This is a genomic window from Ruegeria sp. CDSB086, from assembly GCF_059611065.1.
On sequence record NZ_JBXWOV010000001.1, the window covers coordinates 453,252 to 509,563 of the forward strand.

Below are 56,312 nucleotides of genomic sequence, written 5' to 3' on the forward strand. Positions count from 1 at the left end.
CGGTAATGCCGTTCAGCCTGTTGAAATGAAGCAAGAACAGCGTGAAACCGACCAAAATAAGCAGACCGATCAGGTTGCGGTGTAGGTATTTCGCCCAGTGATCATCAATGTTTACCAGCCGGTAGTGTGGTTTGCTTGGTGCAAGTACGAACCGCGAGGCCGCTGCGCCCAAGCGCGGAATCCAGATCAGGTAAAAAACGAAGGGTGCCGCGTAGGTGATTTGTTCCGGAGTCAGAAGCCCACGCCCGACCGCGCGGATGACGACATAGAACACGACCAATCCTGCGATCTCGCGGCAAAAACGGCGAAACAGGTACCTGACGGCGCCCCAAAGGTCATTTTCATCCCCAACTTCAGCATGTTCGTGCCACCGGCGAGTAAGGAATTCGAACAGCTTTTCCGCGAGGAAGCCGACGACAAGTACACTGAGGATCAGGCCCAGCAGGGTAAACGCGCCGGTCGTACCAAAGGTTGCCGAAAAGTTTTTGAAAGCGTCGGCTTGCGCACTGAAGATGTTCGGGACCGTGACGATAACCTGAGTCCACGACGCCACCATTTCGGCCCAGATCTCATTGATTTCCGTGATTGGGTCTTCGCGCTCTTCCGCTTCGGCGGCGTTTTTTTCCGCAACTGCGTCCAGACGCTCCAACAAGATCGCGCGGACCTGGTCGTCGGACATTCGTGCCACCATGTCATCGACTTGTTCGGGCGTCAGATCCTCGGGGATTGTGACGGTAGCCGGTGCACTAGAGGTACTAGTGACCTGGGCAAGTGCTGGCCCAGATAATAGCGCAATGGAGAAGAACGCCATTAACAGGCGAGTGAGGTGAAACATCGAATCTGTCCTCGACCATAAGTCTTGATGATTTTTTCGTGATCATAGGCTTAAGTGCAGGATTTTCCCAGATGTTTCACCCATTTCAGATATGAATTTAGTGTTGCGGGCAAAAAAAAGGCCGAGCACTAAGCTCGGCCGTAGTCCAACAGGGAGGTGAAGATGATGAGCGTTACAGCATCACCGCCTTCGATTGCTCATTTAGGGGGCGGTTTGTGCACTATCAAGGTTTTATAGACTGATCGCAGATCATTGCCGCTATGCCACTGGTGCATAGCTACAGTTTTCCCATCTGCTTCAACTGCTTGCGCTGCGCAATGATCTCATCCTGAACAAAATCGCGGAATGCCGCGACGCGTTTGGAATGGCGCAGTTCCTCGGGGTAGGCGAGATAAACCGGGACATCGGCGGTTTCGATGTCCGACAGGATCGACTGCAGATGCGGAAAGTCATGGGTCACGTAATCCGGCAACACGCCGATGCCGAGGTTGTGTAAAACACCCTGCAAAACGCCGAAATAGTTGTTCACCGTCAACAGAGAGGTCGGATTGTAGGTCATCAGGTGCCGGACCATCATTGCGCTTGCGCCGACCTGCGGGGCCGAGGGTGTCTGGCAGATCAACCTGTGTTTCGAGATGTCTTCGGGACTTTCCGGGCTGCCGCGTTCTTCCAGGTATTCCGGCGTAGCGTAAAGCTGCATTTGCACGGTCATCAGGCGTTTTCGCACCAGATCGGCCTGGCTGGGCTCTTTCATGCGGATGGCAACATCAGCCTCGCGCATCGGCAGGTCGAGAACACGCTCCTCCAGCATCAAGTCGATGTTCAGATCGGGGTATTGCTCGTACAGTTTTGGTAGGCGCGGCGCCAGCCACAGTGTACCGAAGCCAAACGTGGTGGTGACGCGCAAAACTCCGAACACTTCTTCTTCGCTGTCGCGAATGCGGGCAGCGGCGGCGTCCAGACGTTTCGACATGGCTGATGTCGCGTCAAACAGCAACTCACCCTGTTCGGTTAGAATCAGGCCGCGGGCGTGGCGGTGAAAGAGCGTCGAATCAAGCGACTCTTCAAGCGCACGGATCTGCCGGCTGACCGCGGATTGAGACAGATTCAGCTTGTCCCCCGCATGTGTCAGGCTGCCGGCATCCGCAACCGCGTGAAATATCCTTAACTTGTCCCAATCCATCGCCGCAACTTTCGTTATCCTTCCGAAGCCCTATATGAAATAGGTAACAAGTTCTACATTCAAACTGTTGAAACGTTACAATAACAGACTGGTAGGTCCTATACAGGTCAGCTTTTTTGACCTAAAATGCGTATGAATGAAGCACACTGATCTGACGAGGGGAGGCGTCCGATGAGTCAGCCACAAATATCGCTAAACGACCGGTTCGATCTTGATAAAAACCCCGTTCTTTTGAACGGCACACAGGCGCTGGTGCGTCTTATGCTGATGCAGAAGGCACGGGACAATGAGGCGGGTCTGAATACCGCGGGTCTTGTGACCGGATACCGCGGCTCGCCCCTTGGGGCTGTAGATCAACAGATGATGCGAGCCCAGAAACATCTGGCTGAAAGCGATGTGACCTTTCAGTTCGGGCTGAACGAAGATCTGGCGGCCACGGCATTGTGGGGCAGTCAGCAGGCCGGCCTACGCGGCGACGGCAAGTTCGACGGCGTTTTTGGTCTTTGGTACGGCAAGGGGCCGGGCGTGGACCGATCTGGCGACGTGATGCGTCACGCGAACATGGCCGGAACCGCCAAACATGGCGGCGTGCTGATGGCGATGGGCGACGACCATACCGGCGAAAGCTCGACCGTTTTGCATCAATCCGAATGGTCTTTGGTCGATATGTACATGCCTGTGGTTAGCCCCGCTGGTGTGCAGGAAATCTTGGACTATGGCATCTATGGGTTCGCACTCAGCCGGTTTGCAGGCGTCTGGGTAGGCCTGAAGACGATGAAAGACACGATCGAGGTTACTTCGGTTGTGGATGGCAGCCCGGATCGCATGAATGTGGTGGTTCCCGAATTCGACATGCCTGAAGGTGGTTTGAACATTCGGTTGGGTGATACACCGCACCTACAGGAAGCGCGGGTCATCGACTATAAGCGGTTCGCGGCCGAGACGTTCTCGCGTGCGAACAAGATGGACAAGCGTGTCTGGGGCAAGCCGGGTGCGAAAATCGGGTTTGTAGCGGCCGGCAAGAACTGGCTGGACCTGACGCACGCCATGTCACTGCTGAATATCAATGAGGCCGAGGCCGAGCGCCTGGGCATTACGACTTACAAGATTGGTCAGACATTCCCGCTGGATATGGCAGGCTTCCATGACTGGGCCGAGGGTTTGGACCTGATTGTAATCGTTGAAGAAAAACGAAAACTGATTGAGGTTCAGGTCAAAGAGGCCATCTTTGACGACCGCCGCGGGCGTCGCGTCTACGGCTGGTACAAGGGCGGGGCCGGTACCTTGCATCGTGAAGAACTGTTCCCGACACGCGGCGCACTGGACCCTATCATGATCGCCGAAAAACTGGGCGATATCCTGATCGAGGAAGGGCGCGATACAGACGGGGTGCGCGCTGGGATGGCCAAGCTTTCCGAGGCGCGCCGGGCGGATAATGCAGAAGAGATTGCAACGCGTTTGCCGTATTTCTGTTCAGGCTGCCCACATAACAGTTCGACCAAACTGCCCGACGGCAGCCGGGCCTATGCGGGGATCGGCTGTCACTACATGGTGCAGTGGATGGATCGGGAAACCACCGGGTTCACCCAGATGGGCGGAGAGGGTGCGAACTGGATCGGCGAAGCGCCGTTCTCGACGACCGATCACGTGTTTCAGAACCTGGGCGACGGGACATACAACCACTCGGGCGTTCAATCGATCCGAGCGGCGCTGTCGGCAGGCACCAACATCACCTTCAAAATCCTGTTCAATGATGCCGTCGCCATGACCGGCGGGCAGGATAACGAAGGAGACCTAAGCGCAGAGCGGATCGTGGCCGAGGTCAAGGCCATGGGCGTTCAGCATGTGGCGGTGGTGTACGATGAAAAAGAAGACGTGAACTTCAAGGCGATGCCGTCCGGCGTGGAAACCTTTGAGCGCGCCGAACTGATGAACGTGCAGAAGAAATTCCGCGAGATCGAAGGCGTTTCGGTCATCGTCTACGTTCAGACCTGTGCGGCAGAAAAGCGTCGCCGACGCAAGCGAGGTACGTTCCCCGACCCGGACAAGCGCGCGTTCATCAACTCGGACATCTGCGAAGGATGCGGTGATTGCGGGGTTCAGTCGAACTGCGTCTCGATCGTTCCGAAGGAGACTGAACTTGGGCGTAAGCGCGCTATTGATCAATCCAGCTGCAACAAGGATTTCTCTTGTCTAAAAGGGTTTTGCCCGTCTTTCGTGACGTTGGAAGGGGCAAAGATCCGCAAAGAAGCCACGACCGAGATCGATTTGCCGGACTTGCCGATGCCCGTTCTGCCGACGATCAACGGTACACATAACGTGGTCATTACCGGTATTGGCGGGACCGGAGTGGTCACTCTGGGCGCTGTGATGGCGCAAGCGGCTCAGATCGACGGCAAGGGCGCCGGGATGATGGAGATGGCGGGTCTGGCCCAAAAAGGTGGCGCAGTGCACATCCACTGCCGTCTGGCCAACCGACCCGAAGATATCAGCGCCATTCGTGTGGCTACCGGCGAGGCGCATGCGCTGATCGGGGGCGACCTTGTTGTGTCCGCTGGGGCCAAAACCCTGGGTCTGACCCGCACGGGTCAAACCGGTGCCGTGGTTAACAGCCATGAAACCGTCACGGGCGACTTTACCCGCGACACAAACTTTCAGATCCCCGGTGATCGACTAGAGCTTGCGCTGCAAGCACGGCTGAAAGAGGGCCTGTCGCTATTTGACGCCACTGATCTGGCGCGCGCGGTTATGGGCGACTCGATCTATTCGAACATGATGGTCCTGGGTGCCGCCTGGCAACGTGGTCTGCTACCGATCAGCCATGAAGCGATGTTACAGGCGATCGAGTTGAACGGGACCGCGGTTGAGCGCAACAAACGCGCCTTTGATATCGGCCGTTGGGCCGTTCTGCATCCGCAGGACGTCACCGCGATTTTGAGCCCTCAGGTGACTGAGCTGCCAAAAACTTTAGAACAGCTGATTGATTTCCGTGCGCAGCACCTGACCGACTACCAAGGCGCCCGTCTGGCAAAACGTTATCGTAAGCTTGTCGATAGCTTCGAGGATGAATCCGTCAAAGAGGCCGTCGCAAGAGGGTATCATAAGCTGTTGTCCTACAAGGACGAATACGAAGTTGCGCGTCTGTTGCTGCGTAGTCGCGAACAGGCTGCGGCCGAGTTTGACGGCGACTTCAAAATGACCCTGCACCTTGCGCCACCGATTTTGGGTGGCAAGGACGCAGAGGGTCGGCCACGCAAGCGGACATTCGGAGAGTGGATGTTGGGTCCGTTGAAGCTGCTTTCCAGGTTGAAAGGCCTGCGTGGTACTCCATTGGACATCTTTGGCTACAGCACCGAGCGAAGGATGGAGCGCGCCTTGATCCGGCAATATGAACACGATATCAAAGAGATAACGCCCTTAGTTATACCACAAACTCACGATGCGGTTGTCGCTTTGGCCAAGCTGCCGCTTGAGATTAAGGGCTTTGGCCCGGTTCTACTTGAAAACGAGGCTAAGGCCGCAAAAAGGCGCGAAGAACTGTTGGCGACCATTCGAAATGGCGGTCCTGAAATGCAAGCCGCCGCTGAATAATCCGTCACAAGCCTGTCACGATAGCTAGGCAAAATTGTTACTTGGCACTATCTAGCAGGTGCCAAGTATCGGAGTCCGAAATGCCCTCGCGCCGCCACGTTGCTCGTGACATCTCTTATGCCTATTCCGCCGAAACCAAAGGTGGGCGTATGGTTATTAAGTTGATGGAAAACACAACGGGTCGCTTGCGCCTGATTAAGCGTGCAGACGGGTATGAAAAACAAGTGGCCGACGGGCGTGATTTCTGGTCGGTCATGGTCGAGAGGTACGGGCTTTCGCTGGATGTGGTTGGCGGTTCTTTGTCCAACATTCCCAAAACCGGGCCACTGATCCTTATTGCCAACCATCCATATGGCATTCTGGACGGGATGATGATGGGGCATATCTTGTCCGAAGCGCGCGGCGATTTTCGCATTCTGGCGAACCACGTGTTTCGGAAAGCCGAAGACTTAGACAACATTATCCTGCCGATATCGTTTGATGAAACGAAAGAGGCGATGAAGCAGAATATTGAAACCCGGAAAACCGCGCTGAACTATCTTGGTAATGGCGGTGCCATAGGGATTTTCCCGGGTGGCACGGTCAGCACGGGCTTAAAGCCGTTCTCACATCCAATGGATCCGGGGTGGCGCGGGTTTACCGCAAGAATGGTGGCCAAATCTAACGCGACTGTCGTGCCCGTTTTCTTTGACGGTCACACCTCGCGCTTGTTCCAGGTTGCCAGCCATCTGCACAACACTTTGCGCATGGGATTGCTGATCAAAGAGTTCAAGAAACGCGTCGATACGCCGGTTAAAGTGGTCATCGGAGAGCCGATTTCCCGCGACGTTTTGGACCCGTTATCCACTGACAAACGCAAGATGATGGATTTCTTGCGCAAAGCCACGTATGAGCTGTCCCCGAAGCCGCTGAAGTCTTATGACTATGGCTATGAATTTGAGGAACGGCATCGCGCCTGAAGGGGCAAATGGCAGTAGGCATCTTTGATTCCGGGTTGGGCGGCTTGACCGTCCTGAACGCCGCGCAGAAACGTCTGCCCGACGTGGATTTTCTGTATTTCGCGGACAGCGAACACGCGCCCTACGGCGTGCGGGACGCTGAAAACATTTACGACCTGACACGCAGGGCGGTAAACGATCTGTGGAACCGGGGCTGTGACCTGGTGATTCTGGCCTGCAATACTGCTAGTGCTGCGGCGTTACGCCGGATGCAGGAAGAGGGGGTGCCCGAAGGCAAGCGCGTGCTTGGCGTGTTTGTTCCGCTGATCGAAGCGCTGACGGAACGGCAATGGGGCGATAACAGCCCGCCGCGGGAAGTCGCCGTCAAACACGTGGCCCTGTTCGCAACGCCCGCCACAGTGTCCAGTCGGGCCTTTCAGCGGGAATTGGCATTTCGAGCCATCGGTGTAGATGTCGAGGCGCAGGCCTGTGGAGGCGTCGTAGACGCGATTGAAGACGGCGACATGATCCTGGCAGAAGCGCTGGTTCGGTCCCATGTGGACGCGCTAAGGCGCAAGATGCCGGAACCGCAGGCGGCGATTCTAGGCTGTACTCACTACCCGTTGATGGCTGAGACTTTCCAAAAGGCGCTGGGGTCGGGTGTACAGGTTTACAGTCAGGGTGATCTGGTGGCCGAAAGCCTTGCGGACTACCTGCAACGGCACCCGAAAATGCAAGGAAACGGCGAGGGTGGATTTTTGACCACCGGCAAGCCCGCGTTTGTCAGCGACAGGGCGACACAATTCCTCCGACGACAAATCACCTTCGAGGCTGCCTGACTTAGGTCAAGGACGCAGCCTGTTTGATCCCGTAGTTCAACGACCGTCACACCGGCGATCGTATCCTGTGACACACTGAAACAAGAGGTCTCACATGACCCATAGAATCGCAATTTTGGGCGCATCTGGTTATACCGGCGCTGAACTGGTGCGGCTGATCGCTGAGCACCCGAATATGGACATCGTCGCGCTGGCAGCCGAGCGTAAGGCTGGTCAGTCGATGGCGCAGGTCTTTCCGCATCTGCGGCACATGGACTTGCCGGATCTGTGCAAAATCTCCGAGATCGACTTTTCGCAAGTCGACCTGTGTTTTTGCGCGCTGCCGCATAAAACCAGCCAAGAAGTCATTCGGGACTTGCCCAAGACCCTGAAGATCGTCGATCTGTCTGCGGATTTCAGGCTGCGCGACCCAGAAGAGTACGAGAAGTGGTACGGAAACCCGCATGTGGCAATGGAGCAGCAGGAAGAGGCGGTCTATGGCCTGACCGAGTTCTATCGGGATGAGATCCGCAATGCGCGCCTTGTGGCCGGAACCGGCTGCAATGCGGCGACTGGTCAGTACGTGCTGCGCCCGCTGATTTCGGCCGGCGTCATTGATCTGGACGATATTGTGTTGGATCTGAAATGCGCTGTGTCCGGGGCAGGGCGGTCGCTGAAGGAAAACCTGCTGCATGCAGAGCTTAGCGAAGGTTACAACGCCTATGCGGTTGGTGGCACGCATCGACATCTGGGTGAGTTTGATCAGGAATTCTCGGCTCTGGCCGGGCGGACCGTTCATGTGCAATTCACACCACACCTGATCCCGGCCAACCGGGGTATTCTGGCAACGACTTATGTCAAGGGTGATCCGAGCAGCGTATATGAGGCACTGGCAAAGGCTTACGTAGACGAACCCTTTATCCAGATGCTGCCCTTTGGCGAGGCACCCTCGACCCACCATGTGCGGGGATCGAACTTCTGCCATATCGGTGTGGTGGCAGATCGGATAGAACGCCGGGCCATTGTGATTGGCGCGTTGGATAACCTGACAAAAGGTAGCAGTGGGCAAGCCTTGCAGAACGCTAACCTGATGTTAGGTGAGGATGAAACCCGGGGCCTGATGATGGCCCCCTTGTTCCCGTGAGGACGGTATGAAAACGCTCAAGAAACGTCGTCGAATTCAGGTTATTGTGCTGGCAGCTGTCGCTTTGGCGCTGTCGACGGCGTTGATTGGGTATGCCATGCGGGACGGCATCAATTTCTTCCGTTCACCCAGTCAGGTGATCGCCGAGCCCCCCAAGCCGACCGAAGTATTTCGGATTGGCGGACTGGTCGAAGAAGGCTCGATCGTGCGGGGGCAGGGCAAGACGGTACGCTTCGTCGTGACCGATGGCGGCGATAGTGTTCCCGTAGCCTTTACCGGCGTTCTGCCGGACCTGTTCACAGAAAATCAGGGAATGATCGGCACCGGATCTTACGTAAATGGCGTTTTCGAAGCCACTGAAATTCTTGCCAAACACGATGAAACCTACATGCCGAAAGAGGTCGTAGATGCCTTGAAGGAACAGGGTGTCTATAAGGAGGTCAACGGAGGCTGATCCAGGACCGAATTCTAGTTTGAAAACAAGGGCGTTGCGTGCACATGACACTCAGCGCCCTTTTTAATTGCCACGTGTTAACGAATTTACCCGAGCCTTTGCGCAATCACGGGCGGAGGGTGCGATGCAGACGGTTCGGCAAATTGCGACTGAGATCGTGGGGCGAGAGGGCGGGTTCGTAGATGACCCGGATGATCCGGGCGGCGCAACAAACTATGGTGTGACCGTTCATACCATGCGGCGTCTGGGTCTGGATTTGTCCGGTGATGGAGTGGTGGACCGAACGGATGTGCGAAGGCTCAGCAAAGCACAAGCCATCGACATTTTCGTCCGGCATTATTTTGAGCTTCCGCTCCTGAGACTGTTGCCCCAGGTGGTCCAACCCTCGGTTTTTGACATGTACGTCAATGCCGGTGCGCAGGCAGTTCGGATTCTGCAGCGATTGTTGCACGAAATGGGATTCGACGTAGTCGTTGACGGTGTTGTCGGGCCACAGACAGCTCGGGCATGCCAAAGCGCGGCCAAGTCCGACCCGGTAACGTTCGCAGATGCCTATGGGGTCGCGCGCCGCAACTATTATTTCCGTCTCGCGGACCGAAGGCCCGCGTCCCGCAAATACGCGCGTAGCAGGGCGGGCGGTAAAGGGGGCTGGATCCGACGAGCGGAAGAGTTTGTTTCGCCCTCCTATCATCTGACGGATGCAGAGTTCCAAAAGAGGGTTTCACGATGGGATTGATCTCGGGCATTTTGGGTTTTCTGTTTGGAAACGAGCGCAACATCATACGCGAAACTGTCGAAGTCTTTCGGGAAAATGCCGAAAGCGGCGCCGAGAGGGGTTTACAGGTCCGACAACAGGCCGTCAGTCAGTTCGCGGCAGAATTCCATGGCGCTGGAAAAGCTCCGTTTGATCGGTTTATCGACGGTCTTAACCGCCTGCCCAGGCCCGCGATGGCACTGGGAACGCTTGGTCTTTTCGTGGCAGCCATGGTTGATCCGGTCTGGTTTTCGGCGCGTATGCAGGGGATCGCCCTAGTACCCGAGCCGTTGTGGTGGTTGCTGGGGGTGATTGTGTCCTTTTATTTCGGCGCGCGGCATCAGGCCAAGGTGCAAGAATTGCAACGCGATATTTCCGCCACTATGATGCGCACTCCGCAAGTGGTTGGGAACCTAAAGGCGCTGGCGGCGATGCGTAGCGACAGCGTGGGTGTGGCCAAACCCGGCCCGGACGCGGCACTGACAGCAGACACAATAAAATCCGACGAAAACCCTGCGTTAGAGACATGGCGGCGCAAAAGGGCCGGCTGACCCGCGACACTATGTTCGCGGCAAGAGGGCGAAAGTGATTGGTGCTTGTCACGCAACAGGATTATATCCGGGGCATGATTACAGAACTTGGCCATTTCGCGCTGATCCTCGCCTTCCTCGTCGCAATCGTGCAGTCGATCGTTCCCTTGATCGGCGCAGCCAAACGCTGGGTCGGCTGGATGGGGGTCGCGGAACCCGCGGCAATCGTCCAGTTCTTGCTGGTTTCTTTCTCGTTCGGAGCCTTGGTCTGGGCGTTCGTGACTTCGGACTTTTCCCTGCGTGTGGTCGTCGAGAACAGCCATTCGGCCAAGCCGATGCTGTACAAGATCAGCGGGACGTGGGGAAACCACGAGGGCTCGATGCTGTTGTGGGTTCTTATCGTGTCATTGTTCGGAGCGATGGCTGCGTTTTTCGGAGGTGGCTTGCCACCGACATTGAAAGCGCGGGTTCTGTCGGTTCAATCGATGATTGCGGTGGCGTTTTTTGCGTTCATCCTGTTCACCTCGAACCCCTTTGATCGGCTGATCGTCGCCCCGTTTGACGGTCGCGACCTGAACCCGTTGTTGCAGGATCCCGGCTTGGCCTTCCATCCGCCGTTCCTGTATCTGGGTTATGTGGGGCTTAGCATGGCATTCAGTTTTGCTGTGGCCGCCCTGATCGAAGGGCGTGTTGATGCCGCATGGGGCCGCTGGGTGCGTCCGTGGACCCTGGCCGCGTGGATATTCCTGACCATTGGCATCGCTCTGGGATCATGGTGGGCCTATTACGAGCTGGGGTGGGGTGGTTTCTGGTTCTGGGACCCGGTGGAAAACGCCTCGTTCATGCCATGGCTTTTGGCCGCTGCCCTGTTGCATTCCGCCATCGTCGTGGAAAAACGCGAAGCGTTGAAAAGTTGGACCATCCTTTTGGCCATCATCGCATTCGGCTTTTCGCTGATCGGGACATTCATCGTACGGTCGGGCTTGCTGACTTCTGTGCATGCCTTTGCAAATGACCCGGAACGCGGCGTCTTTATCTTGATCATTCTGGTGCTCTTCATCGGTGGCGCACTGACCCTGTTCGCGACCCGCGCACAAGCGATGGAGGCAAAGGGTGTGTTCAGCGTTGTCAGCCGCGAAAGCGCGTTGATTCTAAATAACATCCTGCTGGCAGTCAGCTGTTTCGTGGTATTCTTCGGAACGATGTGGCCGATGGTGGCCGAGATGGCGTTTGACCGTAAGCTCTCGGTCGGGGCGCCGTTCTTCAACGCGGCCTTCACGCCCTTCATGGTGGCCTTGGGAATTGCTTTGCCGATAGGGTCCATGTTGCCATGGAAACGGGGCAAATTGGGCAAGACGGCCTATTCCCTGCGCTATGTGTTCATCTTGTCGGTCGCGGTGGCCCTGTTGGTCTGGGTTATGCAGACCGGGCGCAGCGCCCTTGGGCCAATCGGACTGTTTCTTGGGGCCTGGATCACTTTAGGTGCGGCTGTGGACTTGTGGAGCCGCACCGGTCGCAAGGGTAGTATCCAACGTCTGTTCCGCTTACCTGGCGCGGACTGGGGTAAAGCTGTGGCTCATACCGGGCTTGGCGTGACCATCTTTGCCATTGCCGGTCTGACCGCGTGGGAGGTTGAAGATATCCGCGTTGCGCAGCCCGGTCAGCCGTTTGAAGTTGGGCAGTTCACACTGACGCTTGAAAATGTCCGCGACGTGCAAGGGCCGAACTATTTTTCAACCACTGCGGATGTTCAGGTTGAAAAGAGCGGTCGGTCTATGGGCACGCTGCATCCCGAGAAACGCAATTACCCCGTTGCCCGGATGCCTACTACCGAGGCGGCGATCGACTATCGCTTTTGGGGCGACCTCTATGTCGTGATAGGGGACCAGCAAGCCGATGGTGGTTGGGTCATGCGGACTTACATCAAACCTCTGGCCAACTGGATCTGGGGCGGATGTATCCTGATGGCATTAGGCGGGCTTCTGAGCTTGACTGACCGCAGGTTCCGGGTGGCAGCGGGTGCGCGCAAAGCACCCTCGGGCGGAGTACCGGCGGAATGAAGCGTCTGATCCTGATTTTCGCCCTGATCGCATCGCCCTTGTTTGCGGTGCAGCCAGACGAGGTACTGGAGGACCCGGTCCTGGAGCAACGCGCGCGTGACCTGAGCACCGGCCTGCGCTGCCTTGTCTGCCGCAACGAAAGCATCGACGAAAGCAATGCCGAACTTGCTCGCGACCTGCGCCTGCTGCTGCGCGAACGGCTGGTCGCGGGCGATACGGATGAGGAAGCGGTCGATTTTATCGTGGATCGTTACGGTGAATACGTTCTGTTAAAGCCTACGGTTACGGGGGCGAACCTGATGCTTTGGCTGGCCGGTCCGATCATGCTGTTGATCGCCGCCGTGATAGGCTGGAGTTTTTTACGCAACCGATCTCAGGCGGTGGGCACTGAAGTCAAGGACGGCCTCAGCGAAGCTGAGAAAGAACGACTGCGCCAGATTCTTGACGACTGACCCACCGTATTTCTTTCCCTTCGTCTTGAATTGAGTCAGGGTTCCCTAATGCCGTGAGCATGGGGAGAGGACTACATGGACTATGAGGCTATACTGCTGGATATCACTGACAATCTGGCAGTGGTAACCCTGAACCGGCCCGACAAGATGAACGCGCTGACCGCACAGATGCGGGCCGAGGTCACCCATGCGATGACACATGCGGCCCGGCATGCGCGGGCAATCGTGCTGACAGGGGCAGGGGGCGCCTTCTGCTCGGGTCAGGACCTCGGCGATTCTTCCAGCACAGGCCGGATTGATCTGGAACGCACACTGCGCGACGAATACGATCCCATGCTGGAATCCATCTACAACTGTCCGGTCCCAACCATCGCAGCCGTCAACGGACCAGCTGCCGGGGCCGGGGCGAACATTGCGCTCAGCGCCGATGTGGTGATTGCGACTGAAAGCGCGTATTTCCTGCAGGCGTTTTCCCGTATCGGCTTGATGCCGGATGCGGGCGGCACGTGGTTCCTGCCACGCCAGATGGGGTTCGCCAAGGCCATGGGCGCTGCGCTGTTTGCCGACAAGGTCAGTGCCAGACAGGCGGACGAATGGGGAATGATCTGGGAAGCGGTGGCTGACGACGATTTCGACGCGCATTGGCGCAAGCGAGCTGCCTATCTGGCAAACGGACCGACCACCGCGTTTGGCGCGATCAAACAGGCAATCCGCGGAACTTACGACAACACTCTGCCGCAGCAACTGGAGATGGAGGCGCATTTGCAGGGCGACTGTGGCCGTTCGCGCGACTTTGCCGAAGGGGTAGTTGCCTTCATGGAAAAACGCCCCCCGAAATTCGAGGGGCGCTGAAAGATTTAAGCGCGGCGGCGGCGGCGATTGCGCCGTTCAGGCACTGCCGCATCGTCTCCGGTACCGTCCGAAGCTGATGAGAACGGGCCTAAAGCATCCGTGATCTGATCCAGCGTCGGGCGCGTGCCGCGGCTGGTTGTATCCAGTGCCTCGCGCATTTTGCGCAGGTGATCTGGCATGGTGCCACAGCACCCGCCGATGATCGTGGCACCCGCATCCCGTGCCATCGCGGCGTACTGCCCCATTAATTCAGGCGTGCCGTCATAGTGGATATGGCCATCGACATATTTCGGGATACCCGCGTTGCCTTTGGAAATCACCGGACGTTCGGTTCCCTGAGCCGCAAATCCAAGAACCGTGCGCAGGATGTCCGACGCGCCCGTGCCGCAGTTGGCACCGAATGCAATCGGCGGATTGGGCAGGGTTTCGACCAATTGAGCCAGATCTGCGGAGGTCACACCCATCATAGTACGTCCGGCAGTGTCAAAGCTCATGGTGCCACACCAGGGCATGTCGGCCAGCGCAAAAGCTTCTGCTGCCGCTCTGAATTCTTCGGGTGCGCTGATGGTTTCGACCCATAGAACGTCCGCGCCACCTTCTTTCAGCGCTTCGGCTTGCTCGTGAAACATCTCAACAGCGCCGGCATGGGACAGGCTGCCAATAGGTTCCATGATCTCACCGGTCGGACCAACAGAGCCTGCGACAACAACGGTGCGACCAGATTTGTCCGCCACTTCACGGCCCAGTTCGGCACCGATCCGATTCAACTCACCAACCCGGTTCTGGGCGTCGTGCAATTTCAGGCGCGCGGATGTGCCGCCGAAGGTGTTGGTCAGAAACAAGTCGCTGCCGGCGTCAACCGAACCTTGGTACAAAGCGCGGATTTTATCCGGTGCTTCGACATTCCACAGCTCGGGCGCGTCACCTGATTGCAGGCCCATATTGAACAAGTTCGTGCCCGTGGCACCATCGGCCAGCAAAGCATCATTTGTTTCCAGAAGTTTATTGAGCGCATTTGTCATGGGGGTATTCCCAAATAGCCGAATGGGGCCGTTAAAAATAGAGACGCCCCGTGTCTCATGACCGGGGCATCAAATCAAATTCATAAAACTCATGAAGATCATGAGCCGAGTGTTTTTTTATTCGGTTTCGCTCAGGACCTGCGCTTTGGCTTGGGGCAAAAGCTCGGCCATTTTTGCGCGGATTTCCTCATCGGACGACAGCGCGCCCAAATCACCGGCGACTTTGCGCACGACATCTTCGTGCCCGGCCTCTTCGAAATCGGCGATTACTACGGTTTTGGCATAGGCTTCGGCGTCCTCGCCGGACTTGCCCATCTTTTCTGCGGCCCAGAGGCCCAGCAATCTGTTGCAGCGCGCCTGTGCTTTGAACTGCATTTCTTCGTCATGAGCGAATTTTGCTTCAAAAGCGTTTTCGCGTTCGTCAAAAGTGGTCATTGTTTGTGGACCTCATAGCTTACATCTTCTTAATTGATGATATGACTATAGCTGAGCGCCTGTGCAAGGGAATTGCGCTGCGTCAAAGCCTCTCGGTCCGCTGAACTTGCGGGAAAGGGGGGCTTGGACTATGAGGGCGCCAACGCGAAGGGACTCATTCCCTCGCCCCGGACTGGAAAGGTCGCTCATGGCGCGTCGCAAAAAGATCTACGAAGGTAAGGCCAAAATTCTGTATGAAGGCCCAGAGCCTGGCACCATTGTGCAGTACTTCAAGGATGATGCCACCGCGTTTAATGCGGAAAAGAAAGATGTCATCGACGGTAAGGGCGTGCTGAACAACCGTCTGAGCGAGTTCTTCATGACCGGCCTCAACCAGATTGGCGTTCCGACCCATTTCATCCGTCGCCTGAACATGCGTGAGCAATTGGTGCGCAATTGCGAGATTGTTCCGCTTGAAATCATAGTTCGCAACTATGCCGCGGGAACAATGTCGAAACGTTTGGGCATTGCCGAAGGTACGCAACTGCCGCGCCCAATTGTCGAATATTGCTATAAAGACGACGCGTTGGGTGATCCGCTGGTTACTGAGGAACACATCGCTGCCTTTGGCTGGGCCAGCCAACAGGACATGGACGATATCCTGAGCCTCGCGCTGCGCGTCAATGATTTTATGAGCGGCATGATGCTGGCTGTCGGCATTCGTCTGGTCGATTTCAAGATCGAGATTGGCCGTGTTTATGATGGGGATTTCCAGCGTTTGATCGTGGCCGATGAAATCAGCCCCGACAGTTGCCGTCTGTGGGATATCGAAACCGGTCAAAAACTGGACAAAGACGTATTCCGCCGCGATCTGGGCAGTCTGACGGACGCCTATTCCGAAGTCGCACGCCGGCTGGGCGTTTTGCCGAAAAGTAACGTCGCTAAGCCTACGCTGATCAACTGATCACACAGGCGAACCGCATATTGTTAAAAGCACCGCTTTACCCAAAGCGGTGCTTTTTTCTTTGTATCTAGCGGTTTGACAGGGTTACCGGTTGTCCGGCATTGTCGGGCAAATACGAAAACGAGGGTGGCGCTATACATGGCCGAATTGTTTGATCAGGCAGTTTTTCTAAAATTCCTTGCAGCCCTTCTGGCTATTTTCAACCCGCTCTACGGAATCCCGATTTTTCTTAGCATGACGAAAGGATATTCGGCCCCCGAACGCCGGCGGGTAGCGTTTATCGTGACGGGGACAGTGATCATAGTCGGCCTGATAGCGGTTGTGATCGGAGAAGAGATCCTGGCTGTGTTCGGGATCGACATACCTTCGTTCCGTATTGCCGGGGGGCTAATCATCTTCGGAATTGGTATGTCGATGCTGAACGCTTCGGACAGGTCACAAGGGGATCAGCAAGCTGTAGAGGATGGGCATAGGAAAAAAGAAAACATCGCCGTTGTACCGCTTGCTATTCCGTTGACTATCGGGCCTGGCACTATTGCGATAACAATCGTTTACTCTCATACGCTTAGCGATGGTGCCGAAGTAGTAACCCTTGGAACGGCAATCGTGATCGCCTGTTTGATCGTTGGCCTTGGCTTGTTGTTCGCCGATCCGATCTCGCGCCTATTGGGTATGACGATGATTAATGTCATCACCCGGGTCATGGCTCTCATACTTGTGGCGGTCGCAATCGAGATGGTTTTGACAGGCACGTTCAATGCAATCGACGCGCACTATCCCGGTTTGAATTCCGGTGGTGGCGGGTAGCGGGTGTAAGTGCGGTCATCTGCCCACCTCAAGAAGGGTTGTCGAACGCCTTCCAGCGCGTTATCCCCCGCTCAACGGAACGGGCCGACAACATCGGCCCTCAGCTGGAGTTGCGCGAATGAAAGCACGTGTGCATGTAATGCTCAAGAACGGGGTCCTCGACCCGCAGGGTGAGGCGGTGCGTCACGCATTGGGTGCCATGGGCTTTGATCAGGTCGAAGGTGTGCGGCAGGGCAAGGTGATCGACCTTGAGCTGGCCGAAGGCGCGACCGAGGCGGACATCACCGAGATGTGCGAAAAGCTGTTGGCCAACACGGTCATCGAACGCTACGAAGTCGAACTGGTCTGAACCTTATCCCCGGAGGCCCCGCCATGCGCGCAGCTGTCATCGTATTCCCAGGGTCCAATTGTGATCGGGATCTTGCCGTCGCTTTCGAACAGGCTGGTTTTCAGGTCGATATGGTCTGGCACAAGGACGCCGCGCTGCCCGAAGGTGTGGATATCGTCGGTGTTCCGGGTGGCTTTTCCTACGGCGACTACCTGCGCTGCGGTGCCATCGCCGCACAGTCGCCGATCTGCAAGGCCGTGGTCGATCATACCAAACGTGGCGGTTATGCCGTTGGTGTTTGCAATGGGTTTCAGATCCTGACAGAAACCGGCATCCTGCCGGGTGCGTTGCTGCGAAATGCCGGTCTGAAATACATCTGCCGCACGGTTGGCCTGAAGGTGGAAACCAGCGACAGTGCCTTCACCGAAGGTTACAATGCGGGCGATGTGATCGGTATTCCGATCGCGCACCATGATGGTAACTATTTTGCGGATGACGCCACACTGGCCAAACTGCAGGATCAGGATCGGGTCGCGTTCACCTATACCGAGAATCCGAACGGCTCGGTCGGAGATATTGCCGGTATCCTGTCTGAAAACCGTCGGGTGCTGGGAATGATGCCACACCCTGAACGTGCGGCAGACGACGGCCATGGCGGAACGGACGGAACGGCATTGTTCCGCGCATTGTCTGGCGTTCTTGCTCCGGCGTGACTTGAGCTTACGATCCAGCCCGCGTAACTTTCCGGGATGAGTTCCGAAGTTCGCTCTGGCTGGTCCTTTCTGACAAAACCGTTTCGTGGTGCGCCATTGGGTTGGCGGCTGCGCTTGGCGGTTATCTTTCTTTTGATCGCAACGGTTACCACGGTTTATGTAACCAACCGTCTACTGACGGACCGGTTTACCGAATCCACACGAAACCGGGCCGAAGTGCGACTGGCGCTGTATTCAGGCAACTTGCTGAGCGAACTGCGCCGAAATGCAATTGTTCCGCAGCTTTTAGCGCGCGACCCCACATTGATTTCCGCGCTGCAGTCCAGTGATTATTCGCTGTCCACCCAGCGTTTGATCTCGTTTGTTGAAGAGATCGGCGCGGCCTCGCTGATGTTGCTGGACGGTGATGGCCGTACTGTTGCGGCCACTGATCGCGCGCGTTTGGGAGAGCCACACCGGAGTTCGCCGTATTTCATTGATGCGGTGCGGGCGAATTCGACAATATTCACGGTGATTGAAAAAGATTCGGGCGGCTACAGCTTTGTCTATTCAAGACGAATGGAGGCGAACGCCGAGGTTCTTGGCGTTATCGTGGTCGAAGTTGACCTGCAGAAATTCGAGCGCGCCTGGGCAGGTATTTCCGACGCTGTGATGGTGACGGACAGCACCGGGACGATCATTCTGTCGACTGAACCGCAATGGCGCGGGCTTGAAGAAAACGCCGCATTGCTGCGCCAGCCGGCGCAAGGTGCTATCCAGCGTGCAATTCGTGCCACGACCGACTGGACCGCCTTGCCGCCAGACGCCTACCTGCAGGGCGAGGCAGTGATGCGGATGGAAACGCGCATCCCGTTTCGCGGTTGGAAAATGACCTCGTTCACCACCTACGAGTCGATTCGGGAAAAAGTGAACAGTGTTATCGCGCTTGAGATCATGGGTTTTGCGATTCTTCTGGCCTTGGCCTTCTACGCGCTTAGCCGCCGAGCCACGTTCCGCATGGCGTTGTTCCAACGCGAGTCGGCAGAGCTTCGCGCATTGAACTCAAGGCTAAAGCGGGAAATTGCTGAGCGGGAACGGGTTGAAAAAACACTGGAAGTTGCCGAACAGACGCTGGCGCAAAGCTCGAAACTGGCCGCTTTGGGCGAGATGTCGGCGGCCGTGAGCCATGAGCTAAATCAACCTCTGGCTGCAATGAAAACCTACCTGGCTGGCGCACGTCTTTTGCTGCGTCGGAACCGGCCGGAAGAGGCGCTGGCAAGCTTTGGTCGGATCGATGGTTTGATCGAAAGGATGGGGGCGATTACCCGTCAGCTCAAATCCTATGCGCGGAAGGGTGCGGATACGTTTTCCCCAGTAAACCTTAGTGAAGCGCTGGCAGCGTCCCTCTCCATGATGGAGCCGCAGCTGCGCCAGCGTCACGTCAAGATCACCCAGATACTGCCCGATGAACCGGTGTCTGTGATGGGGGACCGGATGCGGATCGAGCAGGTGATGGTGAACCTCTTGCGCAATGCTCTGGACGCCACCAAATCAGTATCCGAACCGGATGTCGAAATCATACTGGCAGCGGGCGATACGGCGGTGCTGACAGTGCGCGACAACGGCTATGGAATCGAGAACATCGAAAACCTGTTCGAACCGTTCTATACTACGAAACAGCCCGGCGACGGGGTCGGTCTGGGGCTTGCCATCTCATCGGGGATCGTAAACGACCATGGTGGACGGCTGACAGCACGAAACAGCCCGCAAGGCGGGGCCGTGTTCGAGATGCAGTTGCCGATACTGGGAAGCGACGGCCTTGAGGCCGCGGAATAACGAGGAATGACTATGGCACAGGCCATGAAAATCGCCATTGTGGATGACGAACAGGACATGCGCCAGTCGATCAGCCAATGGCTGGCACTGTCGGGATATGACACGGAAACCTTCGCCAGCGCAGAGGACGCGCTGAAAGTGTTGGGACCGGAATATCCGGGTATCGTGATCTCGGATATCAAAATGCCGGGCATGGACGGCATTCAGCTCCTGAAAAAGCTGATGGGGGCTGACAGCACGTTGCCGGTCATCATGATCACTGGCCATGGCGATGTGCCAATGGCAGTGGAAGCGATGCGCGTAGGGGCGTTTGATTTCCTTGAAAAGCCTTTTAACCCTGATCGCATGTCGGAACTGGCCAAACGCGCCAGCAACGCGCGCCGACTGACCTTGGACAACCGTGCACTGAGGCGCGAACTGTCAGGTGGAACCCAGATCATGAACAAACTGATCGGGGCCAGCCCGGTCATGGAGCGTCTGCGCGAAGATATCCTCGATCTGGGCCAGGCCGATGGCCATGTACTGATCGATGGTGAGACCGGCACTGGCAAGACACTTGTGGCCCATGCGCTGCACGCGGTCGGCAGCCGTGCTGGTAAGAAGTTTGTACTGGTGTCCTGTGCCGCGCTTGAGGAAGAAGCGCTGTCGAAACGCCTGTTTGGCCCAATGATGCCGGAAGATGCGCAGTTGCCTGCGATCGAAGAGGCGCGGGGCGGTACACTTGTGCTGGAAGACGTAGAAGCACTGAGCGATACGCTGCAGGCCCGCCTGTTGAGCGTGATGAATGACCAGGGCACCCCGGCTGAAACCCGGATCATCGCAATTTCGAACCTGCAGGAAGCAGGCAAGACCAGCGAAGACGTTCTGCGCCCGGACCTGTTCTATCGCCTGGCGGCGCTGCGGATCACGATGCCGCCATTGCGTCAGCGTGGCGAGGACATCCTGACGCTGTTCACCCGTCTGAGCGAGCAGTTTTCTGAAGAGTACGGCTGCGAAGCGCCGCAGGTGAGTGCCCAAGAAGCGGCGCAGCTGTTACAGGCGCCATGGCCGGGAAATGTACGGCAGTTGATCAACATCGCGGAACGGGCTGTTCTTCAATCGCGACGTGGATCGGGGACGATTGCGTCGCTGTTGATGTCCGATCACGAAGAAATGCAGCCGGTCATGACGACCGAAGGCAAACCGCTTAAGGAGTATGTTGAGGCGTTCGAACGGATGTTGATCGACAATACAATGCGGCGGCACAAGGGATCGATTGCGTCTGTGATGGACGAACTTTGCCTGCCACGCCGGACCTTGAACGAGAAAATGGCGAAATACGGGCTGCAGCGCTCGGACTATTTGTGAGAAAGAGAGGGGGGCAGCCCCCTCTTGAGCCTGCGGCTCAAATTACCCCCGGGATATTTCTGGCCAGATGAAGTGATCCCGGGGCTTTGTATTGTTCTTCTCGCAGTTTGCCCATTGTGTTTTCCACAGGACTGCTTTTATTGTATCTGGACGGGCAGGGCTAATTTGCGCCCAAAAGTCCCGAATCTTTGAGTTTCGCTGCTCTGCCGTTGATGGTGATCAATCCCGCAAGGCAAAGCAGACCGATTATGCCCCATAGGGGCAGATGAACGCCTGAGCCCGCATCAGCGGGCGAAAGGAATAAATGGGCAGGCGGCGGTTAGATCTGCGCCTGTCGGAGAAGAACCGCGATGACGCGCGCGCAACGATTGAGTATACGGGCAGGGGGCCACAGCGCCAGACCCTGCCGCGCGCCGTCCGAAATCGCCCTGACAAGACACCACCCCAAAAGCGCCTGTCCCCCCGGACGGGTAAGGACAACGCGTTTGGCGCGGTGCACCAAGGACACATGGCTAAGAAAATGCTTATCGATGCCACCCACGCGGAGGAAACCCGCGTCGTGGTGGTTGACGGAAACAAGGTCGAGGAATTCGATTTTGAATCCGAAAACAAACGCCAGCTTGCTGGCAACATCTATCTTGCAAAAGTAACCCGGGTCGAACCGTCACTTCAGGCGGCCTTTGTGGATTATGGCGGGAACCGGCATGGGTTCCTGGCGTTTTCGGAAATCCATCCGGATTACTATCAGATCCCCGTGGCCGATCGCGAAGCGCTGATGGAAGAAGAGCGCGCCTATGCTGAGGCAATGAAAGCGCGTGACGAAGCCGAAGAGGCCAAGCCGAAGAAACGCCGGTCACGGTCGCGGTCGAAGGCTGCGGACGTTAAGTCTGACGATGCGGTTGAGTCGATTGAAGTATCGAACGAACCCACCGGCATGGAAACCATTGATCTGGACGAAAGCGAAGACGGCGCTGATGGCCCGGACCTTGAGGGCACATCCCCGGCAGATCGCGTTGCTGAAACACCGGTAGAAGAGCCTGGTGATGATGTGGCGGCGTCTGAAACCGACGCTGATGGTGCAGCAGAGGGTGCGTCGTCGGAAGACAGTAGCGAGGCAGCGAATAGCTCTGATGCGCCTGCAATCGAGGCGACAGAATCCAAAGATGAGGAAGCCGCCGACAAGTCCGATGACGCGGTTAACGAAGCACAACCACAAGATGCACCCGAAGCTTCGGAGGACGCGACCGAAGAAAACGAGGGCAAGTCTGAAGAAGAAGCGCGAGCTGATGCCACCGCGAAGGACGATTCGATTGAATCCGTCGCCGACGAGGATGACAGCGAAGACATTCGCCCGGTTCGCAAGCCGCGGCCACGTCGCTATAAGATTCAAGAGGTTATCAAGGTCCGCCAGGTCTTGCTGGTGCAAGTCGTCAAGGAAGAACGTGGCAACAAAGGCGCTGCCCTGACAACCTACTTGTCTCTGGCAGGTCGATACTGCGTTTTGATGCCGAACACGGCTCGTGGCGGTGGAATCAGCCGCAAAATCACCAACGCACCTGACCGTAAAAAGCTCAAGGAAATTGCTGCGGAAATTGACGTTCCAACCGGTGCGGGTCTGATTATTCGGACAGCGGGTGCCAAGCGGACAAAATCTGAGATCAAGCGCGACTATGAATACCTGCAGCGCATGTGGGAGCAGATTCGCGAACTGACGCTGAAATCGATTGCGCCGGCGAAAATCTATGAAGAAGGCGATCTGATCAAACGGTCGATCCGTGATCTCTATAATCGCGAAATTGATGAGGTTCTGGTCGAAGGCGAAGGCGGTTATCGCATCGCCAAAGACTTCATGAAGATGATCATGCCGTCACACGCGAAGAACGTGAAACGGTACGAGGATGCGCTGCCGCTGTTTGCACGCTATCAGGTCGAAAGCTATCTGGCGGGGATGTTCAACCCGACCGTTCAGCTGAAATCGGGTGGTTACATTGTGATCGGCGTGACCGAAGCGCTGGTCGCGATTGACGTGAACTCGGGTCGGGCGACCAAAGAGGGCTCGATCGAGGAAACCGCACTCAAGACCAACCTTGAGGCCGCAGAAGAGGTGGCCCGCCAGCTGCGTCTGCGCGACCTGGCCGGTCTGATCGTCATAGACTTTATCGACATGGACGAGCGCAAGAACAATCTCGCCGTCGAAAAGCGTATGAAAGAACGGCTGAAAACAGACCGTGCGCGCATTCAGGTTGGCCGTATCTCAGGCTTTGGTCTTATGGAGATGAGCCGCCAGCGTCTGCGTCCCGGCATGTTGGAGGCCACGACTCAGCCATGCCCGGCTTGCCACGGAACGGGTCTGATCCGGTCGGACGACAACATGGCGCTGTCGATCCTGCGGCAGATCGAGGAAGAGGGTACACGCCGCCGTTCGCGCGAGGTGCTTGTTCGTTGCCCTGTCAGCATCGCCAACTTCCTGATGAACCAGAAACGCGAGCATATCGCACAGATTGAGGCCCGTTATGGCCTGTCTGTACGTGTTGAAGGCGACGTACATCTGGTCAGCCCTGATTTCTCGATGGAGAAATTCAAGACGGCAAGCCGGATCGTTCCCGAAGCCAGCGCGCCCGTTGTTTCAGTGGATGCGTCCCTGATGGATCTTGTCGACGCCAGCGAGGAAGAGCCGGTCGAAGAGGAAACCACCGTTCAGGCCGAAGAGGATGCCAAGCCCAAGCGCAAGCGTCGTCGCCGCCGTCGGAAAAAGAGCAATGGTTCTGACGAAACTCCTGAGGTGAACGCTGAAGAGGGTGACGCGGCGGCGTCCGAGGAATCGGATGAAGCCAAAACCGAAGCGGCGGATGACGCAAAACCCGAGGGTGAAGCATCTGAGCCTGCCGAAGAGGAAAAAGCAGCCAAGCCCAAGCGCCGCCGTGCACCGCGCCGTAAGAAGAAGGACGCGGAACCTGTTGAAGCTACGGAAGAAGTCGCTGCTGAAGCTGTTGTGAGCAAGGATGCCCAGGCCGCAAGCCCTGACGCACCGGCCGAGGAAACTGGTGTGACGGATGCACCTGTTGAAGCTCCTGTTGAAACCGCCGAGAAGGTTGAACAGGCCGAAGCGGTGGCAGAGCTGCCCACGCCCGAAGCGGAAAGCGTCGTTGAAGAAAAGGTTGAACCTGCAGAGGCCGAACAACCCGAACCTGTGGCCGAAGTGGCCGCAGAAGACCCGCAAGAACCAGCGGACATAATGGTTGAAGAAGCCCCTGAGCCGGTTCTGGAGGTCGTGGCCGAAGAACCGGAGCAGCCGGCCAAACCCAAGCGGCGTGGTTGGTGGTCACTGGGTCAGTAATAAGAAGAGGCGGGCCAAGTGCCCGCCTTTTTCTTTTGCCCGATCTTAGTGAGATTTCTGGATCAAATAGATCTGATGACCGTCCGCGTCTTCTTGCGACAGCAATTGGTGCCCACTCTCAGAGCAGAAATGCGGGACATCAATTATGGCGGCAGGATCATCTGCCAGCACGCGCAAAACGGCCCCCGCAGGCATGGATTTCAAACGCTTGCGCGCTTTGAGGACGGGTAGAGGGCACAACAGACCCAGCGCATCGAGTGTTTCTGACGGATTTGACATAAGGTTCAGATATTTCCACTTTGACGGGGTGTCCAGCGTGCAACCACGAGGATGTGACCGATTGGCCCCGTGACGTTGGCCGCCTCATACCATATGTGCTTGAACATGTTCGGAATAGATATCATAGACGCGGGCCTGCTGCCTGCCATGTTCATCGCGATGCTGGGCGGGCTGATCAGCTTTCTGTCGCCCTGCGTTCTGCCCATCGTTCCGCCGTACCTGGCTTATATGAGCGGTGTGACGATCAACGAAATGCAGGATGAGGCGAAAGCACGCCGCAAGGCAACCTTGGCCGCCCTGTTCTTTGTTCTGGGCTTGTCTACGGTGTTTTTGTTGCTGGGCTTCACCGCTTCTGCCTTCGGGGTGTTTGTCCTGCAGAACCAGGTGTTATTCGCAAAGATATCTGGTGCAGTGGTCATTGTCTTTGGCCTGCATTTTCTGAATGTCTTCCGCATCCCGTTTCTGGACCGCGAGGCCCGGATTGAGACTGGTGATTCTGGTGGATCAGTGTTTGGCGCTTATATCCTTGGTCTGGCCTTTGCGTTTGGCTGGACACCGTGCATTGGGCCGCAGCTGGGCGCAATCCTGTCGCTGGCCGCGTCCGAGGCCTCGGTCGCGCGGGGAACCCTATTGTTGGGCGTCTATGCTGCGGGCTTGGGTATTCCATTTCTGCTTGCTGCAATGTTCCTGAACCGGTCTATGTCGGTGATGAACCGGATCAAGCCTTACATGGGCACGATCGAAAAGGTGATGGGGGGCTTGTTGCTCTTCGTGGGCATCATGCTGATCACAGGGCTGTTCACTGAATTCAGCTGGTGGCTGTTAGAGACATTCCCGGCGCTGGCGAATTTCGGATGATCTGCTGATCTGACTTACCTTGACGCTTAGCCTGCGTTAACCTGCGCTGCAGAAGGTAAGGCCATGAGCAGTCAGAATAATCAACCTCGGGTGTGTAAACGCCGGGTATTCTATATTCCCGGCTATGACCCGATACCGCCGCGGCGGTATCGTGAGCTTTATCGTACCGAAGGCTCGCTGCAGGCGGAGATATCCGGTTATGAGATTTCGGTGTCCGCCAAGTCAGACGATGGCCCATATGGATGGCACGTCGCTTCCCGGCAGGATGATGATGAAGTTCAGGCCGATGTGAGTGTTTTGGTCTGGTCGGATCTGGTGCGTGACAGCATGTCCAACTCGATCCCGGCGACCTATCTGCAATTGGTGCAGACCGCATGGACCTATATGTCCTCAGGAACGCTGTGGCGCCTGATGCAGCTGCGCAAAGGACCGGTGATTGCCGCACTGTACCCGGTTGGAATGTTGGTGGCTCAACTGCTGTTGGCGATCTTGCTGGCCGGGGCCATGACATGGGTTTTGATGCCGTTTATCGATTGGCTGGGCGTAGTCCTGGCAGTTGGGGCCGCTTACGCTCTGATGCGCTGGTTTCGCCAGCAAGACGGCCAGCTTTTTGCCTATTACCTGATGCATGACTATGCCTATTCCGCAAAACTCAAAGGGGCGACGCCAGTTGAATTACGCAATCGCTTGCGTGCATTCGGTGCGTTGATCCAAGAGGCGCTGAATTCAGACGCAGACGAGGTGCTGGTCGTCGGGCATAGCTCAGGGGCCCATCTGGGTGTCAGCGTTCTGGCCGATGTTATCCGCGACAACAGTCAACGTGATAACGGCCCCGCGTTTTCGTTCCTGACATTGGGGCAGGTCGTGCCCATGGTGTCATTTCTACCCGAGGCGCAGGGTTTGAGGGCGGATTTGCAATTCTTGTCCACGCAGGAAGGCCTGACCTGGGTCGACGTCTCGGCCCCCGGCGATGGTTGTTCTTTTGCGCTGTGCGATCCGGTTTCTGTCAGCGGTGTCGCCACCGCCGAAAAGAAATGGCCGCTGGTTCTGTCTGCGGCCTTTACACAGACCCTGTCCCCCGAACGCTGGAAGAACTTGCGATGGAAATTCTTCCGCCTGCATTTCCAGTATCTCTGCGCCTTCGACAAGCCCGATCGGTATGACTATTTTCGCATCACTGCCGGGCCTCAAACCTTAGGTCAGAGGTTTGAGGGGCGGGCACCGTCGAAATCGCGGATGGATAAGCCGGTCTCAAAATACATCTCGGTGAAGGCATGACGCCGCCCAAGCCATCTTCGCGCCCTGATAAAGTATCGCTTTGGCGGTATCTGAGGTTGTTTCGCAAGGACATTCTGTCAGCCCAGCCCCAAAGGCTGTACCGCGCCTGGATGGCCGAATTTCGCACGCCGTTCTTTCGATCATACCTGGTAAATCAGCCAGAATTGATCGACACAGTTCTGAAAAAACGCCCTGATGACTTTCCCAAATCTAACCGCATAAGTGAGGGGCTGCGTCCGTTGCTGGGGGACTCTGTCTTCCTGACCAATGGGAACACCTGGAAGAGGCAGCGCAGGATCATTGATCCCGCGTTCGAAGGCGGCCGTTTGAAAGATACCTTTCCGGCGATGCACGCGGCTGGTCAAGCAGCGGTGGATCGGTTGCGTCCGCAGTCAGGTGGTGTCGTTGAGTTTGAAGAGGTCACCAGCCATATCGCGGCGGATGTCATCTTTCGCACCTTGTTTTCGGTGCCCATCGAACACGAAATTGCCTCTCAGGTTTTTGACAAGTTTTGCAACTATCAGCGTGAACAACCAATTCTGAACATTGCGGCCTTTTTCCCTCTGCCAAAATGGTTGCCGCGATTGCATTCAAGACGCACCAAGAAGAATGCAAAGGATATCAGGGCGCTAATCCGGCGTCTTACGGCGGGTCGGGCTGAACTGATCGCTCGTGGTGGTGCACCGGATGATCTGGCAACCAAGATCATGACCACGCGTGATCCCGAAACCGGGCGTGGGTTTGGCACGCAGGAAATGGTCGATCAGGTGGCGATTTTCTTTCTTGCCGGGCACGAAACCAGCGCGTCCGCACTGGCGTGGACGTTGTACCTGATGGCCATGTATCCCGAATGGCAGGACAGCCTGGCCGAGGAAGCTGCGGCGCTCGACACGCCCGATTTTTCTGTAATGTCGCGGCTAAAGCTTAGCCGGGATGTATTCCGCGAAGCGCTGCGGCTTTATCCGCCCGTGCCGATGATGGTACGCGAGGCGGCTTGCCCTGAACGTTTCCGGGACAGGGATGTCCCCGAAGGGTCGCAAATCGTGATCAGTCCGTGGCATCTGCATCGGCAGGAAAGGCTCTGGGAACGTCCCGACGAATTTGATCCGACCCGGTGGGGAACTGAGAATGGAAAGACCTGTCAGCGCAACGCGTACATTCCATTCTCGACAGGATCCCGCGTATGTCCCGGTGCCGGGTTCGCCATGATCGAGGGGCCGCTTTTGTTATCCATGCTGCTGCGACACTTCCGGTTCGAGTTGGTCGCGGGACAAACGCCCATTCCGGTCGCGCATTTGACCGTCCGATCGAAAGACGGAATTTGGTTGCGCTTGGTTGAGCGCTAACAAACTACCATCCTTTCACGCCTTGCTGTATGCGGTTTGAAATCGCGGAATCATATTGAACGGGAAAGTCTTATGTCATCAGCAGAACAGCGCGCACAAATGTCCAACGGCGCAGGATTCATCGCAGCATTGGATCAAAGCGGTGGCTCGACCCCCAAGGCGCTGGCGCTTTATGGCGTGGACGCATCTGAATACAGCTCGGACGAAGAGATGTTCGGTGAAATCCAGAAAATGCGCGCGCGGATCATTCTGGCGGATGATTTCACCAAGGACAAAGTGATCGGCGCGATTCTTTTCGAACGCACTCTGGGCGAGCAAATTGATGGTCAGAAGGTCGCCGACTATTTGTGGTCAGTGAAAGGCATTGTACCTTTCCTCAAGATTGACAAAGGCTTGGAAGACGAAGCGAATGGCGTTCAGATGATGAAACCCATCCCGGGTCTGGCCGCAACATTGGCCAAAGCCGATGGTGTTTTCGGGACCAAGGAGCGCTCGGTCATTCATGAGGCAAACGCCGAAGGCATCGCGGCGGTTGTTGCACAGCAGTTCGACGTTGCGCGTGAAGTCGTGGCTTCCGGAATGGTTCCGATTGTTGAACCTGAGGTGAACATCAACTCCGCCACCAAAGCCGAAGCCGAAGACATTCTGAAGGCTGAAATCCTGAAAAACCTTGATCAGTTGGCTGACGGACAGGACATCATGCTCAAGTTGACGATCCCTAACCAAGCTAACCTCTATGACGAATTGGCCGATCATCCGCGTGTTCTGCGCGTGGTTGCGCTGTCGGGTGGTTATTCGACGGAACAGGCCTGCGATCTGCTGGGCCAGAACGGTAAGATGATCGCGTCCTTCTCGCGCGCGTTGACCGAAGGATTGTCAAAAAAGCAATCAGATGCCGAGTTCAACGCGGCCTTGGGCGGAAACATCGACAAGATTTTCCGCGCGTCAATCTAAACACTATTGGGGTTTGGTGAATTCGCGGCGCAACTGCGCCGCTTTTTCACGCATGACGCAACCTTCGGCGTGATCATTCACCAGCCCCATTGCCTGCATAAAGGCAAACACGGTCGTCGGCCCGACAAACTTCCAGCCCCGTTTCTTCAGGTCTTTCGACAACGCCACAGATTCCGGCGACGTTGAAGCGGTTTGCGGGGTAGGCGGTGTATCCGCCTCGTACCGCCACACATATGCGGCCAGAGACGCTTCGGCAGCGACTAACTCTTTCGCGCGGCGTGCGTTGTTAATCACGGCCTCGATCTTTCCACGATGTCGCACAATTCCTGCATCTTGTAACAAGCGCTTTGTATCTGCATCATCAAACGCGGCTACTGTGTTGATATCAAAAGCTTTGAAAGCTTTCCGAAAGTTCTCGCGCTTGGACAGGATAGTGCGCCAGCTTAGACCGGATTGAAAGCTTTCGAGGCATAGCTTTTCGAACAGACGCTGGTCGTCACCAACCGGATACCCCCATTCCTGATCGTGATAGTCAAAGAACTCGGGCGCGGCCTGACACCACGCGCAGCGTGGTTTTCCGTCTGGCCCTAGAACTGTATCAACCACCGGCCTGTACTCCTTTTGTTCCTGATTACTGTAAGCGGTTTCAGGATGTCAGAGCAAGACTGATCTACTTGGATTGATACCAGTGTAGAATGAAAACCCGTATGGCCGATGCAAGTCCGATGTCCGGGTCACGCTCGACATCAATTTCGGCCGCCAGAGCGTTGATCGGTAGGTTTTTTTCCTTGGCAATGGTCCGGAACGCCTGCCAGAATTCATCTTCCAGCGATACGGATGTCCGATGGCCTTTCAGCGTCAGGGATCGTTTGACCGGGCGTCCGCTCATTTGTCCAACTTACGGCCTTCGTGGTCTTGGTTCAGCTTGTGTTGCTGCTTTTTTGCCAGATCCTTTTCGGCCTTGGTGCGGCCAAAAGCAACGGCATTTTGATCAGCGCGGGCCTTGTTTTCGGTCCGCACTTTTTCTTTTCGAAATTTGTTCAGATTGACCGGTTCCGTCATTGCGCATGTCTCACTTTGGTCAGACTATCGAACAATTCCGCACGGCTGTCATCTGAAAGGCATTCGACATTCACGGTGTCCAGAAAATCAGCCTGCGACGCAGTTGAGACCGTTGGTTGATCCGACAATGTGTCAAGGATTTGCCCGCCCAAATCCAACAGAGCGGGGCGTATTTCGGTCGTCAGATCCGCATAGTTTTCGGGAACAGAGGTTTGGTCTTCGGTCCACCGTTCAATCCAACAGGATTGAATCTCTTTCGCGGCTTCGATCTGCGCTTCGAAAAACAGCTGAGCGCTGTCCGGGTCAACGCCCGCAAGCGCTGCTTGTTCCAAGGTTTTGTCAATCACGACTTTTTCACGCTCAAGGTCTTCGACCGGGCGGTCATTGGCGTGTTTGAACGCAGCAACGTCCTGCATCCATTCCAGCCGAGAGTCGATCAGGTCGAACAGGTCAGCGTGAGCCGAGGTCGCTGTGCCCGCAATAAGCAGGCACAGGCAGGCAGGCTGACGCCACCCGATCACTTGGGGCCGATCATGTGCTCGGGCCGCACGACCGCATCGAATGTCTCCTCATCAACAAAGCCCAGCGCAATGGCCTCTTCCTTGAGGGTCGTGCCGTTCTTATGCGCCGTTTTGGCGACAGTAGTGGCGTTGTCGTAACCGATGGTCGGGGCCAGCGCCGTGACCAGCATCAGGGATTCCTTCATCAGCTTATCGATGCGTGGTTCATTGGCCTTGATGCCCAGCAGCATACGCTCGGTAAAGCTGTCGGTGGCATCACCCAGCAGCTGAATGGATTGCAGCAGATTGTACGACATCATTGGATTGTAGACGTTCAACTGGAAATGACCCTGTGAGCCAGCGAACTTCATCGCCGCATCGTTGCCTATTACATGCGCTGCCACCTGAGTCAGCGCTTCGGCCTGTGTTGGGTTCACCTTGCCGGGCATGATCGACGAACCTGGCTCATTTTCCGGCAGGATCAACTCACCCAAGCCAGACCGCGGGCCAGAGCCCAGGAACCGGATGTCGTTGGCGATTTTGTAGCAAGAGCCAGCAATAGTCGCCAGCGCGCCCGACAGGAAGACCATAGCATCATGGGCGGCAAGCGCTTCGAATTTGTTGGGTGCGGTAACGAAGGGCAGGCCGGTGATGTCAGCCATGTTCTTTGCGACGGCCTCATCCCAGCCATCATGCGTGTTCAGACCGGTGCCAACAGCTGTGCCGCCTTGTGCCAGTTCATAGATGCCGGGCATCGCGGCTTCGACCCGGGCGATACCCTGACGGATCTGGTGCGCATAGCCGCCGAATTCCTGTTCCAAGGTCAAAGGGGTCGCATCCTGAGTGTGTGTGCGGCCGATTTTGATGATTCCTGCGAACTCTTTCGCTTTGGCTTCCAGTGCCGACGCAAATTTCTCAAGCCCGGGCAGCAATACGTCGCGCACGCTCATGGCGGTGGCGATGTGCATTGCCGTCGGGAAAGTGTCGTTTGACGACTGACCCATATTGCAGTGATCGTTCGGGTGCACAGGCTCTTTCGAGCCGATCACACCGCCCATGATTTCAATCGCGCGATTGGCGATCACTTCGTTCGAGTTCATGTTCGACTGAGTACCCGAACCGGTTTGCCACACGACCAGCGGGAAGTTGTCGTCAAACTTACCCTCAATCACTTCACCCGCGGCCTGGATAACGGCGTCTGCGATCTTGGCATCCAGCTTGCCGATGGCTTTGTTCTCCATCGCACAGGCCTTTTTGATGACGCCCAGCGCACGCACGATAGCGACAGGTTGCTTTTCCCAGCCGATCGGAAAGTTCATGATCGAGCGTTGAGTCTGTGCACCCCAATATTTGTCGGCGGGAACTTCCAACGGGCCAAAGCTGTCGGATTCGGTGCGGGTCTGGGACATCGGTCACTCCGTCTAGTATGCAGTCGTATGCCGTTTACCCGTGACGGCGTCATCGCGCAATCGGCCAGTTGCGCGCACCATAAGCGTAAGCCGACCAAAGGTATAGGCGTTGGGGTGGCGCATTTTTCTTTGATACACAGGTACTAGGACCATTGTGTGCGCCTGTGACTGGGGTAGAATGGCAAGATCAAAACGCTGGAGGGTCAGGTGCTGCAATTTAACCGGGTTAATCCGCTGCGGCTTATCGCATTCGCGGTGGGTGCCGTATTCTGGCTTGTCTTTGCCAATCTTCAGGCCCAGGCCGGGGACATCACGCCCTTTATCGGGGATTACGTCGGTTCAGCCAATTTAGTTGATGATGATGGTACCGAAACCCCACGCGATATGAGCGTTTCGATCCATGAAACGAAAGAAGGGTTCAACGTCAGTTGGAAGACCACGACCTATAAGCCGGATGGCCGGGTCAAAGATCAATCCTTCTCGATCGATTTCAAGCAATCTGACAGGTCAGACGTGTATTCAGCGGCGATGAAGCGCAATGTGTTTGGTCACGAGGTGCCCCTGGACCCGATGCAGGGTGAACCGTTCGTCTGGGGCCGGATCGAGGGCGAGACTCTGACGGTGTTTTCGTTGTTCATTGATGAAAACGGTGGCTATGAATTGCAGCAGTTCGATCGCACACTGGCCGACGGTGGGCTTAACCTGTCTTTTTCGCGGTTCCGTAACGGGGTTAAATCCCGCTCGGTCGATACGTTCCTCGAAAAACAGTAAACCCCGCGAGAGGCGGGGTTTGTAAGTCTGAGCCTACTTTCTGAAGCTGTCCAGTGAAACGACATCCGCGTCTTGCTGGACCGGCGTTTCCTCAACCTCAATCGATTCTTCGACGATATGGGTCGCAACCTCTTCTTCGTCTTCCGGACTTTCGAAACGCAGTCCGAATTCAACCGACGGATCCACGAAGGTTTTGATCGCATCATACGGAATATAAAGCGGTTCTGGAGCGTCACCGAAATTCAGCGTGATCGCGAAACCGTTGTCGCCGACATCAAGGTTTTCGAACCAGTGCTGCATGACGACCGTCATTTCTTCGGGGTAGCGTTCGCGCAGCCAGTCGGCCAGTTCAACTCCGTCCTGCCGTGTGTCGAAGGTGATGAAGAAATGATGCGCCCCAGGCAGACCGTTTTCAGAAACGTTGGTCAGAACCTTCTGAATGAGGCCGCGCATGGCGGTGTGCATCAGGGTTCCATAGTCAATGTCCTGCGACATGTTTCATCCTCAAAAGTGGTTATCTCAAGCATAGGGGATTCGTTCGGAAACGAAAGACCGGGAGTTGGTGGATTGTTCAAAGAAAATGAAATCCTACTCCGGCCATGGCCATCAGGGCCAAGGTCATTCCCATGCCGAATTTTAGCTTGAATATCAACACCCCGGCCATGAATGTTAAAAGCAGCGCTTTTATGTTGAGTGTTGCAAGTTCGGGCCATGGGATGGTTAGGGGTCCCCATGCCAATTCCGGGATTGTTCCGAAAAGAACGTTAAGAGCAAACCACACGGAAAGGTTGAGAATCACACCGACAACCGCCGCCGTTATCCCGTGCAGGGCTGCGGACAGCCGTGGACGGGCGGCCAGTTGGTCCAGATAAGGTGCGGCAAGGAAGATCCACAGGAAACACGGAACAAACGTGGCCCATAGGGCCACCGCACCAGCGGCAAGTGCTAAAGGGATCCCGCCTGAGATCTGCCCTGTCAGCATGGCCACAAACTGTGTGACCAGGATCAGAGGACCGGGTGTCGTCTCCGCCAGCCCCAGCGCATCAATCATCTGATCCGTGCTGATCCACTGATATTTGTCCACGACGGTTTGGGTCATATATGCCAGAACCGCATAGGCGCCGCCGAACGTAACAACTGCCAGGCGGGCGAAAAACCACCCGAGATCGCTCAGCAATTTCTGACCAGTAACGCTCAGCAACACCAATGGGCCAAGCCATAGGGTCAGCCAGATTGCACAGGTGCGCAGCGGGCGCGTCGCACTTGGGGCAGGGGGCGTTTGGGCGGTGTTGGCCTCACCCTTGAAGCTCAGATACCCCCAAAGCGCTGCAGCCAGAATGATCAAGGGAAAAGGCAGGTTAAAGGCAAAGATTGCGACAAAGCCCAATCCGGCGATTGCCCGGTGCTCCACGTCGGTCAGGGCTTTGCGTGACAGGTTTCTAAGCGCCTGAAGAACAATGATAATGACCGTTGCCTTCACCCCAAGGAAAGCGGCCTGAACCAGAGGCAGGTCCCCAAAAGCTGCGTAAAGCCCGACTAAAACGGCGATGATCAACGCGCCGGGAATGACGAACAGGCCGCCAGCGATCAACCCTCCGGTCACGCCGCGCAGCCGCCAGCCGGCATATGTGGCAAGTTGCATGGCCTCGGGACCAGGCAATAGCATGCAAAGAGACAGCGCCCGCAGATACGATTGTTCGTCCAGCCACGGACGTTTTTCCACCAATTCCTGATGCATCAGTGAGATTTGCGCCGCAGGCCCCCCAAAGGACAAAAGCCCGATGCGACCAAAGATACGGACCAGCTCCGATAGGGTCGGGGTCATGATTTGCGATCCATTGGCCAGTCGTGTTGTTCTTCAAACCCGTCGCGCGCCCAGCGATACAACGCATCGTACAGATACATTCCTGCATCAAGGTTTTCGTGATCGTCACGGTATTGCCGGGACAACCCGACAGAGACTGCAAGCAACCCGGCGGCTTCTGGTGCGAGTTCATGGCGATTGGTGTCTGCGGCCCTAACGATCGTTGCAAGCCGATCCAGCGCGGGCGTGTGCAGTGCGAATTCGTCCAGCATGGTGTCAAAGGTGCATTTGTCTTGCCGGTGGCTCCAATGAGCGCCTTCGATGTCAAAAGGGGTCGCGTCAAATATTGCAGCGGTGGCGTCGACTTCCGACGGGGCAACAAACAGGAACCGGGCTTTTGGGTCCACAAACCGCCGGATCAGCCAAGGGCAGGCGATGCGATCGATCTTTGGTCGGTGCCGGGTCACCCAAAGGGAACCTTTGGGCTGCATCGACAACGCTTTCGCAGGCACACGCGGAGCGTCCGGTATGTCTCGCCACGCAAACATGCCGCCCTCCAGATACTCGGCCTGCACACCTTCGCCCCGCAACAAAGAAACGACGGCTTGGCTGAGCTTTTTGCCTTTCTGGCAAATTACGACTGCAGGTCGGTCACCGATCAGGTTGACCAGCCCTTCGATATCCTTCGCAGGATGGCGTATAGAGCCTGGGATAAGATAGGGGTCAGCCTCAAAATCCGCATCCATACAGATGTCAATCAGTATGGGGGATTGCGGCGTGCCGATCAGTCTTAACAATTGCTTTGGGGTGATCGAGTTTGGTGCGGGCACAGCATGTCTCCTAGTTTTGTCGGATACATGCGAAACTTGGGCTGACGCCTCACGGGGTGTTCGCAATCTTACCCCATGGCACTTGCTACCGCGTAAGCGCTGAGGGGGTCAAGATTGCTTATATGGTCAAGCCCAATCCAGCCTTTGACCGGTCATACACACAGGCAAGGTGTCCTGCGGGAACTGGCCAAGCTGTTCGAAGAGTGAGATGAAATCGAACTGGTTATACGCTTCAACCATGCGCCCGTTTTTAATCCGCCCCATGACGCTGCCCGTGGCTTGAAGCGGGGCACCATTATCGGCGCGCGTTGTGCGCAGGTGAATGATGGCGGATACCCAATCGCCGTTTTCGATGATTTTGGGCATATCGACCTGAATGTCCCCAAGGATATGGCGAAAGGCCATGACCAGATCCCGGAAATCATCCGCACCGACCTGCATTTCCGGAATAAGCCCTTCAGCCATGGCTTCGGGGGCGAAATATTGGTCAATCGCGTCGGTATTGCCGTTTTCCCAAACCTCGGAATACCACTCTCTGAGTAGATCTGCGTGCGACATCCCAGCTCTCCTTATTCTGCTGGGGTAAGCATGAGACCAAATAGTGAAAAAACTCTGAACATGAACATGCTCAGCGAAAAACTCAGACTTTAAGTGGAAGGTGCAGGTTTCTGTTGCCAGGTACCTGCGAACCCCGCCTTACGCGGCTAGGCGCAAGGGCTTAAGTTTCGGTCTTGCTACTGCTTACGCAGCAACTGCAACCGGAGCACGATTGTCATTTGCAATTGTACTTTTCGGGCCGATACGGTGGCACCCCGCCGAGACAAAGCTAACCCCTTTAGACGTTCGTCGATCCTATTTCGGCCCCATGATCCCCAAATGAAGGATGTTGGTGGAGCCGCCGGGTACCGCCCCCGGGTCCGATCCGCTTATTACGAGCGCGTTTATGTCCATAGTCCCGAAGGACATACCCTATATAGGTGAGCCAGCGGCCGGATGCAAACCGGGAATCTTGCCGGGCGTTGGAAATAATTACAGTGGGTTAGGCGGCCCTATTGATGTTGGCCAGTATCAGCCAAAGTGCAAGAACCAGTTCGATTCCACCAAAAGTAGCCGCCTTGACCAGTGGTGGGTTGTCCAGAAAAACCGAAACAAACCGGCCCAATGCCGCGCCCGCGTAGACAACCCCCAGCATGGCGTAGGCCATCGGGTTGTTGAGGAACAAAACAGCCACGCCAGTGACGACGAAAAGCCCGCCGACCGAAGCACGCATCTCGCTCAGCCCCATGTTGCTGTTGGTGGTGCTCAGATCCAGCGCGCCCATGGTAAAGCTGGGCGCGAGAAACCCGAACAGGCCGAACCCAATGGTCATGAGGGCTGCAATCACGTTCAAAGCGGTGGTCATTTCATTTTCCTTACGCCGGATTACGTCGCTGCTGCGCCACGTCTTGCGCCAATTGTCTTGTGTAGCTCTCAAGCTCAACTAGCGTCGCGTCCACTTTGGTCGAGTCGCGATCTTCCAGCGCGTCGGCGATCTGATTGTGGAAGGCAATAATTGCTTCCCGGGACCGCGCTGTGAAAGTGATCATGTTCATCAGCGGCTGCATGGCTTCGACCGCGCCGGCCAGTTGATAAGACAGTACGGGATTGCCGGCACCATCAACCAGCGCCCGGTGAAACGCCACGTCCGAGGCGCAGAATGCCTCATCCGTCAGGCCGGGTTGGGATTGGCGGTGAACTTCGGCTCGCATGGTGGCCAACTGATCCGCTGTACGGCGCTGTGCGGACAAGGCGGCGCAGGCGCGTTCGAGCGCGAAGCGCGCTTCGCAGGCGGTGTCGAAACTGACTGCATTCATCGACAGTAGCAGGGTCGAGGTCGTGATCTGTTGGGAATACGCGCCCTCGAAACTTAACCGGTTCACAAATGCACCACCGCTTGCACCACGTTGCGTGCGGATCAGGGATTGCGCTGCAAGACGCTTCAATGCCTCCCGCACGGTTGGGCGAGATACCTGGAATTGCTCGGACAATTCCGCCTCGGAGGGCAAACGTTCATCCACGATCAATTCGCCCGAGATGATTGCGTCACGAATGGCCTGAGCGATCTGCGCAGACAGATCAGCAGGCTTCTTGGGGTCAATTTTCATATTCTGGGGACCGTTGGTGAATTTTTATTTGTCTGACATTTAAAAGTCTGACATTTGAAAAGCAAGGACTGAGTCGGGAGGAGCGCGTGAGTCGCACAGTTCTACGCACAGCATTTTGGCTGGGGTTTTATGCCCTGATCCTGTCCGCGTGGTGGGTCATGTTCACCATGAGCCGCGACATGGATCTGGATTGGATCGGTCGCCCCGGCCCAATGGGTCAAGCCATGGCGGCCATGGACCCGCGCATGGACATGTATATGCCCATGGCCGAGTTTGGCCCGCTGTTCTGGATGTGGGCTATCATGATGGCGGCGATGATGCTGCCGACGCTCGTGCCGACGTTGCGCAGCTATGACGATCTGATCCGCAGCGCCAATGGCTCGCGGGCGGGTTGGTTGGGTGTTCTGTCCGGGTATCTGGTCGTCTGGGTTGGCTTTGCAGCTTTGATCACCGGTGTTCAGTTGGCGCTGTTGTTTGGTGGGGTCGTGGACATGCTGGGCATCGGCAAATCCGGGTATTTCGCAGGCGGCCTAATGATCGCCGTCGGCGCATTTCAGTTCACCCGCGCGAAAGAGCTCTGCCACGGCGTCTGCCATGCCCCCATGACCTATTTTCTGGGGCACTGGAAAACCGGGTTCACTGGCGGATTGCGCATGGGGCTGGGATTGGGCGCATTCTGTGTGGGCTGCTGCTGGGGCTTCATGGCGCTTGGTTTTGTTGGCGGTGTCATGAGCCTGTTGTGGATGGGTCTCGCGACCCTGTTCATGGTTTTGGAGAAACTACCCCAGATCGGGCACGCAGTGACCCGACCGATGGGATTTGCATTGATTGCGGGCGGTCTTGTTCTGCTCGTCTATCCAATAAGCTACGGAGGATAAGCCTATGGCTAAGAACAGAAAACCCGAGGCCGACAAGCTGCCGATCAGTCAGCGCATTGACAGCCGTATGCCTAATCCCAAGCGGCGCGAGATGAGCCCGACAGATTGGGCAATCAAAGGCGAATTGATCCTGAACTGCTCGTGCGATGTATTCTGCCCCTGCGTGGTATCATTGGGCGCGCATCCTCCGACCGAGGGACATTGCCACGCGTGGATGGGAATTATCGTTGATGAGGGCCACTATGAAGGCGAAGACCTGTCCGGACTGAATGTCGGGCTGCTGGTCGATATTCCGGGCCGAATGGGTGAAGGACAGTGGAAAGTGGCCGCTTATGTCGATGAGCGTGCCAGCGGCAAGGCCTACAACGGGCTGTTGCAAATCTTCAGCGGTCAAGCGGGCGGGACCACCGGTTTGTTTACCATGCTGGTCAGCGAGATTATCGGGGCCGAGCGCGCTCCGGTTCAGATTGAGCGCGACGGCACCAAACGTCGCATCGCGATCGGCCGCAAAATTCAGGGTGAGATTGAGATGCTGGGCGGCAAGGACCCCGAGCATCCGGTCATGGTGTCAAATTCGAAATATTGGATGGGTCCGGACATCATCGTGGCCCGCGGCACCAAGTCCAAGGTACGCGACTACGGCCGTGTCTGGGACTTTGGCGGTAAATCTGCCGAAATTTGCCCAATTGACTGGCATGGGCCAAAGTGATGATCACCGCCGCCTATGCGCAAGAAATGGCCCGATATAATCAATGGCAAAACAGCCAGTTGAAGGGGTTTCTTGCCGAACTTTCGAATGAGGAACTGACCCGCGAGCGCGGAGCGTTTTTTGGTTCGATACTGGGCACGGCAAATCATTTGCTTTGGGGGGACTGGAAATGGATGTCGCGGTTTGACAAGGGGCAAGGTCCCGGCGGCGGTATCCCGGAAAGCCCGTCACTGTGCATCGATCTGGCAGAATGGTTGCCGCTGCGCGATCAGATTGACCAGCGGACAACCCAATGGGCCGCGTCCTTGAATGACGAGGACCTGCGCGGCCCGTTCACATGGTTCTCGGCCGCCAAAGAAGCCGATGTCACGAAGCCGTATGCGCAATGCGTCATTCATTTTTTCAACCACCAAACACATCACCGGGGCCAGCTTCATCAGATGCTGACTGAGACGGGTTCGGCCGCTCCGGTGAGCGATCTGGTTTTTCTGCCTGAGGAGGCTTAAGTGGCTCAGATCTCACTCTCGCGTCGCCTGCGCCGAACACCTTTTTCGGATGGTGTCGAAGCTGCTGGGGTTAAAGGATATACGGTCTATAACCGTATGTTATTGCCCACTGTTTTCGAATCCGTCGAAGCAGACTACCGGCACTTGAAAAGCCATGTGCAGGTTTGGGATGTCTCATGTGAACGGCAGGTCGAACTGCGTGGGCCGGATGCCGCGCGGCTGATGCAAATGCTGACGCCACGGGATCTGCGGAGGATGCTGCCCGGTCAGTGCTTTTACGTTCCCATTGTCGATGAAACAGGGGGAATGCTGAATGATCCTGTGGCGGTGAAGCTCTCGGAAGATCGGTGGTGGATTTCGATTGCCGACAGTGACTTGCTGCTTTGGGTCAAGGGCATTGCCAACGGATACCGTCTGGATGTGCTGGTCGACGAACCCGATGTGTCTCCGCTGGCGATACAGGGGCCGAAGGCGGATGACCTGCTGGCCCGTGTCTTTGGCGACCGTGTGCGTGACATTCGCTTTTTCAAGTTCGACAAGTTCGAGTTCGAGGGGCGTGAACTCGCAATCGCACGGTCTGGTTATTCCAAACAAGGTGGTTTCGAAGTCTATGTCGAGGGTTCGGACATCGGTATGCCCTTGTGGAATGCGCTGTTTGCGGCGGGCGAAGACCTGCACGTCCGCGCGGGCTGTCCCAATCTAATCGAACGGATTGAGGGTGGGTTACTGTCATACGGCAACGACATGACCGACGACAACACCCCTCACGAATGCGGTTTGGGCAAGTTCTGTAACACCCATACGGCAATCGGTTGTATTGGCCGAGACGCTCTGCTGCGCGTGGCCAAGGAGGGCCCGGTGCAACAAATCCGTCCGATTGCAATCGACGGCGACGCTGTACCACCATGCGACCGCCCTTGGCCGGTAGTGGCTGCAGGCAAGCGGATTGGCCAGATTACGTCGGCCGCTTGGTCCCCGGATTTCAACACCAATGTTTCAATTGGAATGGTCAAGCTGAGCCATTGGGAACCCGGCACACGGATCGAAATTGAAACACCGGACGGAATGCGTGGCGCAACCGTGCGGGATAAATTCTGGATTTGAACGACATATCTCGGATCAGCACTGGCTGGTGACTGATTGAAAAGAAAGGAAAGTTAAATGTTCAATGCGTTGGTAATGGATAAGGACGAAGACAGCGGACTGGCAAGCGCTTCGGTCAAACAGCTTTCCGTTGGGGATCTGCCTCATGGCGAAGTGACAATCGCTGTTGAGTATTCAACCGTGAACTACAAGGACGGCCTTTGTATGTCGCCGAAGGGCGGCGGGCTGGTGCGCAGCTATCCGCACGTGCCCGGCGTTGATTACAGCGGCACGGTCGAGGCGTCCTCGGACGATCGCTATAAGCCGGGCGACAAGGTCGTTCTGACCGGCTGGCGCGTGGGTGAAGCGCATTGGGGCGGATATTCCCAAAAAGCCAACGCCCTGGCCGACTGGCTGGTTCCCTTGCCCGAAGGTCTGGACACGCGTCAGGCCATGGCAGTGGGCACGGCCGGTTTCACAGCGATGTTGGCGGTTATGGCACTTGAGGATCAAGGCATGCAGCCGGGACATGGTCCAGTGCTAGTCACCGGGGCCGCTGGCGGTGTTGGTTCGGTTGCGACCGCCATTCTGGCCAATTTAGGTTATGAGGTGGCTGCCGTGACAGGTCGACCAGAGGCGGGTGAATATCTGAAATCACTCGGCGCCACCACGATTGTCCCACGCGAGGATCTCAATGAAACCGTAAAACGCCCGTTGGAAAGCGAGTCCTGGGCCGGGTGCATTGACGCAGTGGGGGGCGAGATGTTGGCCCGTGTACTGGGGCAGATGAAATATGGCGCCTCAGTCGCAGCCGTTGGTCTGGCCGGAGGGGCAGGGCTGCCTGCAAGCGTCATTCCGTTCCTGTTGCGCGGTGTCAACCTGTTGGGCATCGATAGTGTGATGCAGCCCTATGACAACCGGGTTCGCGCATGGCAACGCGTCGCAACCGACCTGCCGATGGACAAGCTTGAGGCAATGGTTCATCCCGCGACGCTGAGCGATCTGCCTCAATTGGGTGCGGATATCTTAAAAGGGCAGGTCAAAGGCCGTGTTGTTGTCGATGTAAACGCCTGATTCCTATGCACATGATCGAACCGGCTGACATCAATGTTGGCCGGTTCAGTTGCCATTGAAAGAACCCGAAAATGCCAGAAACACCTCTGGTCATTGGCTCAATTCCGGATCATCATTGCTATACATCCCAATTGCGATGGACTATGAGCCTTGCAAACATCACCTGAAGACGGGGAGTGAGCAGCATGTCTGACGATTTTGAACTAGACACCGACGATCTGAAGCGCCGTATGGATGGCGCCATGGGTAACCTTAGAACCGAATTCGCTTCACTACGAACAGGCCGTGCGTCGGCGTCGATGCTGGAACCAGTTATGGTTGATGCCTATGGGTCGATGACCCCAATCAATCAGGTCGGTACCGTAAACGTCCCCGAACCGCGTATGGTGACGGTGAATGTTTGGGACAAAGGCCTGGTGGGCAAGGTTGAAAAAGCGATCCGTGAAAGCGGTCTGGGCATCAACCCCCAGCTGAACGGCACCATCATCATGCTGCCGATCCCCGAATTGAACGAAGAACGCCGCCGCGAGCTGGGCAAGGTTGCCGGGCAATATGCCGAGCACGCCCGTGTTTCGATCCGTAACGTCCGTCGCGATGGCATGGACCAGATCAAGAAAGCCAAGGCTGACGGCATGTCAGAAGACGATCAGAAGTTCTGGGAAAGTGAAGTCCAGGACCTGACCGACCAGATGATCAAGAACGTAGACGCCGCGCTTGAAACCAAGCAGGCCGAGATCATGCAGGTCTGAGCCCGCATTATGCCTGACACAACTCAACCCTCACCCGCTATCGGGCCACGCCACGTAGCCATCATAATGGATGGGAACGGGCGTTGGGCGCAGGCGCGCAACCGGCCCAGGCTGTTTGGGCATCAGGCCGGTGCCCGGCGGGTACGAGAAGTGGTTGAGGCCTGTCCGGAATTGGGCATCAAGTATCTGACCGTCTTTGCCTTCTCGACCGAGAATTGGAAACGGACCCAGGTGGAAGTCGCCGGCTTGATGAGCCTGTTTCGACGGTACATCATCAAAGAAGCACGCAACTTGACCAAAGCCGGTGTGCGCGTACGCTTTATTGGTGATCGGGTTCGGCTAGATTCCAAGCTGACCGAACTGATGGACACTTTAGAGGCTGCAACTCAACACAACGACCTGGTGCATCTGACCATTGCGTTAAATTATGGCGGGCGGGATGAAGTTGCCCGGGCGACCAAACGGTTGGCGCGTGACGTCGCCGAAGGTCGCTTGCGCCCCGAAGATGTGGACGAGGAAACCCTGCCCAAGTATTTGGATACACATGTTCTTCCCGATCCGGATTTGGTGATCCGGACCAGCGGCGAAGCCCGTATATCCAACTTTCTTTTGTGGCAATCGGCCTATTCGGAATACGAATTCATCGACACGCTCTGGCCCGACTTCACCTCGGCCGAGCTGGAACGGCTGTGCCGAAACTTTGGAAGCCGTGACCGGCGGTTCGGAGCGGTTCCGGCATGAGCGAGGGCCGATGGTCTGACCTAACCGCCCGTGTTCTGTCTGCTGCGGTGCTTGTGTGCATCGGCTCGGTCGAAGTGTGGCTGGGCGGCCTGTGGTTCGAAGGCTTTATCGCAATCGCCTGCGGATTGATGACTTGGGAACTGGTGCGGATGATCGATCCGGACCGCAATGGTGTGGCGATCCAGTTGGGCATCCTCACCGGTGTTGCTGTCGTTCTTAGCTATCATCTTCCGCCGCTTTATACGCTGCCATTCCTGCTTGCGCCGGCCTTGGTCGGAGCAGGGCAGATCAGTCGATCCAAGGGGATCTACGCGCTTTTCGCTTTCTGGATTGCTGCATCGGGTCTGGGCTTCATCTCAATCCGCGAAAACATGGGGTTCGGCTGGATGGTCTGGCTTATCTCGGTGGTCGTGGCAACGGATGTTGCAGGATACTTTGTTGGCAAAACCTTTGGCGGCCCTAAGTTCTGGCCTAAGGTCAGCCCAAAGAAAACATGGTCGGGCACCGCAGGCGGGTGGGCAGCAGCAGCTTTGGTTGGCACGATCTTTGCCGTTCATGCCGGCTTTGGCGTCATGTTTGTGGTAATTTCGGTGCTTGCGTCGATGGCCAGCCAGGCCGGGGACATTGTCGAAAGCGCAACAAAGCGCAAATTTACGGTCAAAGACAGCTCGAACCTGATACCAGGTCATGGCGGGTTTCTGGATCGCTTTGACGGCATGATGGGCGCGGCCCTGTTCGTTTTGATAGCCGGGATTCTCTATTCCCCCGGAGCGATGTGATGCGCAAAATCTCAATCTTCGGCGCGACCGGATCAATTGGGCAAAATACGATTGATCTGATTGATCGCGACCCCGCGTCCTATGACGTCGTCGCTCTGACGGGCGGGGCGAATATCGAAAAGCTGGCGGAAGATGCCCGGCGTTTGAACGCCGATGTGGCAGTTACGGCCTATGAAGACCGGTTGGATGATCTGCGCACGGCCCTTGCGGGCTCGGGCGTCAAAGTGGCCGCTGGTCAAAATGCGCTGACGGAAGCTGCGGCACGGCCTGCCGATTGGGTTATGTCGGCCATTGTGGGCGCCGCCGGTCTGGAACCGGGCCTTGAAGTGCTCAGGCAGGGCGGCACGTTGGCGTTGGCCAATAAGGAAACGCTTGTCTGCGCCGGTGCGTTGGTTCTTGAGACGGCCAAAGCGAACAATGCGCGACTTTTGCCGGTCGACAGCGAACATTCAGCCGTATTTCAGGCGCTTGTCGGCGAGGATATGTCTGCGGTCGAGCGTATCATCATCACAGCAAGTGGCGGCGCGTTCCGCGATTGGCCACTGAGCAAGCTAGCGCATGCAACAGTCGAGCAAGCCTCGAGCCATCCGAACTGGGATATGGGGCAGCGGATCACAATCGACAGCGCGTCAATGTTCAACAAAGCGCTGGAGCTGATTGAAACCAAAGAATTCTTCGGCGTGTCTCCGGATCAGATCGAAGTGCTGGTGCACCCGGAATCCATCGTTCATGCCTTAGTTGGGTTCCAGGACGGCGCTGTCATGGCCCATATGGGCGCCCCGGATATGCGCCATGCCATCGGGTACGCTCTCCACTGGCCCGACCGGAAGGGTTTGCCGGTCGAACGGTTGAACCTTGGCAAACTTGGGCAACTGAGGTTCAGTGAACCCGATGAGGCGCGGTATCCCGCGCTGCGCTTGGCGCGCGCCGTGATGGAACGCGGCGGCCTGTCAGGTGCTGTGTTCAACGCCGCCAAAGAACGGGCGTTGGATCGGTTCGTCGCGCGCGAAATAGGTTTCCTTCAGATGGCCGACATAGTCGAGGCCGTTCTGGACAGATTCGAGGCCGCAGGTGGCCTTATTGATGCCCCTTTAACTCTTGATAACGTGCTGCAAACGGACCATTTGGCACGTACATGGGTAGATGACATCGTCATCCAACGAGCAGGATAAAATTTTGGACGTACTTTCTCTGATCCCTCAGTTTGGCAATTTGCTGTACACGATCATTGCCTTTGTCATCGCACTTTCGGTGATCGTCGCGGTGCACGAGTACGGCCATTACATCGTTGGACGCTGGTCCGGTATCCATGCCGAGGTGTTCTCGGTCGGGTTTGGCCCGGTTCTCTGGAGCCGCATCGACAAACGCGGCACGCGATGGCAGATCGCCGCACTGCCTTTTGGTGGGTATGTCAAATTCCTGGGCGATGCGAATGCGGCGTCGGGCAAAGACGAAACCGCGATGGAGGAAATTACCGAGCAGAGCCCTGAGGATTTGCGCCGCACTATGCATGGGGCACCTCTTTGGGCCCGGTCGGCCACAGTTGCCGCAGGTCCGGTTTTCAATTTCATCATGTCGATCCTGGTGTTTGGTCTGATTTTCCTGACCCAGGGGGTGACCAAGGACCCACTGACCGTCGGGACTTTGCACCCTTTACCCGGCACTGTTCAGCAATTGCAGGACGGTGACGAAATCGTCGCCATTGGCGGCGTCGCGGTGCCCGATTTTGACGAGGCGGGCGCGTGGACTGACTTTGTTGACGCGTTGCCGGTGGAACCGGTTCTGGATTATACGGTCATCCGCGATGATCAGACCATGGATGTGACCGGTCCCTGGCTGTTTCCGCCCCTGATTCAGCAGGTTACGCCTCGTAGTGCTGCCATGGATATCGACCTTAAGCGTGGTGATGTCATCACGTCGGTCAATGGGGACCCGATCTTTGCATTTGATCAGTTGAAAGAGCATGTCGAAGGGTCCGACGGGAAAGTTCTGTTGCTGAATGTCTGGCGCGATGGGGCAGATCTTGAGTTTGCACTTGCCCCGCGCCGTACGGACGAACCGCAGTCAGAAGGCGGCTTTGTTACACATTGGCGCATCGGTATCGTTGGCGGGATGATGCTGGAACCCGCGACCGAGGCGGCCGGAGTTCTTGAATCCATTTCGGGTGGTGCGCGTCAAACCCTGCGCATCATAGACGGGTCGCTGTCGGGTATCTGGCACATGGTTACGGGGGCCATCAGCACCTGCAACATGTCCGGCCCGATCGGTATTGCTGAAACCTCGGGGGCGATGGCCAGCCAAGGCGCGCAAAGCTTCATCTTCTTTATCGCTGTGTTGTCTACGGCTGTCGGGCTGTTGAACCTGTTTCCGATCCCGGCACTGGATGGCGGGCATCTGGTGTTCTACGCCTATGAGGCCGTGGCAGGTAAACCACCAAGCGATGGCGTACTGAAGGTTCTGATGGGCGTAGGGATATCGCTGATCCTTGGCCTGATGATCTTTTCCGTGTCCAACGATCTGTTCTGCTGATTGTGGTGATATGCGCCAACAAAAGCCGCAATTTCGCCCCAATCCGCGCCTAGTTTGACTGCGTCTAAATTTTTGTGTCAGAGGCTCAAATGACAAAGACGCTGCGGAAATCTTTTCAGAGTTTTAGTTTCCTATTCATGCTGAACTGGGACTTTCTGTTGTTTTTCGGCGCGACGGCGCTGGCGATTGGTGGCTGGGCTGTCGTCGTCAGCATGTGATTCTCGCCACAATTTGAATACAACTTGCAGCGGCCCACTGGGCCGCTTTGTGTTTTCGTCTTTTGACAAGGAAACTTAATCTCGCTACTCAACAATAAAGTCCTAAAATTCTGGGTAGAGAAAAAAATGACTGATAGGCGAGGCGCAGGCACATCCTGCGGGGGGCAGAAGCCAACAAACAAGATTTTGTGGCAGACGCTACGTATTTTTTCCTTTGTAATTATAGCTAGCTTTACCTTCTTGCCGGAGGTTGCGCGCGCGCAAAGTTACACCATCAATTCGTTCGATGTTGAGGGCAACAGACGGATCGAAAGTTCGACAATTATTGCCCGGACTGGAATTCAACCAGGCCAGACTGTGACTGCCGGACAGTTGAATGATGCGTTTCAGCGTTTGCTTGACAGTGGTGTTTTTGAGACAGTTGAGCTGACGCCGCGCGGGAACACTCTGGTGATTGAAGTCGAAGAATATCCGACGATCAATCAGATCAGCATCGAAGGCAATCGTCGCGTAAAAGACGATCTTCTGCTTGAGGCCATCAATTCTCAGCCCCGCCGGGTTTTCACACCACAGCTTGCCGAAGCGGACGCGGATCAGATCGCTGAAATCTATTCAGCGCAGGGCCGCGTTTCCGCGACCGTCATCCCACGCATCATTCGCCGCAGCGACAACCGCGTCGATCTTGTCTTTGAAATTGCCGAAGGCACCACGATCGAGGTCGAGCGTGTCAGTTTCGTCGGTAACCGGGCATACTCGGATCGCCGCTTGCGCCGGATTCTTGAGACAAAGCAGGCCAACATTCTGCGCACGTTCCTGCGCGGCGACACGTTTATCGCTGACAGGATCGAGTTTGATAAACAAGTCATCCGCGACTTCTATCTGTCGCGCGGATACGTGGATTTCCGCGTGAACAGCGCAAACGTCGAATTCACCCGCGAACGTGACGCTTTCTTCCTGGTGATGAATATCACCGAGGGGCAGAAGTTCTCGTTCGGCAAGATTTCGACCGTCAGTGAAATTCCGGGCGTTGATCCTGCCGCATATCAAGCGGCGTTGAAAATCCGCCCGGGCGTGACCTATTCCCCGTCTCTGATCGAAAGCTCGATCGCTCGTCAGGAACGGTTGGGTTTGAAACAGGGTGTTGATTTCCTGCGGGTCGAACCGCGGGTCACTCGTAACCCACGTGATCTGACGCTGGACGTTCAGTTTGTTCTGACCAGAGGTCCGCGGATCTTTGTTGAACGTATCGACATCGAAGGCAACACAACGACATTGGACCGCGTGATCCGTCGCCAGTTCGATACGGTCGAAGGTGATCCGTTCAACCCGCGCGAAATCCGCCAGAGTGCTGAACGTATCCGTGCCCTTGGGTTCTTTGCCGTGGCAGATGTTGAGCCGCGCGAAGGGTCCACGCCCAGCCAGGTGATTGTGGATGTGGACGTCGAAGAACAGCCCACCGGCTCGCTGAGCCTCGGTGGTAGTTACTCGATTTCCGACGGTTTCGGGATTGCAATTGGCCTGAATGAATCCAACTTCCTGGGTCGCGGTCAAAACCTTGGCTTGACCCTTTCGACGGCGCAGGATTCCGAGCAATACATCATTAACTTCACCGAACCATATTTGCTGGGTCGCCGGTTGCAGTTCGATCTTGGTCTTGGCCTGGCATCGACGAATTCAAGCTTTGCAAGCTACGATACAAAGCGCGTCTTCTTCGAGCCGCAGCTGAGCTACGCTATCAGCGAATTGTCTTCGCTCCGTCTCCGCTATGGTTGGAACCGCAGCGAGATGACGCAGCAGGATGACGAAGTAAACGGTGCTGTTATCGCTTCGGAAATCGAGCAGGGTAAACGGACATCGAGCACGCTGGGTGTATCTTACCTCTATGATAGCCGACGCGGTGGTCTGAACCCGAATGCGGGCGTTTTGTTTGAGGTGGGCGTTGATGCGGCCGGTCTTGGCGGCGACAACGAGTTCTACAAGACCACAGCGCGCGGCATTGCGCAGACACGTGTCCTGAACGAGGAAGTTGTTCTGCGGGCATCGATGGAAGTAGGTGCACTGCATTGGCAGGGCGACGACTTCAGCCGCGTGCTCGACCGCTTCTTGATTGGTCCGAACACGTTCCGTGGCTTTGAACCTGCGGGCCTGGGTCCGCGAGACCTGTCGAACGGCCAGGACGATGCGATCGGTGGTAACTACTACTGGGTTGCCCGCTTTGAATCAGACTTCCCGCTTGGCCTGCCCGAAGAACTGGGTCTGCGCGGCGGTGTGTTCTACGATGTTGGTAACGTCTACAACATCAACAACGTGAACACTGCTGGTGCCGACATCGTGGGTGCGGACGGGTCTGTCCGCCATGTGATCGGTGTGTCGGTTCTGTGGGAAACGCCTTTTGGGCCTCTGCGGTTCAACTTCTCCAAAGCTTTGAAGAAAGAAGACTTCGACAAGGAACAGAACTTTGACCTGACTGTTCAGGCGCGGTTCTGATCGCCAGATGTTGAACCGAATATGTAATGAAGTGCAGGGCCCAATTCGGGCCCTGTGCGTTTTTCTGGCGCTGGCCTGCATGTCGACAGCTCAGGCGCAGCAATTAGGCGTTCCTCAGGCGAATGTACTGACCCTGTCCAGCGACCGGTTGTTTTCCGAGTCGCAATTCGGTCGGCGCGTCCTGCGCGAGATCGAAACCGAAGGTGCATTGCTGGCCGATGAGAATGAACGAATTGTCGCTGAGCTCAGCAGGGAAGAAAAAGACCTGACCGAAAAGCGCGCAGAACTGCCAACCGAAGAGTTTCGCCCGCTGGCCGAGGCGTTCGACAACAAGGTTCAGACACATCGCGAAAGTCAGCGCGCGAAACTGGACGCCCTTGCGCGCCAAAGCGAAGAAGCGCGGCAGACTTTTCTGGTTCTTGTGCAACCGATCTTGATCGAGTTGTTGCGCGAATCCGGGGCGTCGGTCGTTATCGAACGATCCAATGTTTTTCTCAGCGCGGACCGAACCGATGTGACGGACACGGCGATTGCGCGGATCAATGAACAGATTGGCGATGGCAGCCAACTTGAAGAAGAAATCAAAGAATAGGTTTGCTTGCCCTTAAGGCGCGGTGTTGCTAACCACGCGTCAAAGAGAAATCCAGAACGGGACGACTGCACTATGACAACGGAAACCAAAAGCGCTGACATTCAGCTGATCCAGCGGATATTGCCTCACCGCTATCCGTTTCTGCTGGTCGACAAGGTCGTCGATATCTCGGGTTTTCAATCGGCTGTTGGCATCAAGAACGTCACCATGAACGAGCCGCATTTCCAAGGGCATTTTCCGGGAACCCCGATCATGCCGGGCGTGACCATTGTCGAGGCGATGGCACAGACCGCGGGCGTCATGCTGGGTGTGGGCATGGACGTGATCGACAGCGAGCTGCTGATCTATTTCATGAACATCGACAAATGCAAATTCCGTCGCAAGGTGATCCCGGGTGACGTGCTTGAGATGCATGTCGAAACGGTCCGCGGCAAAAAGGGCGGCAAGATCTTCAAATTTGCCGGTCGCGCCACGGTCGAAGGAGAGGTCGCGGCCGAGGCCGAGTTTTCGGCCTATGTCGACTGGGATATGGAAAAGACCACATGAGCGGCATCCATCCAAGCGCAATCATCGAAGACGGCGCGCAGATTGGTGAAGGCTGCGTCGTAGGACCGTTTTGCTATGTGGGTTCTCAGGTCAAGCTTGCGGATCGGGTCGAGCTGAAATCGCATGTTGTGGTGACCGGCGATACCTCGGTTGGTGAAGAGACCGTGATCTTCAACTTTTCGGTCATTGGAGAGATCCCACAGGATTTGAAGTTCGGTGGTGAGAATACGCGCCTTGAGATCGGCAAACGCAACCGGATTCGCGAACATGTCACAGTGAATACCGGGACCGATGGCGGCGGCGGCGTTACGCGGATTGGGGATGATTGTCTGCTGATGGCGGGCGTGCATGTGGCCCACGATGTCCAGATTGGCAATCGGGTGATCATGGTGAACCATGCCGGCGCAGCGGGTCATTGCATCATTGAGGATGACGTGATTGTCGGTGGTATCTCTGGATTGCATCAGTGGGTCCGCGTCGGGCGTGGCGCGATCATCGGCGCGTTGACCATGGTTCCAAATGACGTGATCCCATATGGCCTGGTTCAGGCGCCGCGTGGCGAACTTGATGGTCTAAATCTCGTCGGCCTCAAACGGCGCGGTGTCTCACGTGAGGATATTGCCGCTTTGCGGGCGGCATTCCGCGAATTGTCGACTGGCGATGGTACGTTCATGGAGCGCGCGCACCGGGTCGGCACGGATAACGAAAGTGAATACGTTCAGCGGATCGTCGATTTCGTGACCGGACATTCGGATCGGTCTTTCCTTACACCGGGGAAATAAACAATGCTGGCGCTGATTGCTGGAACAGGCGTTTTGCCGGGTGAAGTGGTCGCGCAGTTGCCCGACCGCCCGGTGGTCTGCGCGATGGAGGGGTTCCGTCCTGACACTCTGACCCCGGATGTCGAGTTTCCATTGGAACAGGTCGGAACCTTTATCGCCGACATCAAGGAGCGGGGCGTAACCCAAATTTGCATGGCAGGTGCGGTGGGGCGACCGCCCATTGATCCCGCCAGGATCGACGCAGCAACAATGCCTTTGGTCCCAATCCTGCAACAAGCCATCATGTCCGGCGATGATGCGGCGCTGCGCGCTGTCATCGGCATTTTTGAGGATGCAGGTCTGGAGGTTAAGGCAGCCCAGGAAATCGCGCCGAACCTTCTTCCGAAACTGGGATGTCTGACGCAGGCGCAACCGTCTGAGGCCGATCTGACGGATGCGGATCGTGCATCGGGTATCGTCCGGGCGATGGGTGCTGCGGATGTTGGGCAGGCCTGTGTGGTTTCAAAACGGCAGGCGCTGGCGATTGAGGGTATCTTCGGCACGGCATGGATGTTGCAGTCTCTGACTCAGCGCCCCGATGCGGGCGGCGGCATTTTGTTCAAAGCCCCGAAACCAGATCAGGACGTTCGTGCAGATCTGCCTGCGATCGGGCCTGATACTGTGTCTGGCGCAGTTGCGGCGGGGCTGTCGGGAATTGTGATCGAAAAGGGCGGCGTCCTTGTGCTTGAGAAAGACCGCGTGATTGCGGAATGTGATCGGCTGGGCCTGTTTTTGTATGTCCGCGAGCGGACGAACTGATGCGGGTTTTCGTCGTAGCCGGTGAACCTTCGGGGGACCGGCTTGGCGGGGCTTTGATGGAAGGCCTGCGCGCGCTGGTACCCGGAGTTGAATTTCAGGGTGTTGGCGGCCCGCTGATGCAGGCACAAGGGTTGGACAGCCTTTTTCCCATGTCCGAATTGTCGGTTATGGGACTGGTCGAGGTTCTCCCCAAGTTTTTTCACCTCAAACGTCGGATTTCTGAGACAGCGCAGGCTGTTCTGGATAGCAATCCAGATGTTCTGATCACCATCGACAGTCCCGATTTCTCATTGCGGGTTGCCAAGCTGGTCAAAGCGCAAAGTACTATTCGCACAGTTCATTATGTTGCCCCCAGTGTCTGGGCTTGGCGTCCCGGGCGTGCGGACAAGATGGCCAAGGTCATCGATCATGTGCTGGCGCTGTTGCCATTCGAGCCGCCCTATATGCAGCGCGCGGGGATGGAATGTGACTTTGTCGGGCACCCGGTGGTCAGCGAACCAGTGGCGGCCGAACAAGACATTCAGGCCTTTCGCTCCGCGTACGGCCTAGGCCAATCGCCCATCGTTCTGGCCTTGCCCGGTTCGCGGGGGGGTGAGGTGGATCGTCTGGCTCCGGTCTTTGGTCAGGCGTTAAGCCTGTTTTTGAAACAGAGCCCTGACACGCGCGTTGTCGTGCCAGCTGTGGCCCATATGGTTGATGCGGTCACCGAATATGTTCAGGACTGGCCAGGGTCGCCCGTCGTGGTTGACCCCCGAGATTTGCCCTCTGATCAGGCGCAGGCGCAGAAAAGGGCTGCTTTTGCTGCGGCCGACCTTGCGCTGGCGGCGTCTGGGACAGTTTCATTGGAACTGGCGGCACAGGCCACGCCAATGGTGATAGCCTACAATCTGAACTGGCTGACGACTCTGATCGCAAAGCGCATGGTGAATCTGGACACGGCGACCCTTGTCAATCTGGTGTCTGAAACACGCGCGGTTCCCGAATGCCTGCTGGATGATTGCGAACCGAATAAGGTTGCCACGGCATTGTCGGACGTGGCCACCAGTCCGGATGCGCAGCGCAGCGCTATGGACGTGACCATGGATCGTCTGGGCCGGGGTGGTGAAGCGCCGGGTCTGCGCGCCGCCCGAGCGGTTTTGAACAGGCTGCCCAATCGCCATGATTGAACACATCCTGTTCGCATTTTCCGCTGCGATCGTGACCATATCAACTAACCTGGACAATCTGGTCATCCTGTTTGGACTGATCATGGTGATGGAAACGCGCCGGGCCGTCTTTGGCTTTGCCGCGGCGCAAATGATAATTCTGTGCCTGTCGCTTGTGATTGCCAGCGGGTTGGATCACAGCCGGTTTCTGAATTGGGTCGGTTATCTTGGGATTATCCCGTTGTCTCTGGGCCTTTATGGCATTTGGCAGCAACGGAAAGGGTCGGGCGGGCGTCAACTGCCCGATACTGGGGCCATCACCTCGGTCGTCGCGCTGTTTTTGACGCTATCGATTGATACGCTTGCGGCTATGACTCCGCTGTTCGCGGATTCGACGCCAGCGTTTCGGTTGACGGCCTTGATTGGGGCCGGGTGTGCACTGGCAACGCTGATCGGAATTGCAAGTTGGGGCGCACCACGCGCTCAGGTTTTAGGTCCGCGTTTTGCCCGCCTTGACAGGATCGCACCTTACATCATGGTAGCAGTCGGACTGTATATTCTGGTGAACAGCCCAACCGACGTCTTGTAATCCGGGTGCCTCAGTAACCGCGCCAGATCCAGCCGCCGCCGTATATGCGGCTGCTTTCATTGGAGTAGAACACACAGGCCTGACCGGGCGAAATGCCTTCCTCGGGAGTCAGCAATTCGACTTCGGCAGTCGTTTCAGACAGAGGTCGGATAATCGCCTCACGCGGCGGGCGGGTCGACCGCACCTTGACCGACAGGTGCCATTCGTCACGCGAAGTAAAAGGTTCATCCCCCAGCCAGTTGATCTCGCGCACCGGAACGGTCCGGGTCGCCAGCAACTCTTTCGGGCCAACCACAACCTGCTTTTTGTCTACGTCCAGCTTCACCACATACAAAGGCTCACTCAGCCCGCCGATACCCAGACCGCGGCGCTGACCGATGGTGTAGTGGATGACACCATTATGCTGCGCCAGCACCCGACCGTCGGAATGTACGATCTCACCTGGTTCCGCCGCACCGGGGCGCAGCTTTTCGATCACGCTGGCATAGTTGCCATCGGGCACAAAGCAGATGTCCTGACTGTCGGGCTTGTCCGCCACTGACAGGCCATATTGCGCGGCCATTTCTCGGGTCGCGTCCTTCGAGGGCAGGTGGCCCAGAGGAAAACGTAGAAAGTCCAACTGCTCGGGCGTAGTGGAAAACAGGAAATAGGATTGATCCCGGTTCGCGTCCTCGGCGCTGTGCAGTTCCGGCCCGTTCGCGCCCATCTTTCGCTGGATATAGTGACCGGTGGCCATGCAGTCGGCTTCAAGGTCCTTGGCGGTTTCCAGGAGGTCCTTGAACTTCACGCGCTCGTTGCACCGGATACATGGGACCGGAGTCGCTCCGGCCAGATAGCTGTCGGCGAATTCGTCGATCACAGCATCTTTGAAGATGTTCTCGTAATCCAGAACGTAATGCGGAAAGCCGCGCTCCTCGGCCACACGCCGTGCGTCATGGATATCAATCCCCGCGCAACAGGCGCCTTTCTTGGCCAAGGCCGCGCCGTGGTCATACAACTGCAGCGTCACGCCAACCACGTCATAGCCCTGATCGGCCAGATAAGCGGCAACAACTGAACTGTCGACGCCGCCAGACATGGCAACAACCACCCGCGTCTCTGACGGGGGTTTGGCAAAGCCAAGCGAGTTCAGCGGTGTCTCGGTATCGAGGGCCATGACGATTCCAGTGCGGGTTAAGAAAGACCGGCAGAATATAGGAAAATTCTACACACTCTCAAGGGGCGGTTTCACGCGACATTAAGTAGGCTGTTGTCAGCTTTGTCGCAGCTGAAAAAGGGTCAAGAGATGTATTTGCACAAAGTCGAAGGGCCAAGGTCCGTAACCCTGTCGGATGGAACGGTTTTATCGCGAAACGATCTGCCACCTGCAGAGACGACCAGATGGGTCGCTTCGCGCAAGGTCATTGTGGTGCGCGGCGTTCTATACGGGCTGATTTCGTTGTCGGACGCCAAAAAACGTTATGGGCTAAGCGATGAAGAGTTCAATTCTTGGGTTTCTGCGGTCGCTGAACACGGCGCGGATGCTCTGAAAGTGACGGCATTAAAAAAATATCGACAACCTAAAGATGAAAGTGAATAAATGATTCAACGGTAACGTCAGGTTAACCATTTTTGAGCAGTCTCAATTTGAATTGTTAAATTGACCCAAATTGGAGCAGTAAATGCGTATACTTCTTGTCGAGGATGATCCAACCACGTCGAAAAGCATTGAGCTGATGCTGACGCACGCCAACCTCAACGTCTATGCGACGGATCTGGGCGAGGAAGGCATCGATCTTGCCAAACTGTACGACTATGACTTGATCCTTCTGGACCTGAACCTGCCGGACATGAACGGTCACGAAGTATTGCGGCAGCTGCGCATTGCGCGGGTTGAAACACCCATCCTGATCCTATCGGGCGCTGATGACACCGAAAGCAAAATCAAGGGCTTTGGTTTTGGCGCAGACGATTACATGACCAAACCCTTCCACCGAGAGGAGCTGGTTGCCCGCATCCACGCAATCATTCGTCGGTCCAAGGGGCATTCCCAATCCATCATTCATACAGGTCGGGTCGCGGTGAATCTGGATGCCAAAACCGTTGAGGTTGAAGGCAAGGCTGTTCATCTGACTGGCAAGGAATACCAGATGCTCGAACTGCTCAGCCTGCGGAAGGGCACAACGCTGACCAAAGAGATGTTCCTGAACCATCTTTATGGCGGTATGGACGAGCCCGAGTTGAAAATTATTGACGTTTTCATCTGCAAACTGCGCAAAAAGCTCAGCAATGCGACCGGCGGCGAAAACTATATCGAAACCGTCTGGGGCAGGGGCTACGTGTTGCGCGATCCCCAAAGCAACAGCTTGGACGAACGTCGGATCGCTGTTGGAGCCTGACTTAAAATGAAATCTGGTCGCTGTAGGTTCAGGGCGACCACCTCACTCATGGAACAGCACATCTGGACCTAGCCATGGCCTCGCCCTATCACTGGGTTCAAAGACTATGTGACAGGGCGAGGCCATGAGCGATTCA

At 56.5% G+C, this 56,312-nt stretch carries 60 protein-coding genes and 1 other RNA gene (2 of these 61 cut by a window edge); 43 read left to right on the forward strand and 18 right to left on the reverse strand.

Annotated features, from left to right (window positions below; all coding sequences use genetic code 11):
- Both AC2FIO_RS02205 and AC2FIO_RS02210 read right to left on the reverse strand, forming a co-directional pair.
- Positions 1-835: the start of a mechanosensitive ion channel family protein gene (locus AC2FIO_RS02205; RefSeq protein ID WP_282118513.1), read on the reverse strand. 1,415 nt of this gene lie to the left of the window's left edge; 835 of the gene's 2,250 nt are visible here — the first part of the coding sequence; the start codon lies at positions 833-835; the stop codon falls past the left edge of the window.
- Positions 836-1,112: 277 nt separating this feature from the next.
- Positions 1,113-2,018, reverse strand: coding sequence for a LysR family transcriptional regulator (locus AC2FIO_RS02210; RefSeq protein ID WP_058271530.1), 906 nt, complete (start codon positions 2,016-2,018; stop codon positions 1,113-1,115).
- Positions 2,019-2,189: 171 nt separating this feature from the next.
- Here AC2FIO_RS02210 and AC2FIO_RS02215 point away from each other — a divergent pair, with 171 nt between their 5' ends.
- The 10 genes from AC2FIO_RS02215 (at position 2,190) to AC2FIO_RS02260 (ending at position 13,611) form a co-directional block, all read left to right on the forward strand.
- Positions 2,190-5,609 (forward strand): indolepyruvate ferredoxin oxidoreductase family protein, encoded by a 3,420-nt coding sequence (locus tag AC2FIO_RS02215; RefSeq protein WP_496695373.1) that lies wholly within the window; start codon positions 2,190-2,192, stop codon positions 5,607-5,609.
- Positions 5,610-5,689: 80 nt separating this feature from the next.
- Positions 5,690-6,568 (forward strand): lysophospholipid acyltransferase family protein, encoded by an 879-nt coding sequence (locus tag AC2FIO_RS02220; protein ID WP_496695375.1) that lies wholly within the window; start codon positions 5,690-5,692, stop codon positions 6,566-6,568.
- 8 nt (positions 6,569-6,576) lie between these two features.
- Positions 6,577-7,386 carry a glutamate racemase gene (gene murI, locus AC2FIO_RS02225; RefSeq protein ID WP_282118509.1) on the forward strand — a complete coding sequence of 270 codons (810 nt, stop codon included), beginning with the start codon at positions 6,577-6,579 and terminating at the stop codon, positions 7,384-7,386.
- 94 nt (positions 7,387-7,480) lie between these two features.
- A complete protein-coding gene (argC, locus tag AC2FIO_RS02230) occupies positions 7,481-8,509 on the forward strand; it encodes an N-acetyl-gamma-glutamyl-phosphate reductase (RefSeq protein WP_058271534.1) in 1,029 nt (342 codons plus the stop codon).
- 7 nt (positions 8,510-8,516) lie between these two features.
- Positions 8,517-8,963, forward strand: a complete 447-nt coding sequence (ccmE, locus tag AC2FIO_RS02235) for a cytochrome c maturation protein CcmE (RefSeq protein ID WP_496695377.1) — start codon at positions 8,517-8,519, stop codon at positions 8,961-8,963.
- Between the two features lie 124 nt (positions 8,964-9,087).
- Positions 9,088-9,699: a holin-associated N-acetylmuramidase gene (locus AC2FIO_RS02240; protein WP_496695379.1), complete on the forward strand. Its 612-nt coding sequence runs from the start codon at positions 9,088-9,090 to the stop codon at positions 9,697-9,699.
- A complete protein-coding gene (locus tag AC2FIO_RS02245) occupies positions 9,690-10,268 on the forward strand; it encodes a holin family protein (protein ID WP_496695380.1) in 579 nt (192 codons plus the stop codon). The genes AC2FIO_RS02240 and AC2FIO_RS02245 overlap by 10 nt, the downstream gene beginning before the upstream one ends.
- Before the next feature lie 74 nt (positions 10,269-10,342).
- Positions 10,343-12,307, forward strand: coding sequence for a heme lyase CcmF/NrfE family subunit (locus AC2FIO_RS02250; RefSeq protein WP_496695382.1), 1,965 nt, complete (start codon positions 10,343-10,345; stop codon positions 12,305-12,307).
- Complete coding sequence (locus tag AC2FIO_RS02255) at positions 12,304-12,759, forward strand: cytochrome c-type biogenesis protein (protein WP_058271538.1); 456 nt, start codon at positions 12,304-12,306, stop codon at positions 12,757-12,759. Before AC2FIO_RS02250 ends, AC2FIO_RS02255 begins: the two co-directional genes overlap by 4 nt.
- A 75-nt stretch (positions 12,760-12,834) precedes the next feature.
- Positions 12,835-13,611 (forward strand): enoyl-CoA hydratase-related protein, encoded by a 777-nt coding sequence (locus AC2FIO_RS02260; RefSeq protein WP_496695384.1) that lies wholly within the window; start codon positions 12,835-12,837, stop codon positions 13,609-13,611.
- Between the two features lie 5 nt (positions 13,612-13,616).
- Here AC2FIO_RS02260 and bmt read toward each other — a convergent pair whose 3' ends face one another.
- Together bmt and AC2FIO_RS02270 are read right to left on the reverse strand one after the other, a co-directional pair.
- A complete protein-coding gene (gene bmt / locus AC2FIO_RS02265; protein WP_282118503.1) occupies positions 13,617-14,633 on the reverse strand; it encodes a betaine--homocysteine S-methyltransferase in 1,017 nt (338 codons plus the stop codon).
- Between the two features lie 117 nt (positions 14,634-14,750).
- Complete coding sequence (locus tag AC2FIO_RS02270) at positions 14,751-15,068, reverse strand: DUF1476 domain-containing protein (RefSeq protein WP_058271541.1); 318 nt, start codon at positions 15,066-15,068, stop codon at positions 14,751-14,753.
- 187 nt (positions 15,069-15,255) lie between these two features.
- Here AC2FIO_RS02270 and purC point away from each other — a divergent pair, with 187 nt between their 5' ends.
- The 7 genes from purC (at position 15,256) to AC2FIO_RS02305 (ending at position 24,358) form a co-directional block, all read left to right on the forward strand.
- Positions 15,256-16,011 (forward strand): phosphoribosylaminoimidazolesuccinocarboxamide synthase, encoded by a 756-nt coding sequence (purC, locus tag AC2FIO_RS02275; RefSeq protein WP_058271542.1) that lies wholly within the window; start codon positions 15,256-15,258, stop codon positions 16,009-16,011.
- A 138-nt stretch (positions 16,012-16,149) separates the two neighbouring features.
- A complete protein-coding gene (locus tag AC2FIO_RS02280; RefSeq protein ID WP_282168365.1) occupies positions 16,150-16,818 on the forward strand; it encodes a MarC family protein in 669 nt (222 codons plus the stop codon).
- A gap of 118 nt (positions 16,819-16,936) precedes the next feature.
- Positions 16,937-17,167 carry a phosphoribosylformylglycinamidine synthase subunit PurS gene (gene purS / locus AC2FIO_RS02285; protein WP_058271544.1) on the forward strand — a complete coding sequence of 77 codons (231 nt, stop codon included), beginning with the start codon at positions 16,937-16,939 and terminating at the stop codon, positions 17,165-17,167.
- 23 nt (positions 17,168-17,190) lie between these two features.
- A complete protein-coding gene (purQ, locus tag AC2FIO_RS02290) occupies positions 17,191-17,859 on the forward strand; it encodes a phosphoribosylformylglycinamidine synthase subunit PurQ (RefSeq protein WP_113790693.1) in 669 nt (222 codons plus the stop codon).
- 36 nt (positions 17,860-17,895) lie between these two features.
- Positions 17,896-19,674 (forward strand): sensor histidine kinase, encoded by a 1,779-nt coding sequence (locus AC2FIO_RS02295; RefSeq protein ID WP_109311570.1) that lies wholly within the window; start codon positions 17,896-17,898, stop codon positions 19,672-19,674.
- 12 nt (positions 19,675-19,686) lie between these two features.
- Positions 19,687-21,021: a sigma-54-dependent transcriptional regulator gene (locus AC2FIO_RS02300; RefSeq protein WP_108858689.1), complete on the forward strand. Its 1,335-nt coding sequence runs from the start codon at positions 19,687-19,689 to the stop codon at positions 21,019-21,021.
- 508 nt (positions 21,022-21,529) lie between these two features.
- A complete protein-coding gene (locus AC2FIO_RS02305; RefSeq protein ID WP_496695389.1) occupies positions 21,530-24,358 on the forward strand; it encodes an Rne/Rng family ribonuclease in 2,829 nt (942 codons plus the stop codon).
- Between the two features lie 45 nt (positions 24,359-24,403).
- Here AC2FIO_RS02305 and AC2FIO_RS02310 read toward each other — a convergent pair whose 3' ends face one another.
- The gene (locus AC2FIO_RS02310) at positions 24,404-24,637 is read right to left on the reverse strand and encodes a sulfurtransferase TusA family protein (protein WP_282118499.1); all 234 of its coding nucleotides are present in this window, start codon (positions 24,635-24,637) and stop codon (positions 24,404-24,406) included.
- 105 nt (positions 24,638-24,742) lie between these two features.
- On the opposite strand from AC2FIO_RS02310, the gene AC2FIO_RS02315 reads away from it, so the two are divergent.
- The 4 genes from AC2FIO_RS02315 to AC2FIO_RS02330 all read left to right on the forward strand — a co-directional run bounded on the left by AC2FIO_RS02315 (position 24,743) and on the right by AC2FIO_RS02330 (position 29,073).
- Positions 24,743-25,495 (forward strand): cytochrome c biogenesis CcdA family protein, encoded by a 753-nt coding sequence (locus AC2FIO_RS02315; RefSeq protein ID WP_058271899.1) that lies wholly within the window; start codon positions 24,743-24,745, stop codon positions 25,493-25,495.
- 63 nt (positions 25,496-25,558) lie between these two features.
- Entirely contained in the window at positions 25,559-26,773 is a 1,215-nt protein-coding gene (locus AC2FIO_RS02320) for a hypothetical protein (protein ID WP_496695391.1), read from the forward strand.
- Positions 26,770-28,119: a cytochrome P450 gene (locus AC2FIO_RS02325; RefSeq protein ID WP_496695393.1), complete on the forward strand. Its 1,350-nt coding sequence runs from the start codon at positions 26,770-26,772 to the stop codon at positions 28,117-28,119. Before AC2FIO_RS02320 ends, AC2FIO_RS02325 begins: the two co-directional genes overlap by 4 nt.
- Before the next feature lie 72 nt (positions 28,120-28,191).
- Positions 28,192-29,073 (forward strand): fructose bisphosphate aldolase, encoded by an 882-nt coding sequence (locus AC2FIO_RS02330; protein WP_282151146.1) that lies wholly within the window; start codon positions 28,192-28,194, stop codon positions 29,071-29,073.
- Positions 29,074-29,076: 3 nt separating this feature from the next.
- Here AC2FIO_RS02330 and AC2FIO_RS02335 read toward each other — a convergent pair whose 3' ends face one another.
- From AC2FIO_RS02335 to fumC, 5 genes are all read right to left on the reverse strand, one after another.
- The gene (locus AC2FIO_RS02335) at positions 29,077-29,679 is read right to left on the reverse strand and encodes a DNA-3-methyladenine glycosylase I (RefSeq protein ID WP_496695395.1); all 603 of its coding nucleotides are present in this window, start codon (positions 29,677-29,679) and stop codon (positions 29,077-29,079) included.
- Between the two features lie 64 nt (positions 29,680-29,743).
- The gene (locus AC2FIO_RS02340; RefSeq protein ID WP_058277874.1) at positions 29,744-29,962 is read right to left on the reverse strand and encodes a ribbon-helix-helix domain-containing protein; all 219 of its coding nucleotides are present in this window, start codon (positions 29,960-29,962) and stop codon (positions 29,744-29,746) included.
- A complete protein-coding gene (locus AC2FIO_RS02345) occupies positions 29,959-30,135 on the reverse strand; it encodes a DUF4169 family protein (RefSeq protein ID WP_282151148.1) in 177 nt (58 codons plus the stop codon). The genes AC2FIO_RS02340 and AC2FIO_RS02345 overlap by 4 nt, the downstream gene beginning before the upstream one ends.
- On the reverse strand, positions 30,132-30,656 hold the full coding sequence (gene aroQ, locus AC2FIO_RS02350; protein WP_282151149.1) for a gamma subclass chorismate mutase AroQ: 525 nt from the start codon (positions 30,654-30,656) through the stop codon (positions 30,132-30,134). Before aroQ ends, AC2FIO_RS02345 begins: the two co-directional genes overlap by 4 nt.
- Positions 30,653-32,044, reverse strand: a complete 1,392-nt coding sequence (fumC, locus tag AC2FIO_RS02355) for a class II fumarate hydratase (RefSeq protein WP_109311562.1) — start codon at positions 32,042-32,044, stop codon at positions 30,653-30,655. The genes aroQ and fumC overlap by 4 nt, the downstream gene beginning before the upstream one ends.
- Positions 32,045-32,251: 207 nt before the next feature.
- Between fumC and AC2FIO_RS02360 the strand changes: the two genes are divergently transcribed.
- The gene (locus AC2FIO_RS02360) at positions 32,252-32,815 is read left to right on the forward strand and encodes a hypothetical protein (protein ID WP_348774488.1); all 564 of its coding nucleotides are present in this window, start codon (positions 32,252-32,254) and stop codon (positions 32,813-32,815) included.
- Between the two features lie 33 nt (positions 32,816-32,848).
- Here the strand turns inward: AC2FIO_RS02360 and AC2FIO_RS02365 are convergent, their stop codons facing one another.
- From AC2FIO_RS02365 to AC2FIO_RS02395, 7 genes are all read right to left on the reverse strand, one after another.
- Positions 32,849-33,310, reverse strand: a complete 462-nt coding sequence (locus AC2FIO_RS02365; RefSeq protein ID WP_058271556.1) for an SspB family protein — start codon at positions 33,308-33,310, stop codon at positions 32,849-32,851.
- 76 nt (positions 33,311-33,386) lie between these two features.
- Positions 33,387-34,640: a chromate efflux transporter gene (gene chrA, locus AC2FIO_RS02370; protein ID WP_109311561.1), complete on the reverse strand. Its 1,254-nt coding sequence runs from the start codon at positions 34,638-34,640 to the stop codon at positions 33,387-33,389.
- Entirely contained in the window at positions 34,637-35,449 is an 813-nt protein-coding gene (locus AC2FIO_RS02375) for a chromate resistance protein ChrB domain-containing protein (RefSeq protein WP_496695399.1), read from the reverse strand. The genes chrA and AC2FIO_RS02375 overlap by 4 nt, the downstream gene beginning before the upstream one ends.
- A 126-nt stretch (positions 35,450-35,575) precedes the next feature.
- Complete coding sequence (locus AC2FIO_RS02380; RefSeq protein WP_282168355.1) at positions 35,576-36,007, reverse strand: ester cyclase; 432 nt, start codon at positions 36,005-36,007, stop codon at positions 35,576-35,578.
- Between the two features lie 99 nt (positions 36,008-36,106).
- Positions 36,107-36,452: a transfer-messenger RNA gene (gene ssrA / locus AC2FIO_RS02385) on the reverse strand.
- A 36-nt stretch (positions 36,453-36,488) separates the two neighbouring features.
- Positions 36,489-36,851, reverse strand: a complete 363-nt coding sequence (locus tag AC2FIO_RS02390) for a DUF4345 family protein (RefSeq protein WP_282168354.1) — start codon at positions 36,849-36,851, stop codon at positions 36,489-36,491.
- 10 nt (positions 36,852-36,861) lie between these two features.
- Entirely contained in the window at positions 36,862-37,593 is a 732-nt protein-coding gene (locus AC2FIO_RS02395) for a FadR/GntR family transcriptional regulator (protein WP_058271561.1), read from the reverse strand.
- Between the two features lie 86 nt (positions 37,594-37,679).
- Between AC2FIO_RS02395 and AC2FIO_RS02400 the strand changes: the two genes are divergently transcribed.
- From AC2FIO_RS02400 to AC2FIO_RS02485, 18 genes are all read left to right on the forward strand, one after another.
- Complete coding sequence (locus tag AC2FIO_RS02400; RefSeq protein WP_282168353.1) at positions 37,680-38,471, forward strand: DUF2182 domain-containing protein; 792 nt, start codon at positions 37,680-37,682, stop codon at positions 38,469-38,471.
- Positions 38,472-38,475: 4 nt separating this feature from the next.
- Complete coding sequence (locus tag AC2FIO_RS02405) at positions 38,476-39,180, forward strand: DUF1326 domain-containing protein (RefSeq protein WP_058271563.1); 705 nt, start codon at positions 38,476-38,478, stop codon at positions 39,178-39,180.
- Positions 39,180-39,686 (forward strand): DinB family protein, encoded by a 507-nt coding sequence (locus AC2FIO_RS02410; RefSeq protein WP_496695402.1) that lies wholly within the window; start codon positions 39,180-39,182, stop codon positions 39,684-39,686. Before AC2FIO_RS02405 ends, AC2FIO_RS02410 begins: the two co-directional genes overlap by 1 nt.
- Positions 39,687-40,790 (forward strand): dimethylsulfoniopropionate demethylase, encoded by a 1,104-nt coding sequence (locus AC2FIO_RS02415; RefSeq protein ID WP_496695404.1) that lies wholly within the window; start codon positions 39,687-39,689, stop codon positions 40,788-40,790.
- Positions 40,791-40,847: 57 nt separating this feature from the next.
- Positions 40,848-41,843, forward strand: coding sequence for an acryloyl-CoA reductase (acuI, locus tag AC2FIO_RS02420; protein ID WP_472723727.1), 996 nt, complete (start codon positions 40,848-40,850; stop codon positions 41,841-41,843).
- A gap of 185 nt (positions 41,844-42,028) precedes the next feature.
- On the forward strand, positions 42,029-42,592 hold the full coding sequence (frr, locus tag AC2FIO_RS02425; protein WP_058271567.1) for a ribosome recycling factor: 564 nt from the start codon (positions 42,029-42,031) through the stop codon (positions 42,590-42,592).
- Positions 42,593-42,601: 9 nt separating this feature from the next.
- A complete protein-coding gene (gene uppS, locus AC2FIO_RS02430; RefSeq protein ID WP_282118480.1) occupies positions 42,602-43,333 on the forward strand; it encodes an undecaprenyl pyrophosphate synthase in 732 nt (243 codons plus the stop codon).
- Entirely contained in the window at positions 43,330-44,112 is a 783-nt protein-coding gene (locus AC2FIO_RS02435; RefSeq protein WP_496695407.1) for a phosphatidate cytidylyltransferase, read from the forward strand. The genes uppS and AC2FIO_RS02435 overlap by 4 nt, the downstream gene beginning before the upstream one ends.
- Complete coding sequence (gene dxr / locus AC2FIO_RS02440; RefSeq protein ID WP_496695409.1) at positions 44,112-45,284, forward strand: 1-deoxy-D-xylulose-5-phosphate reductoisomerase; 1,173 nt, start codon at positions 44,112-44,114, stop codon at positions 45,282-45,284. The genes AC2FIO_RS02435 and dxr overlap by 1 nt, the downstream gene beginning before the upstream one ends.
- A 4-nt stretch (positions 45,285-45,288) precedes the next feature.
- The gene (gene rseP / locus AC2FIO_RS02445; RefSeq protein WP_496695411.1) at positions 45,289-46,641 is read left to right on the forward strand and encodes an RIP metalloprotease RseP; all 1,353 of its coding nucleotides are present in this window, start codon (positions 45,289-45,291) and stop codon (positions 46,639-46,641) included.
- An 89-nt stretch (positions 46,642-46,730) separates the two neighbouring features.
- A complete protein-coding gene (locus AC2FIO_RS02450) occupies positions 46,731-46,859 on the forward strand; it encodes a hypothetical protein (protein WP_282118476.1) in 129 nt (42 codons plus the stop codon).
- A gap of 126 nt (positions 46,860-46,985) precedes the next feature.
- Complete coding sequence (bamA, locus tag AC2FIO_RS02455) at positions 46,986-49,346, forward strand: outer membrane protein assembly factor BamA (protein WP_472723732.1); 2,361 nt, start codon at positions 46,986-46,988, stop codon at positions 49,344-49,346.
- Positions 49,347-49,353: 7 nt separating this feature from the next.
- Positions 49,354-49,938: an OmpH/Skp family outer membrane protein gene (locus tag AC2FIO_RS02460; protein WP_496695413.1), complete on the forward strand. Its 585-nt coding sequence runs from the start codon at positions 49,354-49,356 to the stop codon at positions 49,936-49,938.
- Between the two features lie 72 nt (positions 49,939-50,010).
- On the forward strand, positions 50,011-50,484 hold the full coding sequence (fabZ, locus tag AC2FIO_RS02465) for a 3-hydroxyacyl-ACP dehydratase FabZ (protein WP_472723733.1): 474 nt from the start codon (positions 50,011-50,013) through the stop codon (positions 50,482-50,484).
- A complete protein-coding gene (gene lpxA, locus AC2FIO_RS02470) occupies positions 50,481-51,266 on the forward strand; it encodes an acyl-ACP--UDP-N-acetylglucosamine O-acyltransferase (protein ID WP_496695415.1) in 786 nt (261 codons plus the stop codon). Before fabZ ends, lpxA begins: the two co-directional genes overlap by 4 nt.
- Positions 51,267-51,269: 3 nt before the next feature.
- A complete protein-coding gene (locus AC2FIO_RS02475) occupies positions 51,270-52,064 on the forward strand; it encodes an LpxI family protein (RefSeq protein ID WP_496695417.1) in 795 nt (264 codons plus the stop codon).
- Positions 52,064-53,230 carry a lipid-A-disaccharide synthase gene (lpxB, locus tag AC2FIO_RS02480; protein WP_496695419.1) on the forward strand — a complete coding sequence of 389 codons (1,167 nt, stop codon included), beginning with the start codon at positions 52,064-52,066 and terminating at the stop codon, positions 53,228-53,230. The genes AC2FIO_RS02475 and lpxB overlap by 1 nt, the downstream gene beginning before the upstream one ends.
- Positions 53,231-53,261: 31 nt before the next feature.
- Positions 53,262-53,798: a hypothetical protein gene (locus AC2FIO_RS02485; RefSeq protein WP_496695421.1), complete on the forward strand. Its 537-nt coding sequence runs from the start codon at positions 53,262-53,264 to the stop codon at positions 53,796-53,798.
- Between the two features lie 10 nt (positions 53,799-53,808).
- Here AC2FIO_RS02485 and mnmA read toward each other — a convergent pair whose 3' ends face one another.
- Entirely contained in the window at positions 53,809-54,954 is a 1,146-nt protein-coding gene (gene mnmA, locus AC2FIO_RS02490) for a tRNA 2-thiouridine(34) synthase MnmA (protein WP_496695423.1), read from the reverse strand.
- A 129-nt stretch (positions 54,955-55,083) separates the two neighbouring features.
- Here mnmA and sciP point away from each other — a divergent pair, with 129 nt between their 5' ends.
- From sciP to ligA, 3 genes are all read left to right on the forward strand, one after another.
- Positions 55,084-55,377 carry a CtrA inhibitor SciP gene (sciP, locus tag AC2FIO_RS02495; protein WP_496695424.1) on the forward strand — a complete coding sequence of 98 codons (294 nt, stop codon included), beginning with the start codon at positions 55,084-55,086 and terminating at the stop codon, positions 55,375-55,377.
- Between the two features lie 82 nt (positions 55,378-55,459).
- Positions 55,460-56,176: a response regulator transcription factor CtrA gene (gene ctrA / locus AC2FIO_RS02500; protein ID WP_113790658.1), complete on the forward strand. Its 717-nt coding sequence runs from the start codon at positions 55,460-55,462 to the stop codon at positions 56,174-56,176.
- A gap of 124 nt (positions 56,177-56,300) precedes the next feature.
- A protein-coding gene (gene ligA / locus AC2FIO_RS02505) for an NAD-dependent DNA ligase LigA (protein WP_496695427.1) crosses the window boundary here: on the forward strand, positions 56,301-56,312 show its start. 2,115 nt of this gene lie beyond the right edge of the window; the window shows 12 of its 2,127 coding nt (coding positions 1-12); it begins with the start codon at positions 56,301-56,303; its stop codon lies beyond the right edge, outside the window.

Bases quoted from the DNA above. Each gene is read 5' to 3' on its own strand.
- AC2FIO_RS02210 (WP_058271530.1), bottom strand. From the start codon at position 2,018: ATGGATTGGGACAAGTTAAGGATATTTCACGCGGTTGCGGATGCCGGC.
- AC2FIO_RS02215 (WP_496695373.1), top strand. From the start codon at position 2,190: ATGAGTCAGCCACAAATATCGCTAAACGACCGGTTCGATCTTGATAAA.
- AC2FIO_RS02220 (WP_496695375.1), top strand. From the start codon at position 5,690: ATGCCCTCGCGCCGCCACGTTGCTCGTGACATCTCTTATGCCTATTCC.
- murI (WP_282118509.1), top strand. From the start codon at position 6,577: ATGGCAGTAGGCATCTTTGATTCCGGGTTGGGCGGCTTGACCGTCCTG.
- argC (WP_058271534.1), top strand. From the start codon at position 7,481: ATGACCCATAGAATCGCAATTTTGGGCGCATCTGGTTATACCGGCGCT.
- ccmE (WP_496695377.1), top strand. From the start codon at position 8,517: ATGAAAACGCTCAAGAAACGTCGTCGAATTCAGGTTATTGTGCTGGCA.
- AC2FIO_RS02240 (WP_496695379.1), top strand. From the start codon at position 9,088: ATGCAGACGGTTCGGCAAATTGCGACTGAGATCGTGGGGCGAGAGGGC.
- AC2FIO_RS02245 (WP_496695380.1), top strand. From the start codon at position 9,690: ATGGGATTGATCTCGGGCATTTTGGGTTTTCTGTTTGGAAACGAGCGC.
- AC2FIO_RS02250 (WP_496695382.1), top strand. From the start codon at position 10,343: ATGATTACAGAACTTGGCCATTTCGCGCTGATCCTCGCCTTCCTCGTC.
- AC2FIO_RS02255 (WP_058271538.1), top strand. From the start codon at position 12,304: ATGAAGCGTCTGATCCTGATTTTCGCCCTGATCGCATCGCCCTTGTTT.
- AC2FIO_RS02260 (WP_496695384.1), top strand. From the start codon at position 12,835: ATGGACTATGAGGCTATACTGCTGGATATCACTGACAATCTGGCAGTG.
- bmt (WP_282118503.1), bottom strand. From the start codon at position 14,633: ATGACAAATGCGCTCAATAAACTTCTGGAAACAAATGATGCTTTGCTG.
- AC2FIO_RS02270 (WP_058271541.1), bottom strand. From the start codon at position 15,068: ATGACCACTTTTGACGAACGCGAAAACGCTTTTGAAGCAAAATTCGCT.
- purC (WP_058271542.1), top strand. From the start codon at position 15,256: ATGGCGCGTCGCAAAAAGATCTACGAAGGTAAGGCCAAAATTCTGTAT.
- AC2FIO_RS02280 (WP_282168365.1), top strand. From the start codon at position 16,150: ATGGCCGAATTGTTTGATCAGGCAGTTTTTCTAAAATTCCTTGCAGCC.
- purS (WP_058271544.1), top strand. From the start codon at position 16,937: ATGAAAGCACGTGTGCATGTAATGCTCAAGAACGGGGTCCTCGACCCG.
- purQ (WP_113790693.1), top strand. From the start codon at position 17,191: ATGCGCGCAGCTGTCATCGTATTCCCAGGGTCCAATTGTGATCGGGAT.
- AC2FIO_RS02295 (WP_109311570.1), top strand. From the start codon at position 17,896: ATGAGTTCCGAAGTTCGCTCTGGCTGGTCCTTTCTGACAAAACCGTTT.
- AC2FIO_RS02300 (WP_108858689.1), top strand. From the start codon at position 19,687: ATGGCACAGGCCATGAAAATCGCCATTGTGGATGACGAACAGGACATG.
- AC2FIO_RS02305 (WP_496695389.1), top strand. From the start codon at position 21,530: ATGGCTAAGAAAATGCTTATCGATGCCACCCACGCGGAGGAAACCCGC.
- AC2FIO_RS02310 (WP_282118499.1), bottom strand. From the start codon at position 24,637: ATGTCAAATCCGTCAGAAACACTCGATGCGCTGGGTCTGTTGTGCCCT.
- AC2FIO_RS02315 (WP_058271899.1), top strand. From the start codon at position 24,743: ATGTTCGGAATAGATATCATAGACGCGGGCCTGCTGCCTGCCATGTTC.
- AC2FIO_RS02320 (WP_496695391.1), top strand. From the start codon at position 25,559: ATGAGCAGTCAGAATAATCAACCTCGGGTGTGTAAACGCCGGGTATTC.
- AC2FIO_RS02325 (WP_496695393.1), top strand. From the start codon at position 26,770: ATGACGCCGCCCAAGCCATCTTCGCGCCCTGATAAAGTATCGCTTTGG.
- AC2FIO_RS02330 (WP_282151146.1), top strand. From the start codon at position 28,192: ATGTCATCAGCAGAACAGCGCGCACAAATGTCCAACGGCGCAGGATTC.
- AC2FIO_RS02340 (WP_058277874.1), bottom strand. From the start codon at position 29,962: ATGAGCGGACGCCCGGTCAAACGATCCCTGACGCTGAAAGGCCATCGG.
- AC2FIO_RS02345 (WP_282151148.1), bottom strand. From the start codon at position 30,135: ATGACGGAACCGGTCAATCTGAACAAATTTCGAAAAGAAAAAGTGCGG.
- fumC (WP_109311562.1), bottom strand. From the start codon at position 32,044: ATGTCCCAGACCCGCACCGAATCCGACAGCTTTGGCCCGTTGGAAGTT.
- AC2FIO_RS02365 (WP_058271556.1), bottom strand. From the start codon at position 33,310: ATGTCGCAGGACATTGACTATGGAACCCTGATGCACACCGCCATGCGC.
- chrA (WP_109311561.1), bottom strand. From the start codon at position 34,640: ATGACCCCGACCCTATCGGAGCTGGTCCGTATCTTTGGTCGCATCGGG.
- AC2FIO_RS02380 (WP_282168355.1), bottom strand. From the start codon at position 36,007: ATGTCGCACGCAGATCTACTCAGAGAGTGGTATTCCGAGGTTTGGGAA.
- AC2FIO_RS02390 (WP_282168354.1), bottom strand. From the start codon at position 36,851: ATGACCACCGCTTTGAACGTGATTGCAGCCCTCATGACCATTGGGTTC.
- AC2FIO_RS02395 (WP_058271561.1), bottom strand. From the start codon at position 37,593: ATGAAAATTGACCCCAAGAAGCCTGCTGATCTGTCTGCGCAGATCGCT.
- AC2FIO_RS02405 (WP_058271563.1), top strand. From the start codon at position 38,476: ATGGCTAAGAACAGAAAACCCGAGGCCGACAAGCTGCCGATCAGTCAG.
- AC2FIO_RS02410 (WP_496695402.1), top strand. From the start codon at position 39,180: ATGATCACCGCCGCCTATGCGCAAGAAATGGCCCGATATAATCAATGG.
- acuI (WP_472723727.1), top strand. From the start codon at position 40,848: ATGTTCAATGCGTTGGTAATGGATAAGGACGAAGACAGCGGACTGGCA.
- frr (WP_058271567.1), top strand. From the start codon at position 42,029: ATGTCTGACGATTTTGAACTAGACACCGACGATCTGAAGCGCCGTATG.
- uppS (WP_282118480.1), top strand. From the start codon at position 42,602: ATGCCTGACACAACTCAACCCTCACCCGCTATCGGGCCACGCCACGTA.
- AC2FIO_RS02435 (WP_496695407.1), top strand. From the start codon at position 43,330: ATGAGCGAGGGCCGATGGTCTGACCTAACCGCCCGTGTTCTGTCTGCT.
- dxr (WP_496695409.1), top strand. From the start codon at position 44,112: ATGCGCAAAATCTCAATCTTCGGCGCGACCGGATCAATTGGGCAAAAT.
- AC2FIO_RS02450 (WP_282118476.1), top strand. From the start codon at position 46,731: ATGACAAAGACGCTGCGGAAATCTTTTCAGAGTTTTAGTTTCCTATTC.
- bamA (WP_472723732.1), top strand. From the start codon at position 46,986: ATGACTGATAGGCGAGGCGCAGGCACATCCTGCGGGGGGCAGAAGCCA.
- AC2FIO_RS02460 (WP_496695413.1), top strand. From the start codon at position 49,354: ATGTTGAACCGAATATGTAATGAAGTGCAGGGCCCAATTCGGGCCCTG.
- fabZ (WP_472723733.1), top strand. From the start codon at position 50,011: ATGACAACGGAAACCAAAAGCGCTGACATTCAGCTGATCCAGCGGATA.
- lpxA (WP_496695415.1), top strand. From the start codon at position 50,481: ATGAGCGGCATCCATCCAAGCGCAATCATCGAAGACGGCGCGCAGATT.
- AC2FIO_RS02475 (WP_496695417.1), top strand. From the start codon at position 51,270: ATGCTGGCGCTGATTGCTGGAACAGGCGTTTTGCCGGGTGAAGTGGTC.
- lpxB (WP_496695419.1), top strand. From the start codon at position 52,064: ATGCGGGTTTTCGTCGTAGCCGGTGAACCTTCGGGGGACCGGCTTGGC.
- mnmA (WP_496695423.1), bottom strand. From the start codon at position 54,954: ATGGCCCTCGATACCGAGACACCGCTGAACTCGCTTGGCTTTGCCAAA.
- sciP (WP_496695424.1), top strand. From the start codon at position 55,084: ATGTATTTGCACAAAGTCGAAGGGCCAAGGTCCGTAACCCTGTCGGAT.
- ctrA (WP_113790658.1), top strand. From the start codon at position 55,460: ATGCGTATACTTCTTGTCGAGGATGATCCAACCACGTCGAAAAGCATT.